The organism is Caulobacter sp. GW821-FHT09B11, assembly GCF_059418205.1.
Window position 1 is genome coordinate 1 of sequence record NZ_JBWKPK010000016.1, and the last position, 53,893, is coordinate 53,893.

The 53,893-nt window shown below is 69.8% G+C and carries 55 protein-coding genes, 1 other RNA gene, 2 pseudogenes and 1 riboswitch (1 of these 59 cut by a window edge); of the genes and pseudogenes, 27 read left to right on the plus strand and 31 right to left on the minus strand.

From position 1 onward, the window contains the following. Positions 1-217 (plus strand): hypothetical protein (locus AC07N1_RS13260; RefSeq protein ID WP_494672251.1); only part of this gene is annotated, 217 nt, incomplete at its 5' end. Positions 218-248: 31 nt separating this feature from the next. After that, entirely contained in the window at positions 249-1,046 is a 798-nt protein-coding gene (locus tag AC07N1_RS13265; RefSeq protein ID WP_494672252.1) for a DUF72 domain-containing protein, read from the plus strand. Positions 1,047-1,211: 165 nt separating this feature from the next. Here the strand turns inward: AC07N1_RS13265 and AC07N1_RS13270 are convergent, their stop codons facing one another. Next, positions 1,212-1,949: a tetratricopeptide repeat protein gene (locus AC07N1_RS13270; protein WP_494672253.1), complete on the minus strand. Its 738-nt coding sequence runs from the start codon at positions 1,947-1,949 to the stop codon at positions 1,212-1,214. Positions 1,950-2,226: 277 nt separating this feature from the next. Between AC07N1_RS13270 and AC07N1_RS13275 the strand changes: the two genes are divergently transcribed. After that, positions 2,227-5,145 (plus strand): TonB-dependent receptor, encoded by a 2,919-nt coding sequence (locus AC07N1_RS13275; RefSeq protein WP_494672254.1) that lies wholly within the window; start codon positions 2,227-2,229, stop codon positions 5,143-5,145. A 191-nt stretch (positions 5,146-5,336) separates the two neighbouring features. Here AC07N1_RS13275 and pth read toward each other — a convergent pair whose 3' ends face one another. The 8 genes and pseudogenes from pth to lgt form a co-directional block, all read right to left on the minus strand. Next, a complete protein-coding gene (pth, locus tag AC07N1_RS13280; protein WP_494672255.1) occupies positions 5,337-5,948 on the minus strand; it encodes an aminoacyl-tRNA hydrolase in 612 nt (203 codons plus the stop codon). Positions 5,949-5,972: 24 nt separating this feature from the next. Further along, positions 5,973-6,063, minus strand: a pseudogene (locus tag AC07N1_RS13285) (hypothetical protein); the annotation flags it as partial. A 76-nt stretch (positions 6,064-6,139) separates the two neighbouring features. Then, positions 6,140-6,739 (minus strand): 50S ribosomal protein L25/general stress protein Ctc, encoded by a 600-nt coding sequence (locus AC07N1_RS13290; protein ID WP_494672256.1) that lies wholly within the window; start codon positions 6,737-6,739, stop codon positions 6,140-6,142. Between the two features lie 161 nt (positions 6,740-6,900). Continuing rightward, a complete protein-coding gene (locus AC07N1_RS13295) occupies positions 6,901-8,016 on the minus strand; it encodes a hypothetical protein (protein WP_494672257.1) in 1,116 nt (371 codons plus the stop codon). Between the two features lie 279 nt (positions 8,017-8,295). Further along, positions 8,296-9,234 (minus strand): ribose-phosphate pyrophosphokinase, encoded by a 939-nt coding sequence (locus tag AC07N1_RS13300; RefSeq protein WP_492855822.1) that lies wholly within the window; start codon positions 9,232-9,234, stop codon positions 8,296-8,298. Between the two features lie 312 nt (positions 9,235-9,546). Then, positions 9,547-10,332 (minus strand): peptidoglycan editing factor PgeF, encoded by a 786-nt coding sequence (pgeF, locus tag AC07N1_RS13305; RefSeq protein ID WP_494672258.1) that lies wholly within the window; start codon positions 10,330-10,332, stop codon positions 9,547-9,549. After that, positions 10,329-11,522, minus strand: a complete 1,194-nt coding sequence (locus AC07N1_RS13310; RefSeq protein ID WP_494672259.1) for a class I SAM-dependent methyltransferase — start codon at positions 11,520-11,522, stop codon at positions 10,329-10,331. Before AC07N1_RS13310 ends, pgeF begins: the two co-directional genes overlap by 4 nt. Beyond that, positions 11,519-12,388 carry a prolipoprotein diacylglyceryl transferase gene (gene lgt, locus AC07N1_RS13315; RefSeq protein ID WP_494672260.1) on the minus strand — a complete coding sequence of 290 codons (870 nt, stop codon included), beginning with the start codon at positions 12,386-12,388 and terminating at the stop codon, positions 11,519-11,521. The genes AC07N1_RS13310 and lgt overlap by 4 nt, the downstream gene beginning before the upstream one ends. 116 nt (positions 12,389-12,504) lie before the next feature. Between lgt and AC07N1_RS13320 the strand changes: the two genes are divergently transcribed. The 3 genes from AC07N1_RS13320 (at position 12,505) to proC (ending at position 14,461) form a co-directional block, all read left to right on the plus strand. Beyond that, a complete protein-coding gene (locus tag AC07N1_RS13320) occupies positions 12,505-12,810 on the plus strand; it encodes an accessory factor UbiK family protein (RefSeq protein WP_494672261.1) in 306 nt (101 codons plus the stop codon). A gap of 130 nt (positions 12,811-12,940) precedes the next feature. Next, positions 12,941-13,444, plus strand: a complete 504-nt coding sequence (locus AC07N1_RS13325) for a type III secretion system chaperone family protein (RefSeq protein ID WP_110120074.1) — start codon at positions 12,941-12,943, stop codon at positions 13,442-13,444. A gap of 234 nt (positions 13,445-13,678) precedes the next feature. Continuing rightward, entirely contained in the window at positions 13,679-14,461 is a 783-nt protein-coding gene (proC, locus tag AC07N1_RS13330; RefSeq protein WP_494672262.1) for a pyrroline-5-carboxylate reductase, read from the plus strand. Positions 14,462-14,576: 115 nt separating this feature from the next. Here the strand turns inward: proC and AC07N1_RS13335 are convergent, their stop codons facing one another. Further along, positions 14,577-15,569, minus strand: a complete 993-nt coding sequence (locus tag AC07N1_RS13335; RefSeq protein WP_494672263.1) for an alpha/beta hydrolase — start codon at positions 15,567-15,569, stop codon at positions 14,577-14,579. Between the two features lie 97 nt (positions 15,570-15,666). On the opposite strand from AC07N1_RS13335, the gene AC07N1_RS13340 reads away from it, so the two are divergent. The 4 genes from AC07N1_RS13340 (at position 15,667) to AC07N1_RS13355 (ending at position 19,060) form a co-directional block, all read left to right on the plus strand. Further along, positions 15,667-15,993 (plus strand): hypothetical protein, encoded by a 327-nt coding sequence (locus AC07N1_RS13340; protein WP_494672264.1) that lies wholly within the window; start codon positions 15,667-15,669, stop codon positions 15,991-15,993. A 229-nt stretch (positions 15,994-16,222) separates the two neighbouring features. Continuing rightward, positions 16,223-16,864, plus strand: a complete 642-nt coding sequence (locus AC07N1_RS13345; protein ID WP_110120070.1) for a TetR/AcrR family transcriptional regulator — start codon at positions 16,223-16,225, stop codon at positions 16,862-16,864. 42 nt (positions 16,865-16,906) lie between these two features. Further along, on the plus strand, positions 16,907-17,938 hold the full coding sequence (locus tag AC07N1_RS13350; protein ID WP_494672265.1) for an alpha/beta hydrolase: 1,032 nt from the start codon (positions 16,907-16,909) through the stop codon (positions 17,936-17,938). A 126-nt stretch (positions 17,939-18,064) separates the two neighbouring features. Further along, the gene (locus AC07N1_RS13355; RefSeq protein WP_494672266.1) at positions 18,065-19,060 is read left to right on the plus strand and encodes an NADPH:quinone oxidoreductase family protein; all 996 of its coding nucleotides are present in this window, start codon (positions 18,065-18,067) and stop codon (positions 19,058-19,060) included. Between the two features lie 225 nt (positions 19,061-19,285). On the opposite strand, the gene recR is transcribed toward AC07N1_RS13355, so the two are convergent. The 4 genes from recR to ffs form a co-directional block, all read right to left on the minus strand. Continuing rightward, positions 19,286-19,888 carry a recombination mediator RecR gene (gene recR / locus AC07N1_RS13360; protein ID WP_494672267.1) on the minus strand — a complete coding sequence of 201 codons (603 nt, stop codon included), beginning with the start codon at positions 19,886-19,888 and terminating at the stop codon, positions 19,286-19,288. Between the two features lie 127 nt (positions 19,889-20,015). After that, positions 20,016-20,345 (minus strand): YbaB/EbfC family nucleoid-associated protein, encoded by a 330-nt coding sequence (locus AC07N1_RS13365; protein WP_494672268.1) that lies wholly within the window; start codon positions 20,343-20,345, stop codon positions 20,016-20,018. Between the two features lie 147 nt (positions 20,346-20,492). Beyond that, positions 20,493-22,337 (minus strand): DNA polymerase III subunit gamma/tau, encoded by a 1,845-nt coding sequence (locus tag AC07N1_RS13370; RefSeq protein WP_494672269.1) that lies wholly within the window; start codon positions 22,335-22,337, stop codon positions 20,493-20,495. Between the two features lie 86 nt (positions 22,338-22,423). Beyond that, positions 22,424-22,516, minus strand: an RNA gene (gene ffs, locus AC07N1_RS13375) — signal recognition particle sRNA small type. 141 nt (positions 22,517-22,657) lie between these two features. Between ffs and nudC the strand changes: the two genes are divergently transcribed. Beyond that, positions 22,658-23,602: an NAD(+) diphosphatase gene (gene nudC, locus AC07N1_RS13380; RefSeq protein WP_494672270.1), complete on the plus strand. Its 945-nt coding sequence runs from the start codon at positions 22,658-22,660 to the stop codon at positions 23,600-23,602. Between the two features lie 229 nt (positions 23,603-23,831). Here nudC and AC07N1_RS13385 read toward each other — a convergent pair whose 3' ends face one another. The 3 genes from AC07N1_RS13385 to thrB all read right to left on the minus strand — a co-directional run bounded on the left by AC07N1_RS13385 (position 23,832) and on the right by thrB (position 25,729). Then, complete coding sequence (locus AC07N1_RS13385; protein WP_494672271.1) at positions 23,832-24,248, minus strand: MAPEG family protein; 417 nt, start codon at positions 24,246-24,248, stop codon at positions 23,832-23,834. A gap of 75 nt (positions 24,249-24,323) precedes the next feature. Then, positions 24,324-24,770, minus strand: coding sequence for a ribonuclease HI (rnhA, locus tag AC07N1_RS13390; RefSeq protein ID WP_494672272.1), 447 nt, complete (start codon positions 24,768-24,770; stop codon positions 24,324-24,326). Beyond that, positions 24,767-25,729, minus strand: a complete 963-nt coding sequence (thrB, locus tag AC07N1_RS13395) for a homoserine kinase (RefSeq protein WP_494672273.1) — start codon at positions 25,727-25,729, stop codon at positions 24,767-24,769. The genes rnhA and thrB overlap by 4 nt, the downstream gene beginning before the upstream one ends. A 93-nt stretch (positions 25,730-25,822) precedes the next feature. Here thrB and AC07N1_RS13400 point away from each other — a divergent pair, with 93 nt between their 5' ends. Next, positions 25,823-26,044, plus strand: coding sequence for an AbrB/MazE/SpoVT family DNA-binding domain-containing protein (locus AC07N1_RS13400; RefSeq protein ID WP_494672274.1), 222 nt, complete (start codon positions 25,823-25,825; stop codon positions 26,042-26,044). A gap of 8 nt (positions 26,045-26,052) precedes the next feature. Further along, positions 26,053-26,445 (plus strand): type II toxin-antitoxin system death-on-curing family toxin, encoded by a 393-nt coding sequence (locus AC07N1_RS13405; RefSeq protein ID WP_494672275.1) that lies wholly within the window; start codon positions 26,053-26,055, stop codon positions 26,443-26,445. Positions 26,446-26,448: 3 nt separating this feature from the next. Here AC07N1_RS13405 and ispH read toward each other — a convergent pair whose 3' ends face one another. After that, positions 26,449-27,411 carry a 4-hydroxy-3-methylbut-2-enyl diphosphate reductase gene (gene ispH / locus AC07N1_RS13410; RefSeq protein WP_494672276.1) on the minus strand — a complete coding sequence of 321 codons (963 nt, stop codon included), beginning with the start codon at positions 27,409-27,411 and terminating at the stop codon, positions 26,449-26,451. Between the two features lie 173 nt (positions 27,412-27,584). On the opposite strand from ispH, the gene AC07N1_RS13415 reads away from it, so the two are divergent. The 3 genes from AC07N1_RS13415 to AC07N1_RS13425 all read left to right on the plus strand — a co-directional run bounded on the left by AC07N1_RS13415 (position 27,585) and on the right by AC07N1_RS13425 (position 31,055). Next, positions 27,585-28,298 (plus strand): Tat pathway signal sequence domain protein, encoded by a 714-nt coding sequence (locus AC07N1_RS13415; RefSeq protein ID WP_494672277.1) that lies wholly within the window; start codon positions 27,585-27,587, stop codon positions 28,296-28,298. Beyond that, complete coding sequence (gene argS / locus AC07N1_RS13420) at positions 28,295-30,136, plus strand: arginine--tRNA ligase (RefSeq protein WP_494672278.1); 1,842 nt, start codon at positions 28,295-28,297, stop codon at positions 30,134-30,136. Before AC07N1_RS13415 ends, argS begins: the two co-directional genes overlap by 4 nt. Before the next feature lie 214 nt (positions 30,137-30,350). Further along, complete coding sequence (locus AC07N1_RS13425; protein WP_494672279.1) at positions 30,351-31,055, plus strand: DUF899 family protein; 705 nt, start codon at positions 30,351-30,353, stop codon at positions 31,053-31,055. 126 nt (positions 31,056-31,181) lie between these two features. Here AC07N1_RS13425 and AC07N1_RS13430 read toward each other — a convergent pair whose 3' ends face one another. Both AC07N1_RS13430 and mutY read right to left on the minus strand, forming a co-directional pair. Continuing rightward, positions 31,182-32,588 (minus strand): glycoside hydrolase family 28 protein, encoded by a 1,407-nt coding sequence (locus AC07N1_RS13430; protein WP_494672280.1) that lies wholly within the window; start codon positions 32,586-32,588, stop codon positions 31,182-31,184. A gap of 246 nt (positions 32,589-32,834) precedes the next feature. Next, entirely contained in the window at positions 32,835-33,887 is a 1,053-nt protein-coding gene (gene mutY / locus AC07N1_RS13435; RefSeq protein WP_494672281.1) for an A/G-specific adenine glycosylase, read from the minus strand. A 61-nt stretch (positions 33,888-33,948) separates the two neighbouring features. On the opposite strand from mutY, the gene AC07N1_RS13440 reads away from it, so the two are divergent. The 4 genes from AC07N1_RS13440 (at position 33,949) to smc (ending at position 39,303) form a co-directional block, all read left to right on the plus strand. After that, positions 33,949-34,497, plus strand: a complete 549-nt coding sequence (locus AC07N1_RS13440) for a DUF721 domain-containing protein (RefSeq protein ID WP_494672282.1) — start codon at positions 33,949-33,951, stop codon at positions 34,495-34,497. Positions 34,498-34,606: 109 nt separating this feature from the next. Beyond that, the gene (locus AC07N1_RS13445; RefSeq protein ID WP_494672283.1) at positions 34,607-35,230 is read left to right on the plus strand and encodes a DsbA family protein; all 624 of its coding nucleotides are present in this window, start codon (positions 34,607-34,609) and stop codon (positions 35,228-35,230) included. Positions 35,231-35,232: 2 nt separating this feature from the next. Continuing rightward, positions 35,233-35,841 carry a DsbA family protein gene (locus AC07N1_RS13450; RefSeq protein WP_494672284.1) on the plus strand — a complete coding sequence of 203 codons (609 nt, stop codon included), beginning with the start codon at positions 35,233-35,235 and terminating at the stop codon, positions 35,839-35,841. 15 nt (positions 35,842-35,856) lie between these two features. Further along, the gene (gene smc, locus AC07N1_RS13455) at positions 35,857-39,303 is read left to right on the plus strand and encodes a chromosome segregation protein SMC (protein WP_494672285.1); all 3,447 of its coding nucleotides are present in this window, start codon (positions 35,857-35,859) and stop codon (positions 39,301-39,303) included. A gap of 194 nt (positions 39,304-39,497) precedes the next feature. Here smc and AC07N1_RS13460 read toward each other — a convergent pair whose 3' ends face one another. After that, on the minus strand, positions 39,498-40,277 hold the full coding sequence (locus AC07N1_RS13460; RefSeq protein ID WP_494672286.1) for a TSUP family transporter: 780 nt from the start codon (positions 40,275-40,277) through the stop codon (positions 39,498-39,500). 104 nt (positions 40,278-40,381) lie between these two features. After that, complete coding sequence (locus AC07N1_RS13465) at positions 40,382-40,765, minus strand: DUF6481 family protein (protein ID WP_487292168.1); 384 nt, start codon at positions 40,763-40,765, stop codon at positions 40,382-40,384. Positions 40,766-41,071: 306 nt separating this feature from the next. Here AC07N1_RS13465 and AC07N1_RS13470 point away from each other — a divergent pair, with 306 nt between their 5' ends. The 5 genes from AC07N1_RS13470 to AC07N1_RS13490 all read left to right on the plus strand — a co-directional run bounded on the left by AC07N1_RS13470 (position 41,072) and on the right by AC07N1_RS13490 (position 43,648). Next, entirely contained in the window at positions 41,072-41,443 is a 372-nt protein-coding gene (locus AC07N1_RS13470; RefSeq protein WP_494672287.1) for an AtpZ/AtpI family protein, read from the plus strand. Positions 41,444-41,448: 5 nt separating this feature from the next. Beyond that, on the plus strand, positions 41,449-42,207 hold the full coding sequence (locus AC07N1_RS13475; protein WP_110120044.1) for a F0F1 ATP synthase subunit A: 759 nt from the start codon (positions 41,449-41,451) through the stop codon (positions 42,205-42,207). Positions 42,208-42,255: 48 nt separating this feature from the next. Then, positions 42,256-42,480: a F0F1 ATP synthase subunit C gene (locus AC07N1_RS13480; RefSeq protein WP_108505567.1), complete on the plus strand. Its 225-nt coding sequence runs from the start codon at positions 42,256-42,258 to the stop codon at positions 42,478-42,480. A gap of 114 nt (positions 42,481-42,594) precedes the next feature. Beyond that, positions 42,595-43,128, plus strand: a complete 534-nt coding sequence (locus AC07N1_RS13485; RefSeq protein ID WP_110120043.1) for a F0F1 ATP synthase subunit B family protein — start codon at positions 42,595-42,597, stop codon at positions 43,126-43,128. Between the two features lie 13 nt (positions 43,129-43,141). Further along, on the plus strand, positions 43,142-43,648 hold the full coding sequence (locus AC07N1_RS13490; protein WP_110120042.1) for a F0F1 ATP synthase subunit B: 507 nt from the start codon (positions 43,142-43,144) through the stop codon (positions 43,646-43,648). A 237-nt stretch (positions 43,649-43,885) separates the two neighbouring features. Here AC07N1_RS13490 and AC07N1_RS13495 read toward each other — a convergent pair whose 3' ends face one another. From AC07N1_RS13495 to AC07N1_RS13535, 9 genes and pseudogenes are all read right to left on the minus strand, one after another. After that, positions 43,886-44,320, minus strand: a complete 435-nt coding sequence (locus tag AC07N1_RS13495) for a hypothetical protein (protein ID WP_494672288.1) — start codon at positions 44,318-44,320, stop codon at positions 43,886-43,888. Next, on the minus strand, positions 44,317-44,739 hold the full coding sequence (locus AC07N1_RS13500) for a hypothetical protein (RefSeq protein WP_110120041.1): 423 nt from the start codon (positions 44,737-44,739) through the stop codon (positions 44,317-44,319). The genes AC07N1_RS13495 and AC07N1_RS13500 overlap by 4 nt, the downstream gene beginning before the upstream one ends. A 132-nt stretch (positions 44,740-44,871) precedes the next feature. After that, the gene (gene gcvPB, locus AC07N1_RS13505; RefSeq protein WP_494672289.1) at positions 44,872-46,443 is read right to left on the minus strand and encodes an aminomethyl-transferring glycine dehydrogenase subunit GcvPB; all 1,572 of its coding nucleotides are present in this window, start codon (positions 46,441-46,443) and stop codon (positions 44,872-44,874) included. Then, a complete protein-coding gene (gene gcvPA, locus AC07N1_RS13510; RefSeq protein ID WP_494672290.1) occupies positions 46,440-47,783 on the minus strand; it encodes an aminomethyl-transferring glycine dehydrogenase subunit GcvPA in 1,344 nt (447 codons plus the stop codon). Before gcvPA ends, gcvPB begins: the two co-directional genes overlap by 4 nt. An 18-nt stretch (positions 47,784-47,801) precedes the next feature. Next, positions 47,802-47,899: pseudogene (locus AC07N1_RS13515) on the minus strand (hypothetical protein); the annotation flags it as partial. 13 nt (positions 47,900-47,912) lie between these two features. Then, positions 47,913-48,278: a glycine cleavage system protein GcvH gene (gene gcvH, locus AC07N1_RS13520; RefSeq protein WP_116564851.1), complete on the minus strand. Its 366-nt coding sequence runs from the start codon at positions 48,276-48,278 to the stop codon at positions 47,913-47,915. 18 nt (positions 48,279-48,296) lie between these two features. Next, positions 48,297-49,409, minus strand: coding sequence for a glycine cleavage system aminomethyltransferase GcvT (gene gcvT / locus AC07N1_RS13525; protein ID WP_494672291.1), 1,113 nt, complete (start codon positions 49,407-49,409; stop codon positions 48,297-48,299). 154 nt (positions 49,410-49,563) lie between these two features. Further along, a riboswitch (glycine riboswitch) is annotated at positions 49,564-49,654 on the minus strand. Between the two features lie 164 nt (positions 49,655-49,818). Next, positions 49,819-50,208: a hypothetical protein gene (locus AC07N1_RS13530; protein ID WP_494672292.1), complete on the minus strand. Its 390-nt coding sequence runs from the start codon at positions 50,206-50,208 to the stop codon at positions 49,819-49,821. A gap of 11 nt (positions 50,209-50,219) precedes the next feature. Next, positions 50,220-51,302: a site-specific DNA-methyltransferase gene (locus tag AC07N1_RS13535; protein ID WP_492855792.1), complete on the minus strand. Its 1,083-nt coding sequence runs from the start codon at positions 51,300-51,302 to the stop codon at positions 50,220-50,222. Positions 51,303-51,487: 185 nt separating this feature from the next. Between AC07N1_RS13535 and AC07N1_RS13540 the strand changes: the two genes are divergently transcribed. Both AC07N1_RS13540 and AC07N1_RS13545 read left to right on the plus strand, forming a co-directional pair. Next, on the plus strand, positions 51,488-52,072 hold the full coding sequence (locus tag AC07N1_RS13540; protein WP_494672293.1) for a dihydrofolate reductase family protein: 585 nt from the start codon (positions 51,488-51,490) through the stop codon (positions 52,070-52,072). A 184-nt stretch (positions 52,073-52,256) separates the two neighbouring features. Then, positions 52,257-53,893: the 5' portion of a TonB-dependent receptor gene (locus AC07N1_RS13545; protein ID WP_494672294.1), read on the plus strand. 832 nt of this gene lie beyond the right edge of the window; 1,637 of the gene's 2,469 nt are visible here — the first part of the coding sequence; it begins with the start codon at positions 52,257-52,259; its stop codon lies off the right edge, out of view.

The window sequence follows — 53,893 nt, forward strand, 5'->3', positions numbered from 1 at the left end:
CGACGACGTCCTGGCCCGCTTCGCCGGCGCGGTCGAAGGCCTGGCCGACGCCGACCTCGTCCTGCGCCTGACCGCCGGCACGGCGCCCAGTCTCGCCCCCTCCACCCCTTCGGGGTCCCCCTCCCCCGCAAGCGGGGGAGGAGCCATCATGCCCGTCCGGGGCGTTCTTTCGCTCCACGCCGCAAGTCCTCTCGACGGATCGCCGGACCTCGCCTAGGTTTCGCCTCCGGAACAAGAGGGGAACGCTCATGGGCGGCGATATCCGCATCGGCATCGGCGGCTGGACGTTCGAGCCCTGGCGCGGCCACTTCTATCCGAGCGACCTGAAGCAGAAGGAGGAGCTGGCCTACGCCAGCCGCCAGCTGACGGCGATCGAGATCAACGGCACCTACTATTCCAGCTTCAAGCCCGACAGCTGGCGCAAGTGGCGCGACGAGACGCCCGACGACTTTGTGTTCGCGGTGAAGGCCTCGCGCTTCACCACCAACCGCAAGGTGCTGGCCGAAGGCGGTGAGTCGGTCGGCAAGTTCCTCGACCAGGGCCTGACCGAGCTGGGCGACAAGCTGGGGCCGATCCTCTGGCAGTTCATGCCGACCAAGAAGTTCGACGAGGCCGACTTCGGGGCGTTTCTCGCCCTGCTGCCCAAGGAGAAGGACGGGGTGCGCCTGCGCCACGCCGTCGAGGTGCGCAACGACACCTTCATGACCCCGGCCTTCCCGGCGCTGCTGAGGGAGCACGGCGTGGCCGGCGTCTACGCCAAGCACTTCGACTATCCGGAGTTCGCCGACGAGACGGCCGACTTCGTCTATGCCCGCCTGCAGACGGGGTCGGACGAGGTGGCCACCGCCTATCCCGAGCCGGAGCTGGATGACTGGGCGTCTCGCCTGAAGACCTGGTCGCGCGGCGAGCGTCCGGACGACCTGCCGCGCATCGACAAGGCCGCCGCCCCCGCCGCCGACAAGCGCGACGTCTTCGCCTTCATCATCCACGAGGGCAAGGTCAACGCTCCGCACGGCGCCAAGGCGCTGATCGGGAAGGTCCGCTGATCCTTCTCCCCTTGCGGGAGAAGGTGGCGGCCGAAGGCCGACGGATGAGGGGTCTCTCAGACGCAAAACGCCGCGACAGCTGAACAGCCGTCGCGGCGTTTCTATTCGTGCGACCCCTCACCCGACCCGCTTCGCGGGCGACCCTCTCCCGCAAGGGGAGAGGGATCAGGAAGCAGCAGCCGCCGCCATCTCGCGCCAGCCCTTGGCTTCCTTGCGGAAGCGCGGATGCGTCTTGGACAGGCGCTTGTCGAGTTCGGCCAGGGCTTCGCGGGCCTCGGCCTTGCGGCCGCTCTGGCCCAGGAACACGGCGTAGCGCGCCATGCCCTCGAAGCCCGGCAGGTGGGCCGCGGCCCAGCGCAGGGAGACGTCGGCCTCCTCGGTGCGGCCCAGGGCCGCCTGGGCCCGTCCCAAGGCCAGGGCGGTCTGCGGGGTGCGGCTCTTTACGCCCTGCTCGCCCAGGGCCTCCAGCAGCGGCAGGGCCTCGGCCGCGCGGCCAAGCTCGATCAGGCTGTTGGCGCGGGCCAGCATCAGGGCCGGATCGTCGGCGTAGTGGCCCTGCAGGGCCTGAGCGTAGATCCGCTCGGCCTCTTCGTGCTTGCCCAGGCTCGTGGCGGCGGCGGCCAGGCGCGAGAGGTTGGTCACGGTCGGGGCGTCCTCGGCGTCGCGGCCGGCCTCGCGGTATTCGCGCTGCGGGTCGAGCGCCTGGCGGGCGGCGGCCTTCATCTGCTGGGCCTTGCTGCCCCCCATGAACTCCGGCGCGATGATGGCCAGCAGGTAGACGATCCCGCCCAGCGGCTGGAACATCAGGATGATCAGCAGCCAGTACATGGCCTGGCCCGAGCGCACCACGTGGACGCAGAGGGCGATCGAGAAGATCAGCGACAGGCCGAAAAGCGGGATCATAGAAAGGCTCCAGGACGTCCCGGCTATGTGTGGCGCGACCGTGCCCGCGTCAATCTCGGACAGCGCTTCGAACGCCGTCGAAAGAGCCTGACGCCGCCAGGGCGCCGGGCGGCTCTTGTGTTTCCACCTTGTCACAGTAAGGTATCTATATTGCGAGACGATATCCCATTTGATGGGACGATATCGTCGCGGACATAAGCAGACCGGGCAAACCGGCGCTTTGGGTTGGAAACATAAAGGCGGGCCGGGGACACGGCGCCGCCCTCAGGAGGCAGCTATGTCGTCATCCTTGCGTGGCCTGCGTGCGGGCGTGTCGGTCGCGGTTCTGGCGATCGCGGCCATGGCGGCGGGAGCGGCGAGCGCCCAAGTCGCGCCAGGGGGCGCGCCTGACGCGGCCCAGACTCCTGCCGGCGAAACCACCGAAAACACCGTCGACGCCATCGTCGTCACCGGCTTCCGCGAAAGCCTGCGCAGCGCCCTTTCCGTCAAGCGCCAGTCGTCCGGCGTGGTCGACGCCATCAAGGCCGAGGACATCGCCGACTTCCCCGACGCCAACCTGGCCGAGTCGATCCAGCGGGTGCCCGGCGTGTCGATCACCCGCGTGGCGGGCGAGGGCCGCACGATCACCGTGCGCGGCCTGCCGCCCAGCTTCACCCGCGTGCGCATCAACGGCATGGAGGCCCAGTCGACCAGCGGCGCCACCACCAGCGACCGCGGCGCCAACCTGGGCCGCGGCTTCGACTTCAACACCTTCGCCTCGGAGCTGTTCAGCGGCATCACCGTGCGCAAGTCGGCCCAGGCCGAGGTGATCGAGGGCTCGCTGGGCGCCACGGTCGACCTCGACATCGCCAAGCCGCTCGACCAGAAGGGCCGCACCCTCGTGCTGGGCGGCTCGCTCGGCTACAACGACCTGTCCGAGAAGATGGACAAGAAGTTCACCGCCGTGGCCGGCGATCGCTGGGACACCGCCTGGGGCGAGTTCGGCGCCCAGGCGTCGCTGGCCTTCAGCAAGCGCAAGTTCCTCGAGGACCAGTGGGGCTCGGGCGGCTGGAACCCGGCCACGATCGACGGCGGCTTCTGCACGCCCGTGGGCCGCACCGCGCAGAACCCGGCCACCGATCCGGCCACCGGCGCCGACGCCCTGAACTGCGCCACCGGCGTGCCGCGCCCGGCGGCCAACGACACCCTCTACGACCTGGGCAACCAGACCACCGTCTTCTTCCCGCGCCTGCCGCGCTACGGCCGCTTCCACCACGACCAGGAGCGAACCGGCGCCACCCTGGCCCTGCAATGGAAGCCCAACGACCGCACCTCGTTCGGCTTCGACGCCCTCTATTCGAAGTATGACGTGGTGCGCGAGGAGAACTGGCTGGAAGGCTTCTCCTTCGCCCGGGCCATCAGCCAGAACGGCAAGCCGCAGACGGCCATCCGCGAGCTGATCCTGCGCAACGCCGGAACCAGCAACACCGCCGGGATCAACTTCGGCAAGACGGTCTACGACGTGGCCTACGGCCGCTTCGACGGCGTCGACGTGCGCTCCGACACCCAGCACGACGAGTTTCAGAACGTCTTCCAGCAGTACACCTTCACCGGCAAGCACGAGCTGACCGACAGCATCACCGTGTCGGGCCTGGTCGGCTATTCGAAGTCGGACTACGACCAGCCGATCACCACGACGATCATGTTCCAGCGTCCGAACACCAGCATGACCGTCGACTTCCGCGAGGACCGCGACCAGCCGACCATCACCCACGGCTTCAACGTCGCCGACCCCAGCCTCTACACCTTCGGCACGGGCAACGCCGAAGTGCGGATGTCGCAGATCTTCACCACCAACATCTACAAGACCGCCGAGGCGAACCTGGCCTGGCGGGCGGACGATGACCTGACCATCAAGTTCGGCGGCCATATCCACGAGTTCTCGTTCGACACCTCGGCCTACCAGCGCTCGAACAACTTCCTGGTGCCCAACCTGAGCAGCGCCCAGCTGCAGGCGGTGACCAAGGTGGTCGAGGGCTTCGGCGGCCACGGCATCAAGAGCGGCGTGTTCCCCTCCAGCTGGGCGACCATCGACTACGACAAGTTCGTCGCCAGCCAGAACCTCTACAGCAAGACCGGCATGTACGCCCTGATCCCCAATACGGGCGGCACGCGGCGCGTGGAGGAGAAGGTGACCTCCGGCTATCTGCAGGCCGACCTGAAGACCGTGATCGGCGGCCTGCCGGTGCGCGGCGACATCGGCTTCCGCATCGCCAGGACCGAGCTGCAGGCGCGCGGTTACCAGATCGGCTCCACCCAGGTGACCGCCGAGAACGACTATCTCGACGTGCTGCCGGCCCTGAACGTGGCCTTCGACCTGACCGACAGCCTGGTGCTGCGCTTCTCGGCCGCCAAGGTCGTGTCGCGGCCCGACCTGACCTTCCTGTCGCCCGGCGGCAGCCTGAACCTGACCGGCACGCCGTCGATCACCTCGGGCAACCCGGACCTGGATCCGATCCGCGCGACCACCTTCGACCTGGGCGGCGAGTGGTACTTCTCGCAAGGGTCCGTGCTGAGCGTGGGCGTGTTCTACAAGGACATCGCCACCTACGTGCAGAACCAGTCGCAGCAGATGAGCTTCCGCCAGACGGGCCTGCCGCTCAGCCTGCTGGGGACCTCGCAGCTGGATCCCGACAACACCCTGTTCACGGTCACCCGGCCGGTGAACACGCCCGGCGGCCCGCTGAAGGGGCTGGAGATCAACTACCAGCAGGCCTTCACCTTCCTGCCCGGCCTGCTGCGCCATACCGGCGCGCTGGTGAACTACACCTATGTCGACTCGACCATCGACTACTTCCTGGCCGACGGCAGCGTCACCACCAACGACCTCGTGGGCCTGTCGAAGAACGCCTACAACGCCACGATCTACTACGAGGACGACAAGTTCAGCGCCCGCCTGTCGGCCTCGTACCGCGACAAGTCGATCGTCGCCCTGCCGGCCAACAACCCCTACCAGGACGTCGAGGGCTACGACGCCAACCTGACCTTCGACATGGCCGCGTCCTACCAGATCAACGACAAGTTCAAGCTGTCGCTGGAAGGGCTGAACATCTTCGACCGCTTCAACCGCCAGTTCATCGACTCCGACCGCGACAGCACCTTCGTCTACACCCACACGGGGCGGCAGTTTAACCTGGGGCTGCAGTACCGGTTCTAGAGGGCGTCCAAGGGGGGGCGGGCTCGAGCGCCCGCCCCCATACTCCCGTCATTCCCGCCCTTGTGGCGGGAACCCCTCGTTCCGCTCGCACGTGAGACGCAAGCGGCGTGCTGAGCACGCCGCCCCATCCGCACCTGCGGCTGACAGAGGGTTTCCCGCCACAAGGGCGGGAATGACGGGAAGGTTTGGGGCTACGCCCGCGGCTTCTTCGGATCGGCCTTGGGCGACGGCGCCAGGCGCAGCACCTCGGCCTGGTAGCGTTCGTCGTCGCCGGCGGCGGCGAAGGGCAGGGCGTCGCAGAGGGCGTCCAGCAGCGGGTCCAGCCACTGGTGCTCGACCTTGTGGAAGTCGCCCAGCACGTAGTGCATGACCATGTCCTTGTCGCCGGGATGGCCCACCCCGATGCGGCCCCGACGGAAGGCGTCGCCGATCTGGCTGGTGATCGAGCGGATGCCGTTGTTGCCGGCCGCCCCGCCGCCGGCCTTCATCCGGAAGCGGCCCGGCGCCATGTCGATCTCGTCGTGGAAGGCGATGACGTCGGCCGGCTTCAGCTTGAAGAACTTCATCGCCTCGCCCACGGCGCGGCCGCTCTCGTTGTAATAGGTCTTGGGCTTGAGCAGCAGCAGCTTGACCGGCCCGTTCGGGGTGTCGACCTGCCCCTCGCACGCCAGCCCCTGGAAGCGCGCGCGCCACGGCGCCGTGCCCCATTTGCGGGCCAGGGCGTCGACGGCCATGAAGCCGACGTTGTGGCGGTTCTTCTCGTACTTGGGCTCGGGATTGCCGAGGCCGGCGAGGATCAGCATGGCGCGGTCCTGAAGCAGTGGGGCGAAATCCTCGTCCTTCGACAAGCTCAGGATGAGGATTTCGAGCGGGCCTTCCAGTCGCCCTCACCCTGAGCCTGTCGAAGGGCGGGGGCGGGGCCGCATACGAAAACGGGCGGACCCGAAGGCCCGCCCGTCATCTAGATCAGTTCGGTGGTGAAACCGAGCCGGGATCAGCCTTCGACGGTGGTGTCGCCTTCGCCCGACTGGGCGGCGGCCGAGGCCTTCAGGGTGGCGATCACGAAGTCGCGGTCGACGGCCGGCTTCACGCCTTCCGGCAGCTTCACTTCCGAGATGCGGATGGTGTCGCCGATGTCGTGCGAGGCCAGGTCGATGATCAGCTCTTCCGGGATCTGGTCGGCCGGGCAGGCCAGCTCGACGGTGTGACGGATGACTTCCAGCGAGCCGCCCTTCTTCAGGCCGACCGAGGTTTCGTGGTTCTTGAAGTGCACCGGCACTTCGATCTTGATCAGCTGGTGCTCGCTGACGCGGAACAGGTCGAAGTGGACCGGCTCGTCGGTGACCGGGTGGAATTGCACGGCCTTGGCGATGACCGATTGCTTGTCTTCGCCGTGCTGCAGCGTGACCAGGTGGCCGAGCAGCTTGCCGGTGAACAGCGCCTTGCGGAATTCGTTGACCTTCACCGCGACGTTCACGGGATCCTTGTCGCCGCCGTACAGCACGCCCGGGACCAGGCCGGCGCGGCGGGTTTCGCGAGCGCCGCCGGTGCCGGCGCGGTCGCGGATTTCAACGTTCAGAATGATCTCGGCCATGTCAGTTCTCTCTGGAGGGCCCATGCCCTCGAAATGCGAAATCGCCGCACAAGGCCGGATTGCCCCGCTCGGTCGACGTTTTCAGGAGGGCGCCCAATACACGAAGAGGGCCGCCGGTGCAATCCGGCGGCCCTCTCGTTTGGCTGGAAAGGTCTGAAGGATCAGGCCTTCTTCTTCTTGGCGGCCGCGGGCTTGGCGGCGGGCTTCTTCTTGGCCGTCGGCTTTTCCGGCGGCGGGGGCGGAAGCGGCTCGACCGGCATCGGCGCGCCCGAGGCCTTGATCACGCAGGCGCCGGTGTCGATCATGATGTGCTGGCCCAGGCAGAAGATGTCCTCGTAGTGCGGCTTGGACACGGCCAGGCACTGGTAGAGGTTCAGCTTGGCCATGTTCAGGCACGAGCCGGCGTTGGGCTCGGCCATGATGGCGTCGATGGTCGGCAGGTTGTCGTCGCCGGCGGCGCCGAGGGCGGCCAGGGCGGCGACCGCCAGGCTGCGGATGACCAGCGGGCGATAGGGCGGCGGCGCCGAGCGCGGGCCGGCCGGCGCGGTCGAGGCCAGGGCCGCGTCGATGTTGGCGGCGGCCGGGGCGGCGGCGGGCGGCGCGCCGACCGTGACCACCGAGGCCTGCTGCAGCTGGGCCACGTCGGCGGTGTCGGCCAGGGCCGGGGTGGCCGAGGCGGTCTTGGCGTAGGCCAGACGCCCGTCGCGGTCGGTGACGGCGGCCTTGGACCAGGTCGCGCGCTGCACGTCGTAGGCGGCCTGCTTCACCTTCTTGCCGGCGTCGTAGACCTTGAGGCCGTCGGCGCCGAGGGTGTCGATGATGCGGGCGGCGGCGGTGTCGCTGCCCTTGAAGCCGACGGCGTAGGCCGGGTCGGCGATCAGCTGGTGGATGACCTGCTGGCGCTGGGCGGGATCGGCGGCGAAGGCGCGCACCGAGGCCACGAAGGTCGGGTCCTGCAGGGCCAGCACGGCGCCGTACGACATGGCGCCGCTGAGGAAGTGCTTCTGCTCGTAGCCGACGCCGATCTTCAGCGAGGCCTGGATCTGGTCGCCGTTCTGGAAGTCGGGCGTGATGGCGCCGGCGCGCTGCATGTAGCCGCGGAAGGCGCTGGCGCGCTCGACCACCTTGTTCGACAGGGTGATCGGCGGCGGGGCCGGCGGGGCCTGGACGACGGGCGGCGGCGGGGGAGGCGGCGGGGTGCTGCAGCTGGCCAGGACGGTGGCCGCGGCGATCGCGACCGCCGTCAGAGCGGCGCGCGGGCGCAGGTTGGAAAGCATGCTGACGACATCCCCGTGTAGATGGAGCCGGCTTAACATCGCCGGCGGGCGACATTGTGACAGTCAGTCCGTTAACCAGACTTTGACAAGCGGGGCTGTGTCGCGATTTCCGCGAGAGCGCGGATTCCGTTGGATATTTTCCCGACGGAAAATGTGGCGCAGATGTGGCGGGCGCGCTTCAGGGGTTAACGGCGGCGCTCTTTGAGAGGTGATCCCCCTCATCCGCAAAACCCCCGCTTTCGCGGGGATTTTACGGTTTTAGGGAAGCCGGAAAGCCGATCAGTCGAACAGCTTCGACACCGACTCTTCGTTGGCGATCCGGCGGATGGCCTCGCCGATCAGCGGGGCGCAGGAGACGTAGCGGATCTTCGGGCAGGCCTTGGTGGTGTCGGAGGCTTCGATCGAGTCGGTGACCACCAGCTCGGTCAGCACCGAATTGGCGACGCGCTCGGCGGCCGCGCCCGACAGCACCCCGTGGGTGACATAGGCGCTGACCGAGGTCGCGCCGTTGGCGATCAGGGCGGCGGCGGCGTTGCACAGGGTGCCGGCCGAGTCGGCGATGTCGTCGAACAGGATGCAGCGGCGGCCGGCGACGTCGCCGATGATGTTCATCACTTCCGACTGGCCCGGACCCGAGCGGCGCTTGTCGACGATGGCGAGGTCCGCGTCGTCCAGGCGCTTGGCCAGGGCGCGGGCGCGCACCACGCCGCCGACGTCCGGCGAGACGACCATCAGGTCGTCGCCCAGCGGGTAGTTCTTGATGATGTCGTCGGCCAGCAGGCGCGAGGGCAGCAGGTTGTCGGTCGGGATATCGAAGAAGCCCTGGATCTGGCCGGCGTGCAGATCCATCGTCAGCACGCGGTCGGCGCCCGAACGGGTGATCAGGTTGGCCACCAGCTTGGCCGAGATCGGGGTGCGGCCGCCGGTCTTGCGGTCCTGGCGGGCGTAGCCGAAGTAGGGCAGCACCGCGGTGATCCGCTTGCCCGAAGCCCGCTTCAGGGCGTCGATGCAGATCAGCAGCTCCATCAGGTTGTCGTTGGCCGGGTAGCTGGTCGACTGGATCACGAAGACGTCCTCGCCGCGGACGTTCTCGTCGATCGTGACGAACACCTCGAGGTCGGCGAACCGGCGCACCTGGGCGCGGGTCAGCGGCATGTCGAGATACTCCGCGATGGCCTGGGCCAGCGGACGGTTGGAGTTGCCGGACAGCAGCTTCATTTTGGATTCTCGGTGGGGGGACGCCGTTGCCGCGCCTTCTAGCAGCGATACGTCCCGGGGCAACCCGCTTAAGCCCCCTGGTTGCGCTTCATGACCATTTCGTGTCGTTCAGGCCGCAGGGTGGCTTGGTCAGCCCGCTCCTCCCCCGCTTGCGGGGGAGGGGGACCACGAAGTGGTGGAGGGGGCGAGTTCAAGCTCGGCGCTCCGTCACTCGCCCCCTCCGTCACGCTGCGTATCCGCAGCGCGCCACCTCCCCCGCTAAAGCGAGGGAGGAGTAGGGAGCTGTCGCGGAGCGACTGAGGGTGTCTTCCCTCAACCTTCCAGCATGATCGCCGACAGCAGCCGTCCGTAGTCCGTCTGGCCGTTCAGCACCGCGCGGCGGTTGGAGAAGAAGTGGTCGCCTTCGGCGCAGGTGTCGCGGCCGATCCATTCGCGCTGCTCGATCCCGGCGGTCTCGATGCGGTCGAGCACGAAGGACGGCAGGTCGAACATCCGCTTGTCGTCCGATCTGCCCGGCTTGAAGAACCGCTTGGAGCCGGGGCAGTCGGCCTCGAAGCGGTGCAGGAACTCCAGGCCCACCTCGTACGAGTCCGGGCCGATGCAGGGGCCGACTGCGGCGATCATGCGGTCGGGGCGGGCGCCCAGCTCGACCATGGAGTCGACGGCGGCCTGGACGACGCCGTCCAGCGCCCCGCGCCAGCCGGCATGGGCGGCGGCGACCACGCGGGCCTCGGGATCGACGATCAGCACCGGGGCGCAGTCGGCGTGCAGGGCGCCGCAGACCACGCCCGGCGTCTTGCTGACCACGGCGTCGCCCTGCGGCCGGGCGTCGCCCCACGAGCCGTCGGCGACGATGGCGATGGTCGAATGGATCTGGAAACAGGTGTTGAGGTCGGCGCGATCGACCCCGAACCAGCCGGCGGCGCGGCCGCGGTTCTCGATCACGTCGGCTGGTTCGTCCTGGCTGCCGCGGCCGACATTGAGGCTGTCGTAGAGGCCCTGCGAGACGCCGCCGTTGCGGGTGAAGAAGGCGTGGCGCAGGCCGGGCACGGCCGCCAGCAGGGGCGACTGGACGGTGGGGATGTGGGCTCGCGTCATGCCTCGTCCTCGAAGAGCGGGGCGGCCAGCCCCGGCGCGCTCAGGCACGCGACCTTGAAGAGATCGCCCATCTGCGCCGCTCCGGTCAGGCGATCAAGCTGTCTTGCGATCGTGTCGGCGCGATCGGGCCGGGCGGCTGCCAGCGCCTGGGCGCGGGCCTCGATGCCGAGGGCGCGCAGGAATTCGCCCTGGGTGATGACAGGCGGGGCGTTCGCCCCGGCCTCCCGGGCGGCGTCCAGCACCGAGGGGAAGTCGGCCCAGACGGTCAGGTCGGCCTGACCGGGATTGTCCAGCGGGCCTTCCTTCGCGTGGGCGCGCAGGGCCTGCAGGGTATCGCCCGGCTCGGGCGCGGCGCGGCCGTAGTCGATCAGCAGCGCCGCGCCGCCGTCGCGGGCGAGGCGGTGGCCGATCTCGGAGCCCAGGGCGGCCTGGGCCGGCGAGGATTCGAGGATGGAGCCTGGCGGAAGATCCTCCCCCCATGGGGGAGGGGTCGGCGAAGCCGACGGAGGGGGGAGAATCCTAGGCTCGGCGGCGGCTGAAAACGCCCCCCCTCCGGCCCTGCGGGCCGCCTCCCCCAGGGGGGGAGGATTTAGCGGCTTCAGCCCGAACGCCAGTTCCCCGTCCTCGCCCAGCCCAACGACCCGTTCGGCCCAGCCGTCGGCGGTCTTCACGAACTGCCGCGCGGGCAGGCAGTCGAGCAGTTCGTTGGCGACCAGCAGCAGCGGCGCGTCGGCCGGAACCTCCTCCAGCCGTCCGGCCCAGCGCGCCGCAGCGCCGGCCAGTTTCGCCTCCTGGGCCGCGCGCAGCACCGGCGAGACCTCGACCAGCCACAGGTCGGCGGCCTCCAGGAAGGCGGGCAGCAGGCGGGCGGCGCGCAGGATGTCGCTCATCAGCGTTCCGTCGCCGGGGCCCATCTCGACCAGGCGGAACGGCGCGGGGCGGCCCAGGCGGTCCCAGGTCTCCATCAGCCACAGGCCGACCAGTTCGCCGAACATCTGGCTGACGCCGGGGGCGGTGACGAAGTCGCCCTCCGGCCCCCCCTGCATGCCTGCAATGGCGGGGCGGTTGGCGTAGTAGCCGTCGCGGGGGTCGTGCAGGCAGCGGGTGAAGTATTCGGGGACGCTGATCGGCCCGTCCTGGGCGATCTGGGCCTTCAGGCGGTCGAGCAGCGCGGGTCGTGCGGGGATCAAGACGCGGCCGGCTCCTGCGGGACGGGCGCGACAGGCTCCTTCAGCGCCCGCCAGACCAGCCAGGCGCCGATCAGCAGCATCGGGGTCGACAGCAGCATGCCCATGGTCAGGCCCAGCGGGAAGTTGGGCATGAAGGCGTCAGGCTGGCGCACGTTCTCGAGGCTGGCGCGGAACAGGCCGTAGCAGAGCATGAACAGGCCCGCGAGCCCGCCGCGGCGTTGCAGGAAGGCGAAGCGGTGGGTGGCCAGGCGCAGGATCACGAACAGGACCACGCCTTCCAGCGCCGCCTCGTAGAGCTGGCTGGGATGGCGCGGCAGGTCGCCGGCCACGCAGGCGCCGCCTTCGAGGGCGCGGATGCGGGCGTTGCAGAACACCACGCCCCAAGGCACGTCGGTGACCCGGCCCCACAGCTCGCCGTTCACGAAGTTGGCCAGCCGGCCGAACAGCAGGCCCAGCGGCGCGACCGGCGCCACCAGGTCGCCGAGCTTGAGCAGGTCGATCTTGTTGCGACGGGCGAACAGGATGATCGCCGCGCACACCCCCAGGAACCCGCCGTGGAAGCTCATGCCGCCGTTCCAGACCTGCAGGATCTCCAGCGGCTTGGTCCAGATCAGCGAGGGGCTGTAGAACAGCACGTAGCCCAGGCGGCCGCCCAGGATGATGCCGAGCGTGATCCACAGCACCAGGTCGTCGATCTGCTCGGGCGTGGCGGTGGGCGTGCGGCCGCCCCACAGGCGCTGCGTCTTCACCAGCCGCACGGCGTACTGCCAGCCCAGCAGGATGCCGGCCACATAGGCCAGGGCGTACCAGCGGATCGCCAGCGGGCCGAGGTGGATCAGGACGGGGTCGAATTCCGGAAAGATCACGCCGCGCGGCTCCGATCGGGACAGTTGGTCGCAGGCATATCCCGTTCGCTGTTCGCTTTCATCCCCCGCTCACCATATAAAGGACGTCAGGCGATTTGCGCCCATCCGGAACGACGATGCACAGCCAGAACCCTTTCCTCGACGAGTTCGCCAAGTTCACCCAGGCCGCCATGGGCATCGCCCAGACCGCGGGCGACGAAGCCAAGACCGCCTTCCGCTCGCAGGCTGACCGCTGGGCGGCCGAACTGGATCTGGTGCGTCGCGACGACCTCGAGGTGCTGAAGGCCCAGGTCGTGGCCCTGCAGGCCGAAGTGGCCGCCCTGAAGGCCGAAAAGGCCGCCGCCGAGCCCGCCAAAGCCGCCCCCAAGGCTGCGAAGAAGGCCGCTCCGAAGGCGGACGGTACTTCCGGGAAGGGCGAATAAGCACGCTTTTTGCTCGCTTGGAGCGTGAACGCTGTTGTGGCGAAACGCGCGAAGCAGCTTAGACTCTATTTAGTGGGCGACACCCGGCGGGTCCCACGCCCGTCATCGCCCCTGGGGGCCAAAGGTTCTGATGGACACCCAACCCGACGACGACGTCCTGCTGGCGCTGGACCCCCTAGAGGTGGTCGAGCACGTGCTGGCGGCGGAAAACCTGACCTTCGACCGGACGGAAGACGGCGATCTCGCCTTCGCCCTGACCGGCGACTGGAAGGATTACGAGCTGTGGTTCGCCTGGCGTCCCGAGGCTGATTGCCTGCAGCTCTGCCTGTCGCTGGACCTGCGCGCCTCCAAGACCAAACGCCCGGCGGCCTATGAGCTGCTGTCGATGATCAACCAGCGCGTCTGGCTGGGCCACTTCGAGGTCTGGACCGATGACGGCGAGGTGGTGTTCCGCCACGCCCTGGCCCTGCCCTCGGGCGAGCGCCCGACCATGGCCCAGGCCGCCTCGATGATCGACGCGGCGGTGGAAGCCGCCGACCGCTTCTACCCGGCCTTCGACTTCCTGCTGCACGGCGCCAAGACCCCCGACCAGGCCATGGCCGCCTGCATGTTCGAGACCGTCGGCCAGGCGTAAGCTTCCTTCTCCCCTTGCGGGAGAAGGTGGCGCGAAGCGCCGGATGAGGGGTCTCTCAGACTTCTGACGCCGCGACCGGCCGAACGGCTGTCGCGGCGTTTCTGTTGGTGCGACCCCTCACCCGACCCGCCGCGCGGGCCACCCTCTCCCGCAGGGGGAGAGGGGATTGGGTGGTGACGCCGCCGCCCAGCCGCGCTACGCCCCGCCGATCACTGTGACGCGGGAGCTTCGCCCATGACCCCCATCCTTCTGCTCGGCGCGGGCCGCATGGGCGGCGCCCTGATCGAGGGCTGGCGCAAGACCGGGGCCTTTGCGACGACCGACCTGATCGTCCGCGACCCGGCGGCGAGCGCCGAGGGCTTCCCCGGCGCGGTCGTCAACCCGCCGCTGGAGGCGCTGTCCGCCGCCAAGGTCGTGCTGCTGGCGGTCAAGCCGCAGATCTGGCGCGAGGCGGTCAAGGACGTGGTCCCGCATCTGGCGCCCGACGCCATCATCGTCTCGATCGCCGCCGGGGTGCGCGCGGCCGACATTGCCGAGGTCTTCGGCGGCCGGCGCGTGGCGCGGGTGATGCCGACCACCGCCGTGGCCATCGGCCAGGGCGCGGCCAGTCTCTACGCCGCCACCGCCGAGGCGCTCAAAGCCGCCAAGGCCCTGTTCGCCCCGGTCGCCGCGACGGTCGAGCTGGCCGACGAGCAACTGATGCACGCGGCCACCGCCGTCTCCGGCTCGGCCCCGGCCTATCTCTACGCCTTCATCGAAGCCCTGGAAGCGGCCGGCACCGGCCAGGGCCTGACGCCGCAGGACAGCGCCCGCCTGGCCCGCGCCACCATCGCCGGCGCGGCGGCCCTGCTGGCCCAGGGCGGCGAGGAGCCGGCCGAACTGCGCCGCCAGGTCACCTCGCCCGGCGGCACCACGGCCGCGGCCCTGTCGGTGCTGATGGGCGAGGGCGGCTTCGGGGAGTTGCTGCCCAAGGCGCTGGAAGCGGCGGTGAAGCGCTCGGAAGAGCTGGGCGGGTAAGGCACCCCCTCAGTCGGCTTTGCCGACAGCTCCCCCAGAGGGGGAGCATCTTCCTGGCGCGGCGCTGCTGGATCCTCCCCCTTTGGGGGAGGTGGCCCGGAGGGCCGGAGGGGGCTTAAGGCGCCGTCACATCCACCAGCGCCGCCGCCGGCTTGCCGCGCTCGGCCGCCACGAACTCCACGGCCCGCACGATGTGGTCGGCGAACGCGCCGCCGAGCAGGCGGGTGTGGCTGGCGCCGGCCACGTGGTCGACATAGCCGTGCTGCGAGGCCTTGGCCGGGGCGGCCTGCATGTCCTTCCATTGCGCGCGCTCGCCGACGCGGGCGCCGGCGGTGACCACGGCCACCGGCCATTGCGGCGCGAAGGCCGGTTCGGCGGCGGCCTGGGCCGAGGATTCGGCCCACAGCGAGACCTCGGCGGCCGAGGTGCGGTTGTGGCGGCCGTTGGCGAAGGCCCAGCGTTTCTCGGCCTTGGCGTCGGGCGGCAGGCCAATCTTGTCGCCCAGCCTGGTGTAGACCAGCGGCTTGTAGAGACCGGCCGAGGCCCCCAGCGCCGCCGCCCGCGAGGCGAAGACGAACGACTTGATGAAGCCCTGGGCGGCGCGGATCTGCGCGGCCTCGGGCGTGGCGGCGTCGACCAGGACGAGGCCCGCCACCTGGCTGGGATTGCGGCCGGCGTATTCGCGCAGGCGCAGGCCGGCCATCGAGTGTCCGACCAGGATGAACGGACCCTTCTCGCCCGAGGCGGCGACCAGCTTCTCGAAGTCGGTGACGATGGCCAGGCCGTCGCGCGGGGCGGGGCCCTTGGGCGAATAGCCCATGCCGGCCCGGTCGTAGGCGCAGGCGCGCCAGCCGGCGGCGGCCAGGGCGTCCTGGGTGGCGCCCCAGTCGGCGGCGAAGCCGAAGGCCCCGGCCTCCAGCCAGACGGTCGGGCGATCGGCGCGGGCCTCGCCCTCGCAGACCAGGCGCAGGGTGCGACCCTCGCCGATATCGACCTGAACGCCGCGCGGCGGCTTGGATCCGACCGCGGCCATCACGCCGCCCGTCGCGACGAAGGAGACGGAGAGCAGGGTAAAGGCGGCAAGGGCGCGTCCGGCGTGCTTGAGCATGGCTCTCAATGTAGGGGCGCGCGAGCATTCGTCGAGAGGGAGCCGCGACGTCTCGGCGCGGTTTCCTTCGGGCGGATCAATCCCTAGACTCGCCGGCATGCGTCGCGCCCTTTCCGCCCTGCTGCTGGTCGTCGCCCTGGCCTCTTCCGCCGGGGGGCAGACCAGCGCCCAGACGAGCACCCGCTCGACCGGTTCGGCGACCACGGCGCCGACCGCCGAGGCGCCCGCGCCCCCGCCGCTTGCGCCGCTGTTCTCGCCCAAGCCGCCCGAGCGCGACGTGCCCGCCTGCAAGGCCGCCTGCGCCAAGACCTACTATTTCTGCCGCGCCAACACCGACGACGACAGCTGCCCCGGCGAATGGGCCCGCTGCGACGCCCGCTGCAAGGCCAGCTTCGTGCGGCCGACGGGGCTTTCGGGAGGCTAGCCCGAGATCCTCCCCCTCTGGGGGAGGTGGCCCGGAGGGCCGGAGGGGGGGGGCGTTTTCAGCTTTCGAGGGGCCGGCCGCCATCGCAACGACTTCCCCTCCGTCGGCTTCGCCGACACCTCCCCCTTCAGGGGGAGGGTCTTATCGACAGACCCTCTTGCTCCGCGCCCGGAACGGGGATCAAATCCTGACGGGGCGTCATCGACGCCGCTGGGAGTCGCGCTCATCGATGTCGAACATCGCCTATTTCCCCGCCATGCCGCCGCGCGAGGACAATCGCCCGGGCAAGCGCGAGCGCACCAAGACCGCCAACCGCCAGGCCATTCTCGACGCGGCCCGCCAGGTGTTCGGCGAGCTGGGCTATGACGGGGCCACGGTGCGCGACATCATTCGCCTGACCGGTTTGGCCTCGGGCACCTTCTACAACTATTACAAGTCCAAGGAGGAGGTGTTCGACGCCCTCGCCGACGACGGGGCGCGGCGCTTTCGGCCGCTGCTGCGCGTGGAGTTCGAGAAGGCGACCGATTTCGCCTCGTTCCTGCGCGGGGCCATGCGGGCCTATTTCGACTTCCTGGCCGCTGAGCACGAGACCTGGCGGGTCAACCGCCCGGCCGGCGAGACCCATCCGCAGGTGCGCTCGACGCCCGAGGTCACCGCCGTCTTCGCCGAGGTGCGCGAGGCCTTCGAGCGGGTGCTGGAGCGCGAGCACGCCCCGCCCGTCGACCTCGACTACCTGACCGCCGCCTGCATCGCCGTGGCCCGCGAAGTCGGCGACAAGATGCTGGAGCGCCGGCCGATGGACACGCAGGGCGCCACCGCCTTCGCCGTCGGCTTGATCCTGGGCGGCCTGCCGGCCCTGCCCAGGCCCTAGCGGCCCCACCTTTCCCGACCTTCAGAAGAAAAGAGCCCCCGAATGGCCGACGTCCAGAAGCTGGTCCTCAAGACGATCCTGTCGCTGCCGACCCCTATCCTGCGGGCGCTGAGCGGCGGGGGCGTGGTCTATCGCGGCGGGCGCACGCTGGATCCGCGCTTCCAGTTCTTCGCCCACGCGGCCCAGGGCCTGCCGTCGATGACCACCCTGGCCCCGGAAGAGGCCCGCGCGGCCAGCGCCAAGGGGCTGGCGGCGGTGTCCGGCCCGCCCGAGCCCGGCGTGCGCACCGAGAGCCTCAGCATCGACGGTCTCGGCGGTCAGATCCCGCTGCGGGCCTATCGCCCGGCCGAGCAGGACGCCGCCGCGCCGCTGATCGTCTTCGCCCACTTCGGCGGCGGGGTGATCGGGGACCTGGAGACCTGCCACGCCTTCTGCGGGATCCTGGCGCGCATCGCCAGGACCGCGGTGCTGTCGGTCGACTATCGGCTGGCTCCGGACCACCGCTTCCCGGCGGGGCTGGACGACGTGCTGGCCGCCTGGCGCTGGGGCCGCGACAACGCCGCCCGCTTCGGCGCGGCGCCGGGCCAGGCGGCGATCGGCGGCGACAGCATGGGCGGCAACTTCGCCGCCGTGCTGGCCCAGGAGATGAAGCGGACGGGCGAGGCCCAGCCGGCTTTCCAGCTCTTGATCTATCCCGCCGTCGACGTCGCCAGCGAGACGCCGTCGATGAGCCTCTACGCCGATACCTATCCGCTCAGCCGGCCGATCATGGAGTGGTTCATGGCCCACTACATGGGGCCGGAAGCCGACCCGGCCGATCCGCGCCTGTCGCCGGACAAGACTGAAGACCTGTCGGGCCTGGCCCCGGCCATCGTCGTCACCGCCGGCTTCGACCCGCTGGTCGACCAGGGCGAGGCCTACGCCAAGCGCCTGATCGCGGCCGGCGTGCCGACCGTCTACCGCTGCTACGACAGCCTGGCGCACGGGTTCACGGCGTTCACGGGGGCGGTGCCGGCGGCCGACGCCGCCTGCCGCGAGATCGCGGCGCTGGCGCGGGCGGAGATCGAGAAGTGAAGCCCTTCTGAAGCGGCGCGAAATCCTCGTCCTTCGACAAGCTCAGGATGAGGATTTCGGGCAAGGCCAGCAGTAGCCCTCATCCTGAGCCTGTCGAAGGACGAGGGCGTGTCCACAGGCGATTCAATGGCGATCCCTCCCACCATGCGCGCGCTCGTCGTCGAAAGCCTCACTCCCGACTTCGCCGGCTGCGCGATCCGGGAGGTTCCGACCCCGACGCCCGGACCCGGCGAGGCGCTGGTCCGGATCAAGGCCGCCGGCGTCAACTTCCCCGACCTGCTGATGACCCGCGGCGAATACCAGCTGAAGCCGCCCCTGCCGTTCACCCCCGGCCTCGACTTCGCCGGCGAGGTCGCTGGACTGGGCGAGGGCGTGGAGGGTCTGGAGATCGGCGCGGCGGTGGTCGGCGGGGCGCGGACCGGGGCGTTCGCGGAGTACATCGTGGTTCCGGCCAGGGCGCTGAAGCCCAAGCCCGCGCGACTGTCGTTCGGCGAGGCGGCGTCCTACGGCGCGGCCTACCTGACGGCGCGGGTGGCGCTGGTGCGGCGGGCCAACCTGCAGCCGGGCGAATGGGTGCTGGTGCATGGCGCGGCCGGCGGCGTTGGCCTGGCGGCCGTGGACCTGGCCAAGGCCATGGGCGCGCGAGTGATCGCGGCTTCCGCCTCGGACGACAAGCTGGCTCAGGTCTCGCGGCTCTACGCCCCTGACGCGACCGTCAACGTCACGGGCGGCTTCCGCGATGCGGTCAAGGCGATCACCGGCGGGCGCGGTGTGGACGTGGTCTACGACCCCGTGGGCGGCGACGTCTTCGACGAGAGCCTGCGGTGCCTGGCCTTCGACGGGCGCCTCCTGGTGATCGGCTTCACCTCGGGCCGGATCCCGACCGTCTCGGCCAATATTCCCTTGATCAAGGGCATCTCGGTGATGGGCGTGCGGGCCGGCGAATACGGCCGCCAGTTCCCCGAGCGCGGCGTAGAAGACCAGGCGGCGGTGTGGGCCATGGCCGACGCCGGAACGATCCGGCCGCATCTGCATGCGGAGGTTCCGCTGGACCGCTGGCGCGAGGCGTTCGACCTGCTGGCGGAGCGGCGGGTGGTGGGCAAGGCGGTGATCACGCCATAGCCGCTTCCGACCCCAAGAAACCTCTCCCATGGGGAGAGGGAGGGACCCGCCGCGAAGCGGTGGGAGGGTGAGGGGGTAAAACGGCGGCCGTTTTCGCGCTGACCTGACGCTCGGATTTTCGGGGGTATTCCTGTGAGGGTGTAACCCCTCACCCTCCCACGCCTTCGGCGCGGGCCCCTCCCTCTCCCTCTGGGAGAGGTGGATCTAGGGTGGGAGAAGTGGCCTCTACGCCGGCCGCCGCGCCCGCAGCGCCTGGGCGATGGTGCCGTCGTCCAGCCAATCGAGGTCGCCGCCGACCGGCACGCCGCGCGCCAGCATGGTCACCGGCACATTGGTCTGAGCCAGGCGGTCGGCGAGGTAGTGGGCGGTGGTCTGGCCGTCGACCGTGGCCGGCAGGGCCAGGATCACCTCGGCCACTTCGCCGCTGGAGACGCGGGCCAGCAGCTCGCCCACCCGCAGGGTCTCGGGGCCGACCCCGTCCAGGGCCGACAGCAGGCCGCCCAGCACGTGGTAGCGGCCCTTGAACGAGCCGCCGCGCTCCATGGCCCACACCGACCCGACCTCCTCGACCACGCACAGCAGGCGCACGTCGCGCGTCCGGTCGGCGCAGATCGCGCAGGGGTCGGTGGTGTCGAGCGATCCGCAGGTCCGGCAGGTCTTCACCTTGGCCTGGGCCTCCGCCATGGCGGCCGAGAGCGGCGCCAGCAGGGTGTCGCGCTTCTTGAGCAGCGCGAGCGCCGCCCGCCGGCCCGAGCGCGGTCCAAGGCCCGGCAGCTTGGACAGCAGGGCGATCAGGCGCTCGATCTCGGGTCCGGCGGAGGCGGCCATTGGGTCCTTTGGAAGGGGCGGGTGCATCACCCTCGCCCTTCGACAAGCTCAGGGTGAGGGTGAATTTCGGCTCAGTAGACATCCTCACCCTGAGCTTGTCGAAGGGCGAGGATGGCGGTTCCGCTGGCTAGAACTTCATGCCCGGAAAGCCGCCCATCATGCCGGCCATCGGGCCGGCGGCCTCCTGCATCAGCTGGGCCTGCTTGGCGTCGAGCTTCTTCTTGGCGTCGGCGTGGGCGGCGACGATCAGGTCGGCGATGACCTCGCCTTCGCCCGGCTCGACCAGGCTCTCGTCGAGCACGACCTTGGTCAGCTCGCCCGAGCCGGCCAGGGTGACGGTGACCATGCCGCCGCCCGAGGTGCCCTCGACGGTGATCTCGGCGACGCGGGCCTGGGCGTCGGCCAGCTTCTGCTGCATGGCCTGGGCCTGCTTCATCAGGCTGTTGAGGTCTTTCATGGTCTGCTCCTCAATCGAAACGCCCTCCCCCTCGATGGGGGAGGGTTGGGGTGGGGGTGACTAGGGCGTTAGACGCCTGGCGCCGCGGCCAACTCAGCAACCACCCCCATCCCCGACCCTTCCCCCATCGAGGGGGAAGGGAGATGGCTAGTCCTCGACCTCGTCCGGCTCGATCGGCGCGGGTTCGGGGGCCAGGACCTTGCGGATCTCGACGATCTCCGTGCCCGGGAAGGCGCTGAGCACCGAGGCCACGAAGGGGTCGGACTTGATGGCGGCCAGGGCTTCGCGTTCCTCGCGCTTCTGGCGCTCCATCAGGCTCTCGGCCCCGCCGCCGCCCTCTGCGGCGACCAGCCAGGGCTGGCCGGTATATTCCTTCAGCGCGCGGACCAGGCGACCGGCCAGGTTGCCGGGCGCGCCGGGAGCGGCCTCGAAGGTGATGGCGCCGGGACGGAAGCTGATCGGGCGGACATACTGCTCGACGTCGAGCCGAAGCCCGATGTCGCGCTTCTCGGCGATCAGCTTCAGCACGTCGTCGAACGAGGCCAGGACCGGCGCGGCCGGCGCCGCGCCGATGGCGGCCATGGCGCGCGGCGCGGCCGAGACCGCGCCGCCCGGCGCGCCTCCACCGCCCATGGCGACGCCGCCTCCCGGACCACCACCTGGATTGGCGCCGTCACGCAGGGCCTTCAGCGCGTCTTCCGGACCCGGCAGGTCGGCGGCGTAGCACAGGCGGATGATGGCCATTTCGGCGGCGGCCATGGCGTCGGGCGCGCGGCGCACCTCGTCATGGGCCTTCAGCAGCATCTGCCACAGGCGGGCCATGGTTCCGGCGCTGGTCTGGGCGCCGACCGAGGTCAGGCGCGCGGCCTGTTCCTTGGGCATCGACAGGGCGTCGGGACCCAGGGCCTTGGCCACCGAGGCGGCGTGGCAGTGGTCGAGCAGGTCGAGCATCACCACCACCGGATCGGCGCCGAAGCCCCACAGCTGGCGGAAGGTGGTCAGGGCCTCGCCCGGCTTGCCGCTCATCACCTGTTCGAAGAGAGCGATGGTCTGGCTGCGGTCGGCCAGGCCCAGCATGTCGCGGACGACGGCGGCGGTGACGGTCTGGCCGCGCTCGGTCTGGACGATGGCCTGGTCGAGCAGCGACAGGCCGTCGCGGGCCGAGCCCTCGGCGGCGCGGGCGATCAGGGCCAGGGCGTCGGCGTCGATCCGCGCCCCTTCCTTCTGCGAGATGCGGTCGAAGTGCTTGGCCAGCACGTCCGGCTCGATCCGGCGCAGGTCGAAGCGCTGGGTGCGCGACAGGATCGTCACCGGCACCTTGCGGATCTCGGTGGTGGCGAAGATGAACTTGGCGTGCGGCGGCGGCTCTTCCAGCGTCTTCAGCAGGGCGTTGAACGCCGCCGTCGACAGCATGTGCACTTCGTCGATGATGTAGACCTTGTAGCGCGCCTCGACCGGGGCGTAGCGCACCCCGTCCAGCAGCTCGCGCATCTCATCGACCTTGGTGCGCGAGGCGGCGTCGAGCTCCAGCACGTCCATGTGCCGGCCCTCGATGATGGCGCGGCAGTGCCGGCCCTCGGTGGTCAGGTCGACGCTGGGGCCGTGGACGGTGTCGCTCTCGTAGTTCAGCGCGCGCGCCAGCAGGCGGGCGGTGGTGGTCTTGCCGACCCCGCGGACGCCGGTGAGCATGAAGGCGTGGGCGATGCGGCCGGTCGAGAAGGCGTTGGCCAGGGTGCGGACCATGGCCTCCTGGCCGATCAGGTCCTCGAAGGTGCGCGGGCGGTACTTTCGGGCCAGCACGGTGTAGGCCGCGCCGGGCTCTTCCGGTTCGGGCTCGGGCAGGGGCCTGGTCGCGGGCGGGGCGGCGGCGGGCGCGGGCGCTTCGCCGAAGATGTCGGCCGTGTTCTCGTCGCGCTCTGGCAGCTCATCGCGTTCGAGCGCGGGCTCGTCCCAGGGCGGGGCGGATTCGGGCGTGAGGTCGTGGTCGGCCATGGGCGCAGTCTAGAGCGTCGGGCGGCGCGGCAAAAGGCTCGCGCGGCGCCTGCCGGCGTGGATGCTGACGATTTCAGGGAATAAGGTGGAGACCGGCAGACGACCCGAAGGTGATCTCGTTGTGGCTGCTGCCTCTCGGCCCTGACCAGGTTGGCGAGGCCATCGTCCGTCGCCGATCTCCGAGGGGGTATATCGCGACTCATCGACCGATATGCAAGCGCCCAGAGCGTCGCAGCCGAAAGTCGCGGCGGTTTCCGGTGGGCGAAAAGCCTTAACGGCAGGCGGTGACGACTCCGCGTCGCTGGGCTACAGATTCGCCTATGCCGCTATCCGAGATCGTCAACATCTTCGCCGGGAATCCGCTGGACCGCGCCAGCGAGCGTCGAGGCGACGCCAGCTGGATCGCCGAGAAGCTCGACGACGCCCAGTCGCTGGCCGTCGCCGTCTGGAACGGCAAGGTCCTGGTCGAGGACGCGCCGGGCGCAGATGACGAGCCGGGCGGCGTCCAGATCGCCTATCTGCGCGCCGACATGGCCAAGGAACTGGCCGGCACCGACGAGCGGCTGCTGTTCATGGGCCTATGGAAGGACATCGCCGTCTTCGCCGTCGACCTGGAGGGCGCGGCCGATCCGTCCGAAGGGGTCCTGCAGGGGCTGGGCCGGTTCGAGGAACTGCGCGGCGCGGCCGCCACCTTGCCCGCGCCCGACGCCGGCATACTGGGCACCGCCAAGTCGATGTTCGAATGGCGGCGCAAGCATCCGTTCTGCGCAAACTGCGGCCAGAAGAGCGACATCGCCGACGGTGGCTGGAAGCGCATCTGCCCGGCCTGCCACGCCGAGCACTTCCCGCGCACCGACCCGGTGGCGATCATGCTGGCCGTGCACGACGGCAAGTGCCTGCTGGGTCGCCAGGCCGCGTGGCCGCAGGGCATGTTCTCGGCCCTGGCCGGCTTCATCGAGCCCGGCGAGACCATCGAGGAGGCCTGCGCCCGCGAGCTGAAGGAAGAGGCCGGCCTCGTCGCCACCAAGGTCCGCTACCACTCCAGCCAGCCCTGGCCGTTCCCCGCCTCGCTGATGATGGGGCTGATCGCCGAGGTCGACAGCGACCAGGCCGCCCCCGACCAGACCGAGCTGGAAGCCGTCCGCTGGTTCGACAAGGACGAGGCCAAGGCCCTGATCCGCGGCGAGATCGAAGACGCCTTCGCCCCGCCGACGCTGGCGATCGCGCATCAGCTGATCAAGACGTGGTGCGAGAGCGAGGACTGAGGGTTTTGAGCCGCAGCGCGTTCAGCGTGATGGCCGGCTGGACGCGTTGGAAATAACGCCCGTCATTCCCGCCCTTGTGGCGGGAACCCCTCTGTCAGCCGCAAGGGCGGATGAGGCGACGTGCTGAGCACGTCGCTGGCGCCTCACGTGCAAGCGGAACCAGGGGTTCCCGCCACAAGGGCGGGAATGACGGGATAGGAAAATTGCGGTCCGGTGGTCTTGGCGCGCCTCACCCCGCCAACCGCACCCACTCCCGCACCACCATCGCGCCCAGCACCAGCGTCGACAGTGAAAACACCGCGAACCGCGCCAGCACCACGTTGACGCTGGCCTGGATCAGGCTGTGCAGCACCCGCAGACCCACATAGGCCCAGGCCAGTCCCACCGACGCCCCGTCCGCATGGCCCGCGACCGCGATGGCCAGGGCCGCCGCGTAGAAGATCGTCGGCTGCTCCATCAGGTGGTTGTAGTTGTCGGCCGCCTGCCGGGCGGCGTCGGGCAGGCCCGTGAGCGAGCCTGGAAACCGCGCGTCCTGCGGCTTGATCCCGGCCTTGGTCATCGCCGGCAGGCGCTGGGCGTACATCCACACCCAGATCAGCAGCGACCAGCTCACCAGCGCCAGCACCGGCGCGATCATCGTATTCATGGCGTTTGCCTCCCCAGGCGTTTCTTTCGGGGGAGGCTATCGGCGGAACGCGGTTCCGCGAAGCCTGACCTTGGGTCAGCGCTTCTTCAGCGTCTCTTCCATGCCCCGGCGGGCCAGTTCGTCGGCGCGTTCGTTGTGTTCGTGGCCGGCGTGGCCCTTGACCCAGCGCCAATCGACCTCGTGGCGCAGGCGGGCCGCGTCGAGGCGCTGCCACAGGTCGACGTTCTTGACCGGGCTCTTGTCGGCGGTCTTCCAGCCCTTGGCCTTCCAGCCATGGATCCACTGGGTGACGCCCTTCATCACGTACTGGCTGTCGGTGTGCAGCTCGGCCTTGGTCGGGCGGTTCAAGGCTTCGAGCGCCATGATCGCGCCCATCAGCTCCATGCGGTTGTTGGTCGTGGCCAGGTCGCCGCCGCAGATTTCCTTGCGCTTTTCGCCGTACATCAGCACCGCGCCCCAGCCGCCGGGACCGGGATTCCCGCGGCAGGCGCCGTCGGTGTAGATGATCAGCTTCGGCGTCACGATGCCGACCCGAACAGCGACAGGCCCTCGCGGTGGACGGCCAGCTTGCGCTCGTATTCCAGCGGGTCCTTCGGACGCACCAGGGCGCCGGCGGGCGTGGCGTTCCAGTCGGCCAGGCGCGTCAGGAAGAAGCGGACGGCCGCCCCGCGCGCCAGGATCGGCAGGGCGTCGCGCTCGGCCGGGCTCAGCGGGCGGCGGCGCTCGTAGCCGGCGATCAGGGCGCGGGCGGCGGTGACGTTGAAGCTGCCGTCGGCCTCGAAGCACCAGGCGTTCAGGGTCACGGCCACGTCGTAGGCGTAGGCGTCGTCGCAGGCGAAGTAGAAGTCGATGGCCGCCGCGAACTTGCCGTCGGTCTTGAAGAACACGTTGTCGGGGAAATAGTCGGCGTGGATCGTGCCCGTCGGCAGGTTGCGCGGCCAGGCCAGCGCCAGCTCGGCCAGGTCCTTGTCGATGACGGTGGCCAGGCCCGGCTTCAGGTCTTCGGCGGCCTGGCGGTGCTTGGAGAACAGCGGGGCCCAGTGCGGCTGGCCCAGGTCGTTGGCGCGACGGCCGGCATAGCCCTCGCCGGACAGGTGCAGCCAGGCCAGGCCCTCGCCGGCTTCGCGGCAGTGAGCCGGGGTGGGCTTGCGCACCGACAGGCCCGGCAGGAAGTCGACGATGGCGGCGGGCTTGCCGCGCAGGGTCTTGAGGTTCCGGCCCGCCTTGTCGGCGACCGGGCGCGCCGAGGGATAGCCGCGGTCGGCCAGCCAGCCCAGCAGGTCGAGGAAATAGGGCAGGTCCTCGGGCCGCGCGCGGCGCTCGTAGACCGTCAGTATGTAGCGGCCGGTCTCGGTCTCCAGCAGGAAGTTGGAGTTCTCCACGCCCTCGGCGATGCCCTTGAACGCCAGCGGGGCGCCCAGGTCGTACTCGGCCAGGAAGGCTTCGAGCTCTTGGTCGGTGATGTCGGTGTAGACGGCCATGGCGGCGGGATGCGGCGCCGCGCGCTGGCGGTCAAGCGGCTCCTGTCGGCGAGTGGTGGCCCGTGCTATGGTTTTGCCGGCAAGGAGCGCTCCATGATCGAACTCAAGATCGAGCAACAAGGCGAGGCGGTTAAGGTCGAGCTGACCGAGGAACTGCTTGCCCTGCTCGGCGCCAAGGCGGGCGATACGCTGGTTATCGATGGTGAAGCCGGCGGCCCGTTCACATTGGCGGCGCGATCGACGGACGAGCGCTTCGAGCGTGGCCGGGCTTTCCTCGAACGTTATCGTTCGACCTTCGAGGCCCTGGCGAAGTAGTCGCGCCCATGAGCGAGCCTGTCTGGATCGACGAAGCGTTGCTCGTCCGCTGGCATGACTTGGTGCTTACCGAAACGGGAGGCGCGAGCGGCGTGCGGGATCAGGGCTTGCTGAACTCGGCCTTGGCGCGCCCGGTCAATCGTCACGCTTATGAGAGCCTGTCGGATCTGATCGAACTCGCCGCCACCTACGCGGTGGCCATCGCCTCGAACCATCCCTTCATCGACGGCAACAAGCGCGCCGCCTTCATGGCGCTCGGCATGTTCCTGGAGGACAACGGTCTCTGGCTTGCGGCCGAGCCTGATGACGCGACAACGGTCATGTTCGCGGTCGCCGCCGGCGAGATCGGCATTGCCGAGCTGACCGACTGGCTCCGCCCGCGCGTCGTCGACGCGCCCTGACGCTCAAGCCGTCGTCAGCAGCCGCGGCAGCTTGAAGGTCACCGTCTCGCGGGCTTCGACCAGTTCCTCGATCTCCAGGTCGAAGTGGCCGCTGATCGCGTCGATGACGCCCTGCACCAGGTCTTCCGGGGCCGAGGCGCCGGCGGTCAGGCCGATGCTTTCCACGCCCTCGAACCAGTTCCACTCCAGGCCCGAGGCGTCGTCGATCAGGTAGGCGGCCTTGGCGCCGGCCTTCAGGCCCACTTCCTTCAGGCGCACCGAGTTGGACGAGTTGCGCGAGCCGACCACCAGGATCAGGTCCGACGCCTCGGCCAGCATCTTCACCGCGTCCTGGCGATTGGTGGTGGCGTAGCAGATATCTTCCTTGTGCGGGGCCGCGATGGTCGGGAAGCGCTGCTTGAGCATGGCGACGATGTCGGCGGTGTCGTCGACCGACAGGGTGGTCTGGGTCAGGAAGGCCACGTTCGAGGCGTCCTGCGGCTGCCAGGTCGCCGCGTCGTCGATGTCCTCGATCAGGGCCACCGTGCCCTCGGGCAGCTGGCCCATGGTGCCCACCACCTCGGGGTGGCCGGCGTGGCCGATCAGTACGATCTCGCGGCCGTTGTCGAAGTGCTTCTGGGCCTCGACGTGGACCTTGGAGACCAGCGGGCAGGTGGCGTCGAGATAGATCATCTGCCGCGACTTGGCCTCGGCCGGCACCGATTTGGGCACGCCGTGGGCCGAGAACACCACCGGGCGGTCGTCGGGGGCCTCGTCCAGCTCCTCGATGAAGATCGCGCCCAGGGCCTTCAGCCGGTCGACGACGTGGCGGTTGTGGACGATCTCATGGCGCACATAGACCGGCGCGCCGAACTTCTCGATGGCCCGCTCGACGATCTGGATGGCGCGATCCACGCCCGCGCAGAAGCCGCGCGGGCTGGCCAGGAACAGGCGAAGCTTGGGACGGATCGGCGCGGCGGTGCTCATGGCGCGGAACCTAAGCGTTCGCGCGGCCGTGCGCCAGACGTGCGTGAGGCGGCGTTTGACGTCAGGCCTGAAACGCGAGCACGTTGCGAGGTCACGCATATGCCTTTATCAGGCTGCATGACGCCGGCTGGGGCACCTCCCTAACTGGCAATCCTTCTCGAACCGGACGTTTCATGCGCCGCACGCTTTCCGTCGCCCTCAGCGCCATGATGGCTCTGTCGCTCGCCGCCACCGTCACGAGCGTCCACGCCCAAGGGCGCGGCGGCGCCGGCGGTCCCGGCGGCCAAGGCGGCGGCGAGGATGACGGCGGCGCCAAGAAGAAAAAGCGCGACGAGGAGTGGAACCAGCCCAAGGCTCCGCTGGCCCAGCTGCGCAACGCCGGCCCGTGCCCGTTCGTGAAGGTGCTGTACGACGCCAGCCGCTATGTCGAGTTCAAGGGCGGCAAGGAAAGCGCCGCGGCCACCGGCTACACCGGCGAGATCCAGGGCGTGTCGTCGGGCTGCGCCTACAAGAATGACGATCCGATCCGCATGCAGGTCGAGGTGCTGTTCGCCCTGGGCCGCGGCCCGGAAGCGACCGAACCGCGCAAGACCTACCGCTACTGGGTGGCCGTGACCGAGCGCAACAAGGACGTGCTGGCCAAGGAATATTTCGACCTGCCCGTCACCTTCCCGGCCAGCGGCGACCGCGTCTACGCCACCGAGAATCTGCAGACCATCACCATCCCGCGCGCCGACATCAAGACGAGCGGCAGCAATTTCGAGGTCCTGATCGGCTTCGACGTCACCCCGGAAATGGCCGCCTTCAACCGCGACGGCAAACGCTTCCGGGTCAACGCCGGCCAGACCGCCCAGGCCCAGCAAGCAGGGACTCCTCCTAAGCAATGAACGATTTGAAGCGGTCCTTGAGCGAGGCGGCCGCGGCCGCTTTCCAGGCCGCCGGACTGTCTCCCGACTTCGGGCGCGTCACGGCGTCCGACCGGCCCGACCTTGCCGACTTCCAGTGCAACGGCGCCCTCGCGGCGGCCAAGAGCGCCAAGCGTAACCCCCGCGAGATCGCCGTCCAGGTGGTCGACCAGCTGAAGGCCGATCCGCGCCTGGCCTCGGTCGAGATCGCCGGCGTCGGCTTCATCAACATGCGCGTCAGCCCCTCGGCCTTGGCGCAGCGGGCCGACCAGATCGCGGCCGACCCGCGCGCCGGCGCCAGCCTGCTGGCCGATCCGCGCCGCGTTCTGGTCGACTACGCCGGTCCCAACGTGGCCAAGCCGATGCACGTGGGCCACCTGCGCGCCTCGATCATCGGCGAGTCGATCAAGCGCCTGTACCGCTTCCGCGGCGACCAGGTGGTGGGCGACGCCCACTTCGGCGACTGGGGCTTCCAGATGGGCCTGCTCATCACCGCGGTGGCGGACGAGGACGCTTTCATCGCCGCCCTGATGGAGAAGCTGCCGGACGCCCCGCGCGACTTCACCGCCGCCGACGAGGCCAAGGTGCGCGCCGAGTTCGCCGGCCGGGTGACTCTGGCCGACCTCGACCGCCTGTATCCGGCCGCCGCCGCCCGCGCCAAGGAAGACACCGACTATCGCGACCGCGCCCGCAAGGCGACGGCCGACCTGCAGAACGGCCGCTTCGGCTACCGCCTGCTGTGGAAGCACTTCGTCGAGGTCAGCCGCGTGGCCCTGGAACGCGAGTTCCACGCCCTGGGCGTCGACTTCGACCTGTGGAAGGGCGAGAGCGACGCCGACCCGCTGATCGCGCCGATGGTGCGCCAGCTGGAGGACAAGGGCCTGCTGGTCGAGGACCAGGGCGCCCGCATCGTCCGCGTGGCCCGTCCCGGCGAGACCAAGAAGAAGAAGCTGCCCGACGGTTCGGTGATCGAGGTCGAAAGCCCCGATCCTCTGCTGGTGGTCTCGTCGGAAGGCTCGGCCATGTACGGCACGACCGACCTGGCGACCATTCTGGACCGCCGCCAGTCGTTCGACCCGCACCTGATCCTCTACTGCGTGGACCAGCGCCAGGCCGACCACTTCGAGCAGGTGTTCCGCGCCGCCTACCTGGCCGGCTACGCCCAGCCGGGCGGGCTGGAGCACATCGGCTTCGGCACCATGAACGGCGCCGACGGCAAGCCGTTCAAGACCCGCGCCGGCGGCGTGCTGAAACTGCACGACCTGATCGAGATGGCCCGCGAGAAGGCCCGCGAGCGCCTGCGCGAAGCCGGCCTCGGTTCGGAACTGTCGCCGGAAGCCTTCGAGGAGACCGCGCACAAGGTCGGCGTCGCCGCCCTGAAGTTCGCCGACCTGCAGAACTTCCGCGGCACTTCCTACGTCTTCGACCTCGACCGCTTCACCAGCTTCGAGGGCAAGACCGGTCCGTACCTGCTGTACCAGACCGTCCGTATCAAGAGCATCTTGCGCAAGGCCGCCGAACAGTCCGCCAAGGCGGGTCCGGTGATCGTGGCCGAACCGGCCGAACGGGATCTCACCCTGCTGCTGGACGCCTTCGAGGGCGCGCTGTCGGAGGCCTACGACAAGAAGGCCCCCAACTTCGTGGCCGAGCACGCCTACAAGCTGGCCCAGGGCTTCTCGAAGTTCTACGCCGCCTGCCCGATCCTGGGCGCCGATGATGCGGCCGTGCGCGCCTCGCGCCTGACCCTGGCCCAGACCGCGCTCAAGCAGCTGGAGCTGGCGCTCGACCTGCTGGGCGTGGACACGCCGGAACGGATGTAGGTTCAAATTCCTCCCCCGTGCAACGGGGGAGGGGGACCACGAAGTGGTGGAGGGGGCGAGACTGGGCTCATTGCCGGCGGTCGCCCCCTCCGTCACGCTGCGTATTCGCAGCGCGCCACCCCCCGCTAAAGCGAGGGAGGAGTATTCCGCCCGCTTCAGCTTGCAAACCATCGTTCTCTGACGTTCCCTGCCCGCGCCCACCGGGAGGACCGCCATGGACGACGCCGCGACCCTGACGCCCGCCGTCGAACTCGCCCGCGCCAATCCGGTGCGGATTCCCAACGAAAGCGCCGAATACCGCGCCGCCCGCACGGCCCTGCTGGCCGAGGAGATCGAGCTGCGCCGCCACATCGAGCGGGTCGCCGCCCAGCGCCGGGCCCTGCCGCCGGGCGGGCCGGTGGTCGGCGACTACCGCTTCCAGGGCGAGGAGGGCGAGGTCGACTTCGCCGGCCTGTTCCGCGACAAGCCGACCCTGGCCGTCTACTCCTACATGTTCGGCCCGCAGCGCGAGCGGCCCTGCCCGATGTGCACCAACCTGCTGGGCGCGTGGGAGGGCAACGCCGCCGACATCGACCAGCAGCTGTCGCTGGCGGTCGTGGCCCGCTCGCCGCTCGACAAGCTGCTGGCCTGGAAGCGCGAGCGCGGCTGGAGGCGCCTGCGGCTCTACACCGACCTGACCGGCGACTATTCGCGCGACTATTTCGGCGTGCTGCCCGACGGCTCGGAGATCCCGGCCTTCAACGTCTTCTCCCGCCGCGACGGGACGATCCGCCACTTCTGGTCGGGCGAGATGGCCGGCGAGACCGCCGATCCCGGCCAGGATCCGCGCGGCGCTCCCGATCCTGCGCCGCTGTGGATGGTGCTGGACAGCACGCCCGAAGGCCGGCCGCCGGAGTGGTATCCGAAGCTGGATTACTGACCTTGCCCGTCATCCCGGCCGCAGCGAAGCGGAGAGCCGGGACCCAAGGGCTACCACACTGCGCTGGCCCCTGGGTCCCGGGTCTACGGCGCGTTCCGCGCCTTCGCCCGGGATGACGAAGAGAACTCAGCTGTCTTGGCTGAACCCCTCGACGTTCTCCGTCCGCACCCGCTCTTCCAGCACCTTGCCCACCGCCACCTTGCGCAGCCGCACGTCGCGCACCGGCAGGTCCTTCTCGCCCTTGATGCGGCAGATCGAGCCGGCCTCCTCGACGCGCACGTCGCTGACCCGCAGCCCCTCGATGGCCGTCAGGCGACGCTCGTAGGTCGGGACCAGGGTGCGCCACTGGTAGAGGACGTCGGTGTCGACCGCGAGCACGCTGCCGGCGATCTTCGTGGCGCTGACATTGGTCATGTGGATGTTGCGGACGAAGCCGCCGCGCCGCTCGTTGGTCTTGACGAACATCAGGTTGGCGATCGGTACGGCCCAGCCGTCTTCGCCCTTCCCGTCGCCGGTGAAGTGACAGTTGTCGACGAAGACGTTCTCGATACCGGCCGACAGTTCGCTGCCGACGGCCAGCAGCTGGTGGCCGTTCTTGATCCGGCAGTCGCGCATGACGACGTTGCGGGTGGGAACGCCCAGGCGCCAGGCGTCTTGGTCGCGGCCCGACTTCACCGACACCGCGTCGTCGCCCTGGTCGAAGACGCAGTCCTCGATCAGGACATTCTGGCTCATCTCCGGATCGACGCCGTCGTTGTTGTGGCCATGGGCGCGGATCTTCACCCGGCGGATGACGACGTCGGTGCAGAGGAACGGATGGATCACCCAGAACGGGCTGTCCTCGATGCTGACGTCCTCGACCAGCACGTGGCGGCAGCGGTTGAACTGGATGAACTGCGGGCGAAGATTGGCCTCGCCGGCCGCCATCTGGCGCTCGCTCACCGGCTCGCCCCTGGCGGCCTTGTGATAGAGCGCGACCAGGGCGTCCATGTGCGGCTTGGGCCGGGCGTACCAGACCTTCCAGACGTCGAGTTTCGCCTTCAGCTTGCCGGGGCCCGTGATCGCCACGTTCTCGCAATCGAAGGCGTAGACCAGCGGCGAATAGTTCCAGCACTCCAGCCCCTCCCAGCTGGTCTGGATGGCGGGCAGGTAGTCGGCGGGCTTTTCGGAGAAAAGCAAGGTGGCACCCTTGGCCAGGTGCAGGGCGACGTTGCTCTTCAGGTGAACCTTGCCTGTGGGCCAGGTTCCCTGGGGGATCACCACCACGCCCGCGCCGGCGGCGTTGGCGGCCGTGATCGCCGCGGCTATGGCGGCGCTGGTCCTGCCCTGGTCGCCCTGGTCCGCGCCGAAGTCGGTGATGGGAAAGCGACGGGCGCCGGAGAAGTCGGGCACGCCGATGCCGGGCATGTCGAACGGCGCGGTCGGGCGGACGAGCCTGTGCGGGAAGGGCTTGGCGAGGGCGAGGCTCGGGATCAGCGGCGCGGCGATCCCGGCCGCCAGCGCCGTCCGTCTGGTCGGAAGGTGGATGCCCATGCCGCGTCTCCCAGAGCCGGGCGTCGCGCGCGCCCGTGTCGGGGGCATTGCTCGCATGGTGGGATGTGAAGTCAATATTTGAGAACCGATCCTTCTCCCCTTGCGGGAGAAGGTGGCGGCCGAAGGCCGACGGATGAGGGGTCTCTCAAAAGAAAACCGCCTCGCCCAGCCCGCAGCGTCGAGGTCTGAGAGACCCCTCACCCGACCCGCTTCGCGGGCCACCCTCTCCCGCAAGGGGAGAGGGATCTAGACGAGCCGCTCCAACCCCGCCCGGGCCGCCTTCAGGAACACGCTCGGCAGCGCCGACAGCCCCTCGTGCGGGGTCCAGACGAAGTCGCCGGCGACGTCGGCCTCGGTGACCAGCACGCGCAGGGTCAGGGAGAAGTGGGTGAAGACATGCTCCACCGCGCCGAGATCCCGCCACGGCGCCAGGATCGGCGCGACGCGGATCGCCTCGTCATCCGACCACGGACGATCTCGCCAGTCCGAGGTCGGCAGGCCGAGCATGCCGCCCAGCAGGCCCTTGTCCGGTCGCCGCACCAGGGCCGTCTCGCCCCGGCGGCTGACCACATAGGCCACGCCGTGGCGGCGGGGGCGGTCGGCCTTCCTGGTCTTGCGTGGATAGGTCTCGGGCGCGCCGCCGGCTTTCGCCGCGCAGAAGGTCTCGACCGGGCAGCGGTCGCACAGCGGGGCCTTGGGCTTGCAGATCGTGGCGCCCAGATCCATCAGGGCCTGGGCCCAGTCGCCGGGGCGCTCGTCGGTGACCAGTTCGCCGGCCAGGCGCTTCAGTTCAGGCTTGGCGTCGGGCACGGGGGCCTCGACCGCAAAGAGCCGCGCCATCACCCGCTCGACATTGCCGTCGACAACATTGGCCTTGCGGTCGAAGGCGATCGCCGCCACGGCCGCGGCGGTGTAGGCACCCACCCCCGGCAGGGCCAGCAGGCCCTCTTCGGTGTCGGGAAAGACCCCGCCGTGGTCATTGGCCACCGCGCGGGCGCAGGCCAGCAGGTTGCGGGCGCGGGCGTAGTAGCCCAGCCCCGCCCAGGCGCCCATCAATTGCCCGTCCTCCTCGGCCGCCAGGGCCTCGACGGTGGGCCAGCGCTGGGTGAAGGCCAGGAAATAGGGCGTGGCGTGCGGCACGGTGGTCTGCTGCAGCATCACCTCCGACAGCCAGACGCGGTAGGGGTCGCTGCGCAGCCCCACGCGTCCGGCGGCGGGGCCGGTTCGCCAGGGCAGGACGCGCGCCTCGCGGTCGTACCAGGCCAGAAGTGCGGAGCGGATCGCGGCGACGTCGGTCATTGTCGCCTCCTATCGCAAATCCGCGCGCGCGAGGGGAGGGGGGCGTGCTAGGCTTTCGCGCATGTACCGCCGCACGCTGCCCACGTCCGACGAAGCGCTGAAGATCCTGTCGCGCCGCCGCACCCGGCCGCCGATGCGCGTGCCGCCGCCGGCCGGCAAGAGCCTGGCGCCGCTGATCCGCGAACTGGACAAGAAGTACGGCCAGGGCCCGGGCGCGCTGCAGGCCCGCTGGAAGGAGATCGTCGGCGACACCCTGGCGCGCCGCACCGAACCCGTCCGCATCATCAAGAGCCGCACCGGCGAGGGCGGCACGCTGGAACTGCGCGTCGACGGCCCCGTGGCCTCGCTGATCCAGCACCAGGCCCCCCAGATCACCCAGCGCCTCGACCTGCTGCTGGGCAAGGGCGCGGTGACCCGCCTGCGGATCGTGCAGGGACCGGTTCGCGTCGCCGCTTCGGCCGCCGGCGCCCCGCCGCGTCCCCGCCGCCGCCCGCCGCTCGACGCCGCCCAGGAGCGCGACCTGGCCGACGGCCTGGCCGACCAGCCCGACGGGCCGCTGAAAGAGGCGCTTCTGAAGCTTGGTCGCGGCGTGTTGCGCAACGAAAGTTGACAACCTGAGCGGGGCGCCGCTGATGCGGGAAAAGCCTCATCCGCGCCATTTTCACGCGGCTAAAGAATCGCGCTTAACTCTACTATTCACGCTCGAGGAAGACCCGACCATGCGCTCGCCCCTTCGCCGGATCCTGCTGGCCGCAGCCCTCGTCGCCGGCGTCGCCGGCCTTTCCGCCTGCAACAAGTCGGGCGGCGCCGTCACCGCCGACGACATGAGCCTGGGCAATCCGAACGCCAAGGTCACCGTCATCGAGTACGCCTCGGCGTCGTGCGTGCACTGCGCCCGCTGGAACGAGGAGGTCTTCCCGGCCTTCAAGCAGAAGTACATCGACACCGGCAAGGTGAACTACGTCTACCGCGAGTTCCTGACCGCCCCGCCGCAGGTGGCCGCCGCCTCGTTCCTGCTGGCCCGCTGCGCCGGCAAGGACAAGTATTTCTCGGTCCTGGACTCGGTCTACCGCTCGCAGGAAGAGATGTTCACCACCGGCCAGTACCGCGACGTGCTGCTGCGCATCGCCCAGTCGGCCGGCCTGGACGAAGCCAAGTTCGACGCCTGCGTCAGCGACGAGAAGGCCCTGAAGGCGCTCAACGACCGCATCGAGCGCTACTCCAAGGAAACCGACATCAAGGGCACCCCGACCTTCGTCATCAACGGCAAGAAGCTGACCGAAGAGGGCGGCGAGGCCCCGCTGGCCCAGCTGGACGCCGCCATCGCCGCGGCGAGCAAGTAAGCATGACCCTGGACCGGCGCGCGCTGATCGTTGCAGGCATGGCGGCCGCCGCCATGCCTGGCCTTGCGCGCGCCGCCCAGCTGCCACCCCTGCCGGGCGACCACGTCATGGGTTCGGTCAAGGCCAAGGTGCAGATCGTCGAGTACGCCTCGATGAGCTGCAGCCACTGCGCCCACACCGCGCTCGAGATCATGCCGGCGATCAAGAAGCGCTACATCGACACCGGCAAGGCCCGGCTGGTGTTCCGCGAGTTCCTGACCCCGCCCAGCGACCTGGCCGGCGCGGGCTTCCTGCTGGCCAACCGCGTGCAGCCGGCCCGCTATTTCGAGGCGGTCGAGGCGATCTTCGCGGCCCAGCACGACATGTTCCAGACCGGCGACTACTGGGGCGGGCTGCTGGGCGTGGCCAAGCGGTTCGGCCTGACCGAGGCGCAACTGGAGACGACCTTGAACGACAAGGTCGCGCTGAACGCGCTGAACGCCCGCGTCGAGGCGGCCGGCAAGCGCGGGATCAACTCCACGCCCACCTTCTATATCAACGGCGAGCAATTCGTCGGCGAGCTGACGGTGGAAGACCTGGCCAAGGCCATCGACAAGGCCCTGAAGGGCTAGCGGGCGGGCGCGGCCGTGCAGTTCCAGCGTCTGCGCCTCTCCGGCTTCAAGTCCTTCGTCGAGCCGACGGAGTTCAGGATCGAGCCTGGCCTGACGGGCATCGTCGGGCCCAACGGCTGCGGCAAGTCCAACTTGCTGGAAGCCCTGCGCTGGGTGATGGGCGCCAACTCGGCCAAGGCCATGCGGGCCGGCGGCATGGACGACGTCATCTTCGCCGGATCGGGCAACCGTCCGCCGCGCAACCACGCCGACGTCACCCTGACCATCGACAACGCCGACCGCACCGCGCCGGCCGCCTTCAACGACGATCCGGTGCTGGAGGTGGTGCGCCGCATCGACCGTGGGGCCGGCTCGACCTACCGGATCAATGGCCGCGAGGTGCGGGCCCGCGACGTCCAGCTGCTGTTCGCCGACGCCTCGACGGGCGCCAACTCGCCGGCCTTGGTGCGCCAGGGCCAGATCAGCGAGCTGATCGGGGCCAAGCCGCAGAACCGCCGCCGCATTCTGGAGGAGGCGGCCGGGGTCTCGGGGCTGCACACCCGTCGCCATGAGGCCGAGCTGCGCCTGCGGGCGGCCGAGAGCAATCTTACCCGCCTGGAAGACGTCGCCCGCGAGCTCGAGACGGCGCTGAACCGCCTCAAGCGCGAGGCCCGCCAGGCCGAGAAGTACAAGCGCCTGTCGGCCGAGATCCGCGCCGTGCAGGGCGCGGTGCTGTTCGCCCGCTGGGCCGAGGCCCGTGATGCCCTCGAACGCACCCAGTCCGAGGCCACCCAGTCGGCTCGCGACGTCGAGGAGACCGCCCGCGCCGCGGCCGCCGGCCAGGGCGCGATCGTCGAGGCCGAAACCGCCATGCCGCCGCTGCGCGAGGAGGCGACGATCGCCCAGGCCGTGCTGGGCCAGCTGGCGATCCAGAAGGACCGGGCCGAGCGCGACGCCGCCGCCGCCGCCGCCGAGTTCCAGCGCCTGTCGGCGGATCTCGCCCGCATCGACGAGGACCGCGCCCGCGAGGCGCAGGCCGCCGAGGACGCCGGCCGCAGCCTGGCCCGCATCGAGCCGGAACTGGCCGAGGTGCGGGCCCTGATTTCCGCCGCGCCCGAGCGTGGTCCGGAACTGGAAGCCGCCGCCAAGGCCGCCGAGGCCGCGCGCGCCGAGGCCGACGGCGCCGTCGAGCGCCTGGCCGCCCAGACCGCCGCCGAGGAGGCCCGCGCCCGCGCCGCCGCCCAGCGCCTGGCCGAGGCCGAGAGCCGCCTGGCCCGCACCGTCCGCGCCCTCGATCAGGCCAAGGCCGAGCGGGCGGCCGTCGGTCCGGCCGTCGATCCCGCCGCCGCCGAGGCCCGCCAGCGTTTCGCCAACGCCGAGGCCGCCCTCGCCGCCGCCCGCGCCGCCCTGGAGGCCGCCGAGGCCGAGCGCACGACCGCCGCGCAAGCCGAGGGCGCGGCCCGGGATCTGGCCCGCAAGGCCGAGGACCAGTTGGGCCGCCTGCGCACCGAAGCCAGGGGCTTGGCCCAGCTGACCGCTCCGCGCGCCAAGAGCGGCTTCTCGCCCGCCCTCGACGCGGTGACGCCCGACAAGGGCTATGGCGCGGCCCTGGCCGCCGCCCTGGGCGATGATCTGGAAGCCGCCCTCGACGCCCGCGCATCCTCGCACTGGGCCGGGGCCGAGACGCCGGCGACCGCCTGGCCCGAGGGCGTCCAGCCGCTGGCCCCGCTGGTCAAGGCTCCGCCCGAGCTGGCCGCGCGCCTGGCGATGGTCGGGCTGGTCGAGCGGGCCGACGGCGAGCGGCTGGCCAAGGGCCTGCCCGTCGGCGCGCGGCTCGTCTCCAAGGAAGGCGACCTTTGGCGCTGGGACGGCTTCGTGGCCAAGGCTGACGCGCCCAAGCCCGCCGCCGTGCGGCTGGAGCAGCGCACGCGCCTCGCCGAAGTCGAGGCCGAGATCGATCTCGTCGCCCCGCGCGCCGAGGCCGGCGCCGCCGCCCTGAAGACCGCCGCCGACCGCCTGCGCGCCGCCGAGGACGCCCTGCGCGACAGGCGCCGGGGTCCGCCCGACGCCGAGCGCCTGCTGAACCAGGCCCGCGAGACCGTGGCCCGCTTCGAGCGCGAGGCCGCCCAGCGCGAAGCCCGCGCCCAGTCGCTGGACGACACCATCGCCCGTTTCGAGGCCGAGCGCGCCGAGGCCGACGAGGCGCTTGCCGCCGTTCGCGCCGAGCACGCGGCGGCCGAGGCCGTCGGCGATCTGGCCCCGCAGCTGCTGGCCGCCCGCCAGGCCGCCGCCGCCGCCCGCGAGGCCGCCTCGGCCGCCCGCTCGGCCCTCGACCTGGAGAACCGCGAACGCTCGGGCCGCCAGCGCCGGCTGGAGAGCCTGGAGCGGGATCTCGGCGACTGGACCCGCCGCCGCGACGCCGCCGCCAAGCGCGCCGAGGGCCTGGAAGCCGATCGCGCCAAGGCCGCCGCCGCCCTGGAGGCCGCCCGCGCCGCCCCGGCCGAGCTGGAGGCCAAGCTGCTGGTGCTGGTCGACCAGTTCGACGCCGCCGAGCAGCGCCGGGCCAAGGCCAGCGACGCCCTGGAGGCCGCCGAGACCGCCCGCATCGCCGCCGACCGCGCCGCCCGCGCCGCCGACCAGGCCGCCGGCGAGGCCCGCGAGCGCCGCGCCGCCCTGGTGGCTCGCCTCGACGGAGTCCGCGAGCGCTTCGCCGAGATCGCCTCGAACATCCGCGAGAGCGCCCGCATGGAGCCCGAGGCCCTGGGCCGCCACCTGGCCGGCGAGGCCGTGGCGGTGCCCAAGGACGCCGCCGGCGTCGAGGCCCACCTCTTCGCCCTGGAGCGCGAGCGGGACTCCATCGGGGCGGTGAACCTGCGGGCCGAGGAAGAGGCCCAGGAATATGCCGGCCGGCTGGAGACCATGCGCATCGAGCGGGCCGACCTGTCGGGCGCGGTTGCCAAGCTGCGCGACGGCATCGAGGAGCTGAACGCCGAGGGCAGAGAACGTCTCTTGGCGGCCTTCGACGTCATCAACGGCCACTTCCAGACCCTCTTCCAGGCCCTGTTCGGCGGCGGCCAGGCCGAGCTGCGGCTGATCGAGAGCGACGATCCTCTCGAAGCCGGCCTGGAGATCTTCGCCTGTCCGCCCGGCAAGCGCCTGGCCAGCATGAGCCTGATGAGCGGCGGCGAGCAGGCCCTGACCGCCAGCGCCCTGATCTTCGGCGTCTTCCTGGCCAATCCGGCCCCGATCTGCGTGCTCGACGAAGTCGACGCGCCGCTCGATGACGCCAATGTCGACCGCTACTGCAACATGCTCGACGAGATGCGCCGCCGCACCCTGACGCGCTTCATCGCCATCACCCACAACCCGGTGACCATGAGCCGGATGGACCGCCTGTTCGGCGTGACCATGTCCGAGCGCGGGGTCAGCCAGCTGGTCAGCGTGGACCTGAGCACCGCCGAGGAGCTGGTGGCGGCGCAGTAGGGATATTCCCCCTGAGAGGGACCCTAATCCGTAAAATCCCCTCGAAAGCGGGGACCCAGGCTTTTTCTGAAACCCAAGGCGCTCGACGATAAAACACCTGGGTCCCCGCTTCCGCGGGGATTTTACGGGGAGGGGGCGAGCCTTTCTTCCCTCTCCGTCGGCTTCGCCGACACCTCTCCCCTCAGGGAGAGGGGTCAGAAGAGATGCCGCAGCGGGTTGCTCGGATCGGCCAGAAGCTTCACCGCCATGGCGCAGGAGATCGTCACCAGCAGCGGCCTGATCAGCCTGGCCCCGAACCGCACGGCCAGCCGCGAGCCCAGCTGCGCGCCGAGGAAGGCGCCGACGGCCATGGAGAGGCCTATCGGCCAGATCACCGCGCCCTTGAGGATGAACAGCGCCAGGGCCCCGACATTGCTGGCGGCGTTGGCCAGCTTGGTGTGGGCGGTGGCCTTCAGCACGCCGTAGCCGAGCAGGGTGACGATGGCGACCATGTAGAAGGCCCCCGCGCCCGGGCCGAAGATGCCGTCATAGAAGCCCACGATCGGCGCGATGAAGCCGGCGAAGACGGGCAGCGCCAGGCGGGCGGGGCCGTCCTCGGCCTTCAGGGCCGTGGACAGGCCGAAATAGACGGCGATGACGATCAGCAGCACCGGCACCAGCGCCGCCAGCACGCGCGGCGAAAGAAGGCTGGCGCACAGCGCGCCGGCCAGGCCCGCCAGTCCCGCCGCCAGGGCGATCGGCCAGGCGGTCTTCCAGTCGATCAGGCCGCGCTTGGCGAAGGCCCGGGTGGCCGAGACCGAGCCGAAGGTGCTTTGCAGCTTGCTGGTGCCCAGCGCCGCGATCGGCGGCAGGCCCGAAAGCAGCAGGGCCGGCAGGGTGATCAGGCCGCCGCCGCCGGCGATGGCGTCCAGGGTTCCGGCCACGAAGGCCACGCCGAACAGGATGACGAGCAGCTGGACGCTCAGATGTTCCATTGGCGATCCCTACAAACGCGAAAAGCCGCCCGGGAGCCGGGCGGCGGCAGGCGGCGGGTGAAGGAAGGGGAGGCGGCCGACAGCACGTCTCCCCATCGTTCGGATCAGCCGATCAGGTGGGCCCACTGGTGGGCGCGCGAGGCCTTGCTGTTGCGGCCCAGGGCCTTCAGCTCTTCGCGGGCCGCGGCCTTTTCTTCCTTGCGGACGCGTTGCTCGGCGGCTTCGACAGCCTTGCGTTCCTTACGCTCGGCGCGCTTGACGGCCGCGATCTCTTCCTGGCGGGCCAGGGCTTCGAGGCGGGCGATTTCCTTGGCTTCGGCGCGGGCGACGCGGACGGCTTCCAGCTCGGCGGCGCGTTGTTCGTCGCGCTTGTCGAAATCAGGATCCTGAACGGTGGCCTTCGGCTTGAACTTGGCCAGCATAGCCTTCTTGGCTTCCTGCTGGGCGGTGATGCGATCGGCGAATCCGGTGTTCTTCAGATAGGACATGAATCTTGATGCTGTTGGAGAGGCGCGCCTCCTAAACCCCAAAACGGCGAAAAAAGCAATTGGAGCGGCCATGCTCTTCGTCGGACGGATCGTCGCGCAAACGGGGCGGGACCCGTCCCGGAGACCCAGATTCCGCGGATTGGCTGACCTTGGGGAAATTCCTTCGTTAAAACAGCGTGTTGTGCAGTTTCTCCACAATCTTGACGCACCGCAGCGCGCCCTATAGGTTCCGCCGCGATCAAGCCGGCCGAAAAAACGCCTTCTTCAGGCGTGTCTGCGGGCGCTTTTCGGACCTGACCGCTTCCCATGCCCAAGGCCGACGAACCGAACGACGAGGCTTTCAAGAGCCTGGACGCTCGGCTCGACGCCATCGAGGCGCGGAAAGCGGCGGAAAAGCCCGTCAAGGCGGCGGGCGAGAAGGCTTCCCAGGACGGCTATCGCCTCCTGGCGGATTTGATCGGGGGCGTTCTGGTAGGGCTTGGCTTCGGCTGGCTGCTCGACCATTACGTCGGCACGGGGCCCTGGGGCATGGTCGGCGGTTTGCTGATCGGCATGGGGGTCTCGATATTCTCCGTCGTTCGCAAGGCGACGAAACTGAGCGCGCAGGCGTCCAAGGCCCCGGCCGAGGATGTACACACGGGAGGCGGGTCCACCGCCCCCAAGCAGAAGAGAGACTAGGGCCGATGGCCGATCCGATGCACCAGTTCCAGATCCAGAAGGTCGTGGAACTGCCCACCGTGAACGTCTTCGGTCTGCCGATCGATCTGTCGATCACCAATTCCGTGGCCGCGATGCTGCTGGCCGCCACCCTGGTCGTGGCGTTCTACGCCGTCGCCGCCCGCCGCGCCGTGGTTCCGGGCCGCCTGCAGACCGTGGGCGAGATGCTCTACGGACTTGTCGACGGCCTCGCGGAGTCGATCATCGGCCACGACGGCAAGAAGTTCCTGCCCTTCATCTTCACCCTGTTCGCGTTCGTGCTGTTCATGAACCTGCAGGGCATGTTCCTGGTGTTCACCGCCACCTCGCAGCTGGCCGTGACCCTGACGCTGGGCCTGATGGTCATCCTGACCGTGGTCGCCGTCGGCTTCGCCAAGAACGGCCTGAAGTTCTTCAAGCTGTTCGCCCCGTCGGGCGTGCCGTGGCCGCTGTACTTCCTGCTGGTGCCGATCGAGATCCTGTCGTTCCTGATCCGTCCGATCACCCTGGGTCTTCGTCTTTTCGGCAACATGCTCGGCGGCCACGTGGTGCTGAAGATCTTCGCCGGTTTCGTGATCGCCCTTGGCGGTCTCGGCGCGATCGGCTGGGCCGGTTCGCTGCTGGCCCTTTCCTCCGTCGTCGCCCTGACGGCCCTCGAGTTCATGGTGGCCTTCCTGCAGGCCTTCGTGTTCGCGGTGCTTGCCTGCGTCTATATCAACGACGTCGTGCACCTCGACAGCCACTGATCACCCTTTTCTCTTCAACCTATCTCTGAATTCTCAAGGAGCCTCACAATGGAAGCGGAAGCCGCTAAGTACATCGGCGCTGGCCTGGCCATGCTCGGCATGATCGGCGCGGGCATCGGCCTGGGCGTCATGTTCGGCAACTATTTCCAAGGCGCGCTGCGTAACCCGACCGCCGCCGCTCAAGAGCGTCCGATGCTGTTCCTCGGCATGGCGCTGACGGAAGCCCTGGGCATCTTCGCCCTGGTCATCGCCTTCCTGATCCTCTTCTCGTAATCCTCTGAGCGCGGCGGCGGTCGGTTCCCGGCCTTCGCCGCGCTTTGATCTTTAAGAACCGAGCCTGCCCGCCCGTTTCGGGCCGCAGGCGCTAGCTGAGAGGCGCCCTCGCCCATGGCGACGGAAAATCACGGCACGGTCGCGACGACTGAAGCCCCCGGACACGAAAGCGGCGGTCTTCCGCAGCTCCAGTTCCAGCACTGGGGCGGTCAGATCGTGTGGCTGCTGCTCATCTTCGCCGTTCTCTATATCGTGCTGTCGAAGGGCCTGCTGCCCCGCGTCAGCGGCGCGATCGACGAGCGCGGCGCCAAGATCGCCGGCGACATCGCCGACGCCCGTCGTCTGAAGGACGAAGCCGAGGTGCAGGCCCGAGCGGCCGCCGCCGAGGTGGCCGAGGCTCGCGCCAAGGCCCAGAAGACCGCGGCGGACGCCAAGGCCCAGGCTTCGGCGCAAGCCGCCGAGCGCCAGGCCAAGGAAGAAGCCGTGCTGGCCGAAAAGCTGGCCGCGGCGGAAGCCTCGATCCAGGCCGCCCGCGACGAGGCCATGAGCCACGTCCGCACGGTGGCCGAGGAGACGGCTGGCGCGATCGTCGAGAAGCTGACGGGCAAGGCGGCTTCGGCCGCCGAGCTCAAGACGGCTCTGGCCTGAGGAGTAGCGGACCATGGAACACGAATCCCTGTTCAGCTTCTCCAATCCGGAGTTCTGGGTGCTGGTCGCCCTGGTGATCTTCTTCGGCCTGCTGGTCGTTCTGAAGGTCCTGCCGGGCGCCCTGTTCGGCGCGCTTGACGGCTACGCCGCCAAGATCCAGGCCGAACTCGACGAAGCCCAGAAGCTCCGCGAGGAGGCGCAAGCCCTGCTCGCCGAGGTCAAGGCCCAGCGCGAGGAAGCCGAGCGCCAGGCTTCGGCCATGCTCGAGGCGGCCAAGGCGGACGCGGTCCGTCTGGCGGCCGAGGCCAAGGAAAAGCTCGAGGAGCAGATCACGCGCCGCGCCCAAATGGCCGAGCGCAAGATCGCCCAAGCCGAGGCCCAGGCCGCCGCGGACGTCAAGGCCGCTGCCGTCGACCTCGCCGCCCAGGCGGCCGAGGCGGTGCTCCTGGCCCGCGTCGGAACCGGCGCCGACCCTCTGCTCGACGCGGCCATCGGCCAGATCGGCAGCAAGCTGCAGTAGTCCTCTTCGGACGACTGAAAGATCGAAAGGCGCGGCTCGCAGGGGCCGCGCCTTTTTCGTTTGGGCCCACCCCCAAACTCCCGTCATTCCCGCCCTTGTGGCGGGAACCCCTCTGTCAGCCGCAAGGGCGGACGGGGGCGGCGTGCTCAGCACGCCGCTTGCATCTCACGTGGCAGCGGAACCAGGGGTTCCCGCCACAAGGGCGGGAATGACGGGGGAAGTGGGGAGGGGCGTTAGCTAGGCGGCCCTACGCTTCAACCACCGCCTCACCGCCTTGCGCCCCCGCTTCAGCACCCGCCAGGCCGGGCGCCGCAGGAACACCTTTTCCGACCGCAGCAGCTGCTGCCAGGCCACCAGCAGGATCTCCGGCTCGCGGCGCATCAGGCGGCGGATCGGGAAGATCAGCTTGGGGTGGCGCTTCTGCCAGCGGATGAAGCGGCGGCGGGCCTGGAACGAGTTGCGCAGCACCACCATGAGCCCGATGACCAGCAGCGGCAGGCCGACGTGGCCGGGCAGGGGCGTCAGGATCGCGCCGGCCAGCAGGATCAGGCAGCCCAGCGCGATCAGCGCCAGCCGCGCGACGCGGGCCAGGGTTTCGCGAAGGACGAAGGCCAGCCGGCGGCGACGCAGGCTCGACAGGCGGCGGACGACCCTGGGGTCGCGGGGGCTCACTGGCCGCGCGGGTTGACCTGGCCCCGGCGCTTGAAGGACTTGCGCCAGCGCTTGGCCACCCGCCAGCGGCGCGGCACGACCAGCTTCTCGATGCGCAGGACCTGCTGCCAGGCCACCAGCACGACTTCTGGCTCGCGGCGCAGCAGGCGGCGCAGCGGGAAGACCAGCTTGGGGTGGGCGTGCTGGAAGCGCACGAACTGCTTGCGGGCCTTGAACGAGTTCCGCAGCACCAGCATCAGGCCGATGACCGTCAGCGGCACGCCCATGGGGCCGGGCAGGGGCGCGATCAGAAAGCCCGCGGCGATGAACACCAGGCCAAGGGCCACCAGCAGGCCGCGAATGATCCGGCCGAGAAGCTCGCGGGCGAGTTCGTCGGCGGCGGAGAGGCGCACGGGCGTCATGGCGATGGCGAAGTTCATGGGGGGCTGAACGGGGTATGTGGTCCGCCGGTTTCCGACAAAGCGCCGGCCCCCTCATCCCACACCGTGCATATGGAAACGGGGCGCCCTTCCGTAAAGGCGCCCCGTTCCGCTTTCGTGCCTGTGTTGCGCCTATTCCGCTGCGAGTGGCGCGGGGGCAACAGGTTTCCACTTCAACTTCGGCTTTCGCGCCGCAAGCGTCTCGTCCAGGCGCTTCAGCGGGGCCAGGTGCGGGGCGTTCTTGAACCGCGCGACCTCGCCGGCCTTGGCCGATTCCGCCAGCAGGCGCAGGGCCTCGATGAAGCGGTCCAGCTCGGCCTTCGACTCGGTCTCGGTCGGCTCGATCAGCATCGCGCCATGCACCACCAGCGGGAAGTACATGGTCATCGGGTGGAAGCCCTCGTCGATCATCGCCTTGGCGAAGTCGAGCGTGGTGACGCCGGTGCCTTCCAGCCAGGCGTCGTCGAACAGCGCCTCGTGCATGCACGGACCTTCGGGGAAGGCCGGACTCATCAGGTCCTTGAGGCGGGCCTTGATGTAGTTGGCGTTGAGGACAGCGTCCTCGGCCACCTGCTTGAGGCCGTCGGCGCCATGGCTGAGCATGTAGGCGTAGGCGCGCACATACATGCCCATCTGGCCGTGGAAGGCGCTCATCCGGCCGAAGGCCTGGGCGGCGACGCCCTCGGCCTGCTCGACCAGCTTGTAGCCGTTCTCGCCGTGCACCACCCACGGGGTGGGGGCGAACGGGGCCAGGGCCTCGCTCAGCACCACCGGACCCGCGCCCGGACCGCCGCCGCCGTGGGGCGTCGAGAAGGTCTTGTGCAGGTTGATGTGCATGGCGTCGACGCCCAGGTCGCCCGGGCGCACCCGGCCGACGATGGCGTTGAAGTTGGCGCCGTCGCAGTAGAAGTAAGCGCCCGCCGCGTGGGTCAGGCGGGAGATCTCCACCACGTCGCGCTCGAACAGGCCGCAGGTGTTGGGGTTGGTGACCATGATCGCCGCCACGTGGTCGCCGAGCTTGGCTTCCAGGTCGGCTAGGTCGACGCGGCCGTCGTCGGTCTGGGCGATTTCCACGACCGTATAGCCGCAGAAGGCCGCCGTGGCCGGGTTGGTGCCGTGGGCGCTGGTGGGGGCGAGGACCGTCTTGCGGTGGCCCTGTCCGTTAGCTTCATGGGCTGCACGGATCGCCAGCAGGCCGCACAGCTCGCCATGGGCGCCGGCCTTGGGCGACAGGGCGACGGCCGGCATGCCGGTCAGGGTCTTCAGCCAGTGGGCCAGGTTGTCCATCAGCTCAATCGCGCCCTGCACCGTCGACTGCGGCTGCAGCGGGTGGATGTCCGACAGGCCCGGCAGGCGCGCCATCTTCTCGTTGAGGCGCGGGTTGTGCTTCATCGTGCACGAGCCCAGCGGATAGAGCGCCAGGTCGATGGCGTGGTTCTTTTGGGACAGGCGCACGTAGTGGCGCACGGCTTCCGGCTCGCTGAGGCCCGGCAGGCCGATGGCGTCGTCGCGGGTCAGGCCGGCGAGGGCGCTGTCGGCCGCGACGGCGTCCGGCAGGTCGACGCCGGTCTTGGTCCAGCCGCCCAGTTCGAAGATCAGCGGTTCGTCCTGCAGCAGGCCGCGGCCGCCCGACAGGGAAGTAAAGCCGATCTCGTCATTGGAAGCTTCGGGACGGGTGGGACGTCCGACATTGTTCATGCTCATTGGACGGCTCCGGCCAGCAGCTTGGCGAAGAAGGTGATGTCGGTGTCGAGCGTGGTCTCGGTAGTCGCGACCAGCAGCACGTCGTCCAGGCCCGAGCCCGGCTCCAGCCGCGAATAGGGCACGCCGGCGATGACGCCGTGGGCGGCCAGGGTCTCGACGACCTCGGCGGCGTCCTTGGGCAGGCGCACGGCGAACTCGTTGAAGAACCGCGGCGTCAGGATCTCGACGCCGGGGATGGCCGCCAGGGCCTTGGCCGTGGCCAGCGCCTTCTGGTGGTTCAGCGAGGCCAGCTGGCGCAGGCCCTGCTCGCCCAGCAGGCTCATGTGAATCGAGAAGGCCAGGGCGCACAGGCCGCTGTTGGTGCAGATGTTCGACGTGGCCTTGTCGCGGCGGATATGCTGCTCGCGGGTCGACAGGGTCAGGACGAAGCCGCGCTTGCCGTCGGCGTCGACCGTTTCACCGCAAAGACGGCCGGGGGCCTGGCGGACGAACTTTTCCTTGCAGGCGAAGAGGCCGACATAGGGACCGCCGAAGTTCAGGCCGTTGCCGATCGACTGGCCCTCGGCCACGGCGATGTCGGCGCCCATGGCGCCCGGCGACTTCAGCAGGCCGTACGAGACCGCCTCGGTGGTGACCACGATCAGCAGGGCGCCGGCGGCGTGGGCGGCTTCGGCGATCTTGCTGACGTCGGTGGCCGTGCCGAAGACGTTGGGGGTCTGCACGACGACGCAGGCGGTGTCGGCGTCGATGGCGGCGATCACCGCGTCCTCGGCGTCGATGGCGGCCGGCAGGCGCAGGGTGGCGACGCCGGCGGCGTGGGCCAGGGTCTCGACCGCGCCGACATAGTGCGGGTGGACGCCGCCCGACAGCACGGCCTTGTTCTTGCGGGTGACGCGCTGGGCCATCATTACGGCCTCGGCCGTAGCGGTGGAGCCGTCATAGAGCGAGGCGTTGGCCACTTCCATGCCGGTCAGGGCCGCGACCTGGCTCTGGAACTCGAACAGCACCTGCAGCGTGCCCTGGGCGATTTCCGGCTGGTAGGGCGTGTAGCTGGTCAGGAATTCCGACCGCTGGATGATGTGGTCGACCGTGGCCGGCACGTGGTGGCGATAGGCCCCGGCCCCGACGAAGAACGGCCCCTCGGCGGCCGAGCGGTTGCGGCGCGACAGGCGCAGCATCTCGCGCTCGACTTCCAGCTCGCCGGCATGGTGGGGCAGGTCCACAGGCTCGCTGCGGCGGGCGACGGCGGGCACGTCGACGAACAGCTCGTCGATCGAGCCCGCGCCGATCACGCCGAGCATGTCGGCGCGGTCTTCGGGGGTCAGGGGGAGGTAGCGCATGGGGAGAAAACCTCGGTCGTCATCCCGGCCGGAGCGAAGCGGAGAGCCGGGACCCAGGGGCCGGCGCAGTGCGGTCGCCCCTGGGTCCCGGATCGCGCCAAGGCGCGTCCGGGATGACGTGGAAAAAGATCAGAGGGTGGCCAGGAACGCCTCGTAGGCGTCGCGGTCCATCAGGGCGTCGACCTCGGCCGGGTTGGACAGCTTCAGCTTGGCGAACCAGCCGCCGCTTTCCGGCAGGGCGTTGACGGTTTCCGGCGCATCGCCCAGCTCGGCGTTGGCTTCCACGACCTCGCCCGACACCGGGGCGTAGACGTCGGAGGCGGCCTTGACGCTCTCGACGACGGCCAGGCCTTCGCCCTGGGCGACGGTCTTGCCGACTTCCGGAACTTCGACGAACACCACGTCGCCCAGCTGCTCGGCGGCGTAGGCGGTGATGCCGACGGTGGCGATGTCGCCTTCGACGGCGACCCATTCATGGTCCTTGGTGAAGCGCATTGTCCTGGCCCTCTGGATTTAAAGTTTGCGCACGTAGCGGGTGGGAACGAACGGGGAGGCGACGACCTCGGCGGCCGCCGGCTTGCCCCGGACGATGACTTTCAACTTCGACCCGATCACGGCATGGGCCGGGGGCACGAAACCGATGGCGATGGCGCCGCCGAAGCTCGGGCCGAAGCCGCCGCTGGTGACCTTGCCGATCACGGCGCCGTCGGCGTCGGCGATCTCGGCGCCTTCGCGGGCCGGTGCGCCTTCCAGCACCTTCAGGTTCACGCGGACGCGGGCGAGCTCGCCGGCCAGTTCCTTGGTGATGCGCGCCGCGCCCAGGAAGTCGCCGGCCTCGCGGCGGCTCTTGCCGACGGCGAAGTTCAGGCCGGCCTCGATCGGCGAGACGGTCTCGTCCAGGTCGTGGCCGTAGAGCGGCAGGCCGGCTTCCAGGCGCAGGCTGTCGCGGGCGCCCAGGCCGATCGGCTTGACGCGTTCGTCGGCCAGCAGGGTGTTCCAGACGCGCTCGGCGGCGTCGGCGGGCACCGAGATCTCGTAGCCGTCCTCGCCGGTGTAGCCCGAGCGGGAAATGATCGCATCGACGCCGAACGCCGTCAGGGCGCGGGCGTCCATGAACACCATGTCTGCGGCCTCCGGCACGTGGGCGGCCAGCACGGCGGCGGCCTCGGGGCCTTGCAGGGCCAGCAGGGCGCGGTCTTCCAGGCGCGTGACGGTGGCTTCGCCGGCCAGCTCGCGGGCGATGATCGCGTAGTCGTTGTCCTTGCAGGCGCCGTTGACCACGACGAACAAACCATCGTCATCCGGACGGGCGGTCATCAGGTCGTCGATGATCCCGCCGTCGGCGTTCAGCAGCACGCCGTACCGCTGCTTGCCGGCCTTCAGGCCCTGGTAGTCGGCCGAGACCACCTTCTCGAAGCTCTTGGCCGGGTTTTCACCGCGCAGCCGGGCCTGGCCCATGTGCGAGACGTCGAACAGGCCCGCATGTTCGCGGGTCCAGAGGTGCTCTTTCAGCACGCCGTCCTTGTACTGCACCGGCATGTGGTAGCCCGCGAACGGAACCATGCGCGCGCCGGCGGCGACGTGCGCGTCGTAGAGCGGGGTCTTCTTGAGGTCTTCGGTGGACACGCGGAGGGCTCCAAACGGGGACGGCGCTGCAAGCCCGGCTTTCGCCTGGCGATAGCGCCCCCGCTGTCCCTTTGACCTGAGAGATTCCGGACCTGAAACAGGCCCTTGCTCCTTCGGCGGGCAGCTCTCGCAAGCTGCCTCTTTCCAGCGTTCCTAAACCCGCGCGGTCCTTTTGCCTGAGCGTTTCCGGGGCGGTTGCGCCTTCGGCCTCGGGAGCGAATCCCGACGTCTCCCGCGAGGGTCAAGGCGGTCAATGAGCGAGGCGGGGGAGGGAGTCAAGCGCGGCCGACCTCAGGTTGTCGGACGACCCGCGAGCGCCTGGATGAAAGTCGCGCGACCACCCCCTCAATCGTCATCCCGGCTCTCCGCTACGCTGCGGCCGGGATAACGAGATTGAAAAGGCCGGGCGTCAGCCCTTCTTCACCGCGCCGCCCTGGCCGATGAAGCCGACGACCAGGAACTGCAGCACCGCGCCCATGGCTACGCCCAGCAGGGTGACGCCGAGCCAGGCGGTGGGGCCGGGTTTCGGGCCGAAGCCCCCTTGGTTCACCCAGAGATAGACGGCCCACAGGATCGCCGCGCCGGCCACGGGGCCGATGAAGGCCAGGTTGGCCTTCGCGCCCAGCCGGCGGCGGGCGATCAGCACCAGGATGGCGCAGCCGACGATCTCGATCAGCGGGCCGACCAGGCTGACCGGGCCGGCCTTGTCCGGAACGGCCGGACCGCACAGCACCGTCAGCACGATGGCCAGGCAGCCGATCGTCCAGTAGCGGCGAACGCCGATGGGGCCTTCTTTCACGCCGGACCCGGTCAGGCGTGAGGCATGCTGGCGCGCACCTGGGCGCGCAGGACGTCGATGGGGGCCAGGCCCGCGTCGGTCTTGAAGTGCCAGTAGGTCCAGCCGTTGCAGGCCGGGGCCGACTGCACCATGGCGCCGATCTTGTGGATCGAGCCCGACAGGTCGCCGACCGCGATCGAGCCGTCCGGACGGACCTTGGCGACGTGATTGCCCTTGGAGCAATAGAGCGTGTCGCCCGGATGCAGCAGGCCGGCCTCGACGATGGTGCCGAACGGCACGCGCGGCTCGGACCGCTTGCTGCCCATGACGTCCAGATCCTGGGGAGCGATCGGGATGACCTTGGCGATCCGCTCCTTGGCGTGGCCGACATATTCGGCCTCGCGCTCGATGCCGATGAACTTGCGGCCCAGGCGCTTGGCGGCCGCGCCGGTGGTGCCGACGCCGAAGAACGGATCCAGGATCACGTCGCCCGGCTTGGTGGTCGACAGGATCACCCGGTAGAGCAGGGCTTCGGGCTTCTGGGTCGGGTGGGCCTTGTTACCGTCGGCGCCCTTGATGCGCTCCTCGCCGGTGCACAGCGGGATGGTCCAGTCCGAGCGCATCTGCACTTCGTCGTTGGCCATCTTCAGGGCGTCGTAGTTGAAGGTGTAGCGCTTGGCGTTCTGGCTTTTGGAGGCCCAGATCAGGGTCTCGTGGGCGTTGGCGAAGCGGGTGCCCTTGAAGTTGGGCATCGGGTTGGTCTTGCGCCAGATGACGTCGTTGAGGATCCAGAAGCCCAGGTCCTGCACGGCCACGCCGACGCGGAAGATGTTGTGATAGCTGCCGATCACCCAGATCGCGCCGTCGTCCTTGAGGACGCGGCGGGCGGCCTTCAGCCACTCGCGGGTGAACTTGTCGTAGGCGGCGAAGCTCTCGAACTGGTCCCAGTGGTCGTCGACCGCGTCGACCTTTGAGTTGTCCGGGCGCAGCAGGTCGCCGCCGAGCTGCAGGTTGTAGGGCGGATCGGCGAAGATCAGGTCGACCGACTTCTCGGGCAGGGCGTTCATCGCCTCGATGCAGTCGCCCTGGATGATGGTTTCCGGCCCGAAGGACATGTCCGCTTCCCTGAAAAACACCCAAGGGAATCATGGAGTCCCGTGGTTACCCGGGAATGAACGGTCATGGTTAGCCGCTGGTTAATCGCGAATCCGAAATCGGTTAACGGCGCTTGATGTTCCTGTAATGTTCCGTATTGTGGACTCGACCGAGACGCGAAGAGGCGGGGCGAGGGGGAAGGGGCATGGCGCTGATCCGCGGTTTCATCGCCGCCAGCCTCGACGGTTGCGTGGCCGACGCGGGCGGCGGGGTGCAGTGGCTGGCGCCGTTCCGCAAGGTCGATCCCGGCTACGGCGCCTTCATCGACGACGTGGGCACGGTGGTCATGGGCCGGCGCACCTATGACCTGATCCCGAGCCTTGGCACGGGCTGGCCCTATGCCGGCAAGCGCGGCTTCGTCGTCACCTCGCGGCGGGGTGATCCGGTGCAGCGCGGGGTGAAGTTCTGGCGCGAGGGCGTGCCGGATCTCATCGAGCGCCTGCGCGACCTCGACGACGGCGACGCCTGGGTGGTGGGCGGCGCGGGCCTGCTGGCCGCCTTCGCCGAGGAAGGCGCGCTGGACCGCCTGTCGCTGCTGATCGCGCCGGTGCTGCTGGGCGAGGGCCTGCGCCTCTTTCCCGAACGCGCCGGCGCGCCGCGCGGGCTGGTGCTGCGGGGGACGGCCGCCCTGGCCATGGGCGTGGTGCGGCTGGACTACGAACTGCCGCCGCCGAAGCCGGGGCGGGGCAGGGGCCGGGCGGCGGGGCCGCAGGGCGTGGCGGAGGCTTGAGGACGGGATATCCGTCCACCGCGCACGGACCATTTCGGACGCCGGGCGGAGGGCTCGGCTCGCGCCGCGAAAGCCGCCTGACGGGCGTCATCTAACCTTCGCGCGACCGACGTAACGGCGTCTTGCGACGACCATATCCGCCACCCCAGCGCGACGCGCATCGCGGGCGCACGAGGGGATAGACATGAAGCTCAATACGCCGAGGGGCCGGTCGGCCCTGATGTTCTGCGGCGCGGCCCTGGGAGCCCTGCTGGCGACGAGCGTCCAGGCGGCCGACGCCGCCCCCGTCCCGGCGGCCGCCGACAATCCGGACTCGACCGCCGTCGAGCAGGTCATCGTCACCAGCCAGAGCGAGACCCGCTCGGCCGTGGCCATGCAGGCCCAGCAGATCCAGCGCGTCCTCCCCGGCGCCAGCCCGCTGAAGGCCATCCAGTTCCTGCCCGGCGTCGTCTACCGGACCGCCGATCCGTGGGGCAACAACGAGCAGAACCTGTCGCTGTTCGTCCACGGCTTCTCGACCCAGCAGCTGGGCTTCACCCTCGACGGCGTGCCGCTGGGCGACCAGCAGTACGGCAACTACAACGGCCTGTCGGTGTCGCGCGCCATCACCAGCGAGAACGTTTCCCGCGTGACCCTGTCGTCCGGCGCCGGCTCTCTGGGCGTGGCCTCGACCAGCAACCTGGGCGGCGCCATCGAGACCTTCAGCCGCGACCCGTCGGCCGAGCGCGGCTTCACCGTGCGCCAGACCGTCGGCAGCAACGAGACCAGCCGCACCTTCCTGCGCCTCGACACCGGCGAGATCGCCGGCGGCTTCAAGGGCTACCTGTCGTACCTGCGCCACGACGCCAAGGCCTGGGACTTCGACGGCCACCAGCGCGGCCACCAGGTGAACCTGAAGGTCGATCGCGAGGCCGAGAAGGGCGTGCTGACCTTCTATGCCGACTGGCAGATGAAGGTTGAACCCAACGAAGACGCCACCGCCTTCGGCAACCAGCAGACCACGGCGGCGGCCAGCTACACGCCCTATACCCGCCCGTTCCTCTATCCCAACCTGGCGGCCTGCTCGAGCACCCTGACGGGCGGCCCCGGCACCCCGCCGACGGCCCAGGGCAACAACTTCTCCAACTGCTTCAGCGCCGCCCAGCGCGAGGACATCCTGACCTACGTCAAGTACGCCTGGAAGCCGGTCGAGGACTTCACCTGGACCAACCAGGCCTATCATCACTACAATTTCGGCCGCGGCATCGTGGCCGGCCCGATCAACACCGCCGGCCTGCCGGCGCTGTTCGCCACCTACTATCCGAGCCTGGTGGTCGGCTCGAACACCAGCGCCGCGACCCTGACCAACATCGTCAACCTGTTCGGCGGCTCGGGGAACGCGGTGCGCACCACCGAGTACCGCATCAACCGCACGGGCCTGACCTCGACGGCCGAGTGGACCTTGGGCGACCACCAGATCAAGGGCGGCGTCTGGTTCGAGCACAATGAATCGGCCCAGCAGCGCGCCTGGTATCCGATGAGCGCCGCCAACAACAACCTGTCGCCCTACGACGTGCCGCGCGGCAAGAAGGTGCTGACCCAGTACGCCGCCGAGTTCTACGTCAACGACGTCCAGCTGCACCTGCAGGACCAGTGGCGCGTGACGCCGAAGCTGCTGCTGCAGGCGGGCTTCAAGTCGAGCCTGCAGGACGCCACCGGCAAGTTCCCGATCAACCAGCAGAACCTGCCGACCGTGGCGGTGCCGGTCCACTATCCGACCGGGACCATCAAGTCGAACAAGTGGTTCCTGCCGCAGGCCGGCCTGCTGTGGGACGCCACCGA

Excerpts from the sequence above, each read along its gene's own strand:
- AC07N1_RS13385 (WP_494672271.1), bottom strand. The coding sequence starts at position 24,248 with ATGAATACGATGATCGCGCCGGTGCTGGCGCTGGTGAGCTGGTCGCTG.
- thrB (WP_494672273.1), bottom strand. The coding sequence starts at position 25,729 with ATGGCCGTCTACACCGACATCACCGACCAAGAGCTCGAAGCCTTCCTG.
- AC07N1_RS13415 (WP_494672277.1), top strand. The coding sequence starts at position 27,585 with ATGCGCCGCACGCTTTCCGTCGCCCTCAGCGCCATGATGGCTCTGTCG.
- AC07N1_RS13445 (WP_494672283.1), top strand. The coding sequence starts at position 34,607 with ATGCGCTCGCCCCTTCGCCGGATCCTGCTGGCCGCAGCCCTCGTCGCC.
- AC07N1_RS13480 (WP_108505567.1), top strand. The coding sequence starts at position 42,256 with ATGGAAGCGGAAGCCGCTAAGTACATCGGCGCTGGCCTGGCCATGCTC.
- gcvPA (WP_494672290.1), bottom strand. The coding sequence starts at position 47,783 with ATGCGCTACCTCCCCCTGACCCCCGAAGACCGCGCCGACATGCTCGGC.
- nudC (WP_494672270.1), top strand. The coding sequence starts at position 22,658 with ATGCCGCTATCCGAGATCGTCAACATCTTCGCCGGGAATCCGCTGGAC.
- AC07N1_RS13300 (WP_492855822.1), bottom strand. The coding sequence starts at position 9,234 with ATGAAGCTGCTGTCCGGCAACTCCAACCGTCCGCTGGCCCAGGCCATC.
- AC07N1_RS13460 (WP_494672286.1), bottom strand. The coding sequence starts at position 40,277 with ATGGAACATCTGAGCGTCCAGCTGCTCGTCATCCTGTTCGGCGTGGCC.
- AC07N1_RS13400 (WP_494672274.1), top strand. The coding sequence starts at position 25,823 with ATGATCGAACTCAAGATCGAGCAACAAGGCGAGGCGGTTAAGGTCGAG.
- proC (WP_494672262.1), top strand. The coding sequence starts at position 13,679 with ATGACCCCCATCCTTCTGCTCGGCGCGGGCCGCATGGGCGGCGCCCTG.
- AC07N1_RS13320 (WP_494672261.1), top strand. The coding sequence starts at position 12,505 with ATGCACAGCCAGAACCCTTTCCTCGACGAGTTCGCCAAGTTCACCCAG.
- AC07N1_RS13295 (WP_494672257.1), bottom strand. The coding sequence starts at position 8,016 with ATGCTTTCCAACCTGCGCCCGCGCGCCGCTCTGACGGCGGTCGCGATC.
- AC07N1_RS13440 (WP_494672282.1), top strand. The coding sequence starts at position 33,949 with ATGTACCGCCGCACGCTGCCCACGTCCGACGAAGCGCTGAAGATCCTG.
- AC07N1_RS13290 (WP_494672256.1), bottom strand. The coding sequence starts at position 6,739 with ATGGCCGAGATCATTCTGAACGTTGAAATCCGCGACCGCGCCGGCACC.
- argS (WP_494672278.1), top strand. The coding sequence starts at position 28,295 with ATGAACGATTTGAAGCGGTCCTTGAGCGAGGCGGCCGCGGCCGCTTTC.
- AC07N1_RS13540 (WP_494672293.1), top strand. The coding sequence starts at position 51,488 with ATGGCGCTGATCCGCGGTTTCATCGCCGCCAGCCTCGACGGTTGCGTG.
- AC07N1_RS13490 (WP_110120042.1), top strand. The coding sequence starts at position 43,142 with ATGGAACACGAATCCCTGTTCAGCTTCTCCAATCCGGAGTTCTGGGTG.
- pth (WP_494672255.1), bottom strand. The coding sequence starts at position 5,948 with ATGCTGATCCTCGCCGGCCTCGGCAATCCCGAGCCCAAGTACGAGAAG.
- AC07N1_RS13355 (WP_494672266.1), top strand. The coding sequence starts at position 18,065 with ATGGCGATCCCTCCCACCATGCGCGCGCTCGTCGTCGAAAGCCTCACT.
- AC07N1_RS13370 (WP_494672269.1), bottom strand. The coding sequence starts at position 22,337 with ATGGCCGACCACGACCTCACGCCCGAATCCGCCCCGCCCTGGGACGAG.
- AC07N1_RS13470 (WP_494672287.1), top strand. The coding sequence starts at position 41,072 with ATGCCCAAGGCCGACGAACCGAACGACGAGGCTTTCAAGAGCCTGGAC.
- AC07N1_RS13340 (WP_494672264.1), top strand. The coding sequence starts at position 15,667 with ATGCGTCGCGCCCTTTCCGCCCTGCTGCTGGTCGTCGCCCTGGCCTCT.
- gcvPB (WP_494672289.1), bottom strand. The coding sequence starts at position 46,443 with ATGAGCATGAACAATGTCGGACGTCCCACCCGTCCCGAAGCTTCCAAT.
- AC07N1_RS13365 (WP_494672268.1), bottom strand. The coding sequence starts at position 20,345 with ATGAAAGACCTCAACAGCCTGATGAAGCAGGCCCAGGCCATGCAGCAG.
- AC07N1_RS13345 (WP_110120070.1), top strand. The coding sequence starts at position 16,223 with ATGTCGAACATCGCCTATTTCCCCGCCATGCCGCCGCGCGAGGACAAT.
- AC07N1_RS13450 (WP_494672284.1), top strand. The coding sequence starts at position 35,233 with ATGACCCTGGACCGGCGCGCGCTGATCGTTGCAGGCATGGCGGCCGCC.
- ispH (WP_494672276.1), bottom strand. The coding sequence starts at position 27,411 with ATGAGCACCGCCGCGCCGATCCGTCCCAAGCTTCGCCTGTTCCTGGCC.
- AC07N1_RS13275 (WP_494672254.1), top strand. The coding sequence starts at position 2,227 with ATGTCGTCATCCTTGCGTGGCCTGCGTGCGGGCGTGTCGGTCGCGGTT.
- AC07N1_RS13485 (WP_110120043.1), top strand. The coding sequence starts at position 42,595 with ATGGCGACGGAAAATCACGGCACGGTCGCGACGACTGAAGCCCCCGGA.
- pgeF (WP_494672258.1), bottom strand. The coding sequence starts at position 10,332 with ATGACGCGAGCCCACATCCCCACCGTCCAGTCGCCCCTGCTGGCGGCC.
- AC07N1_RS13425 (WP_494672279.1), top strand. The coding sequence starts at position 30,351 with ATGGACGACGCCGCGACCCTGACGCCCGCCGTCGAACTCGCCCGCGCC.
- AC07N1_RS13535 (WP_492855792.1), bottom strand. The coding sequence starts at position 51,302 with ATGTCCTTCGGGCCGGAAACCATCATCCAGGGCGACTGCATCGAGGCG.
- AC07N1_RS13350 (WP_494672265.1), top strand. The coding sequence starts at position 16,907 with ATGGCCGACGTCCAGAAGCTGGTCCTCAAGACGATCCTGTCGCTGCCG.
- AC07N1_RS13270 (WP_494672253.1), bottom strand. The coding sequence starts at position 1,949 with ATGATCCCGCTTTTCGGCCTGTCGCTGATCTTCTCGATCGCCCTCTGC.
- AC07N1_RS13405 (WP_494672275.1), top strand. The coding sequence starts at position 26,053 with ATGAGCGAGCCTGTCTGGATCGACGAAGCGTTGCTCGTCCGCTGGCAT.
- recR (WP_494672267.1), bottom strand. The coding sequence starts at position 19,888 with ATGGCCGCCTCCGCCGGACCCGAGATCGAGCGCCTGATCGCCCTGCTG.
- AC07N1_RS13465 (WP_487292168.1), bottom strand. The coding sequence starts at position 40,765 with ATGTCCTATCTGAAGAACACCGGATTCGCCGATCGCATCACCGCCCAG.
- AC07N1_RS13430 (WP_494672280.1), bottom strand. The coding sequence starts at position 32,588 with ATGGGCATCCACCTTCCGACCAGACGGACGGCGCTGGCGGCCGGGATC.
- AC07N1_RS13500 (WP_110120041.1), bottom strand. The coding sequence starts at position 44,739 with ATGAACTTCGCCATCGCCATGACGCCCGTGCGCCTCTCCGCCGCCGAC.
- AC07N1_RS13335 (WP_494672263.1), bottom strand. The coding sequence starts at position 15,569 with ATGCTCAAGCACGCCGGACGCGCCCTTGCCGCCTTTACCCTGCTCTCC.
- gcvH (WP_116564851.1), bottom strand. The coding sequence starts at position 48,278 with ATGCGCTTCACCAAGGACCATGAATGGGTCGCCGTCGAAGGCGACATC.
- AC07N1_RS13325 (WP_110120074.1), top strand. The coding sequence starts at position 12,941 with ATGGACACCCAACCCGACGACGACGTCCTGCTGGCGCTGGACCCCCTA.
- AC07N1_RS13265 (WP_494672252.1), top strand. The coding sequence starts at position 249 with ATGGGCGGCGATATCCGCATCGGCATCGGCGGCTGGACGTTCGAGCCC.
- AC07N1_RS13475 (WP_110120044.1), top strand. The coding sequence starts at position 41,449 with ATGGCCGATCCGATGCACCAGTTCCAGATCCAGAAGGTCGTGGAACTG.
- mutY (WP_494672281.1), bottom strand. The coding sequence starts at position 33,887 with ATGACCGACGTCGCCGCGATCCGCTCCGCACTTCTGGCCTGGTACGAC.